The organism is Phascolarctobacterium succinatutens, assembly GCF_023497905.1.
Taxonomy (GTDB): domain Bacteria; phylum Bacillota; class Negativicutes; order Acidaminococcales; family Acidaminococcaceae; genus Phascolarctobacterium_A; species Phascolarctobacterium_A succinatutens.
On record NZ_CP097284.1, the window covers coordinates 477672 to 535342 of the forward strand.

At 45.1% G+C, this 57671-nt stretch carries 59 protein-coding genes (2 of these 59 cut by a window edge); 34 read left to right on the forward strand and 25 right to left on the reverse strand.

Annotation, left to right across the window (positions count from 1 at the left end):
• From pheA to M5E81_RS02320, 12 genes are all read left to right on the forward strand, one after another.
• On the forward strand, positions 1-165 hold the final stretch of the coding sequence (gene pheA / locus M5E81_RS02265; protein ID WP_009144671.1) for a prephenate dehydratase. 954 nt of this gene lie to the left of the window's left edge; 165 of the gene's 1119 nt are visible here — the last part of the coding sequence; its start codon lies off the left edge, out of view; the stop codon is at positions 163-165.
• Positions 166-169: 4 nt separating this feature from the next.
• Positions 170-985 (forward strand): shikimate dehydrogenase, encoded by an 816-nt coding sequence (gene aroE, locus M5E81_RS02270; protein ID WP_040564609.1) that lies wholly within the window; start codon positions 170-172, stop codon positions 983-985.
• The gene (locus M5E81_RS02275; RefSeq protein WP_249747772.1) at positions 982-1482 is read left to right on the forward strand and encodes a shikimate kinase; all 501 of its coding nucleotides are present in this window, start codon (positions 982-984) and stop codon (positions 1480-1482) included. Before aroE ends, M5E81_RS02275 begins: the two co-directional genes overlap by 4 nt.
• Before the next feature lie 2 nt (positions 1483-1484).
• Positions 1485-1922 (forward strand): type II 3-dehydroquinate dehydratase, encoded by a 438-nt coding sequence (gene aroQ / locus M5E81_RS02280; RefSeq protein WP_009144674.1) that lies wholly within the window; start codon positions 1485-1487, stop codon positions 1920-1922.
• A 156-nt stretch (positions 1923-2078) separates the two neighbouring features.
• Positions 2079-3776 carry an FAD-dependent oxidoreductase gene (locus M5E81_RS02285; protein ID WP_249747773.1) on the forward strand — a complete coding sequence of 566 codons (1698 nt, stop codon included), beginning with the start codon at positions 2079-2081 and terminating at the stop codon, positions 3774-3776.
• A gap of 35 nt (positions 3777-3811) precedes the next feature.
• Positions 3812-4252, forward strand: a complete 441-nt coding sequence (locus M5E81_RS02290) for a C-GCAxxG-C-C family protein (protein ID WP_009144676.1) — start codon at positions 3812-3814, stop codon at positions 4250-4252.
• Positions 4253-4481: 229 nt separating this feature from the next.
• Positions 4482-5372, forward strand: a complete 891-nt coding sequence (locus M5E81_RS02295) for a Fic family protein (protein WP_419720854.1) — start codon at positions 4482-4484, stop codon at positions 5370-5372.
• 20 nt (positions 5373-5392) lie between these two features.
• Positions 5393-5545, forward strand: coding sequence for a hypothetical protein (locus M5E81_RS02300; protein ID WP_249747775.1), 153 nt, complete (start codon positions 5393-5395; stop codon positions 5543-5545).
• Between the two features lie 19 nt (positions 5546-5564).
• Positions 5565-7070 carry a type I restriction-modification system subunit M gene (locus tag M5E81_RS02305; protein ID WP_249747776.1) on the forward strand — a complete coding sequence of 502 codons (1506 nt, stop codon included), beginning with the start codon at positions 5565-5567 and terminating at the stop codon, positions 7068-7070.
• Complete coding sequence (locus M5E81_RS02310; protein WP_249747777.1) at positions 7060-8211, forward strand: restriction endonuclease subunit S; 1152 nt, start codon at positions 7060-7062, stop codon at positions 8209-8211. The genes M5E81_RS02305 and M5E81_RS02310 overlap by 11 nt, the downstream gene beginning before the upstream one ends.
• Positions 8212-8323: 112 nt before the next feature.
• The gene (gene xerA / locus M5E81_RS02315; protein WP_249747778.1) at positions 8324-9319 is read left to right on the forward strand and encodes a site-specific tyrosine recombinase/integron integrase; all 996 of its coding nucleotides are present in this window, start codon (positions 8324-8326) and stop codon (positions 9317-9319) included.
• Positions 9320-9332: 13 nt separating this feature from the next.
• Positions 9333-9809, forward strand: coding sequence for a restriction endonuclease subunit S (locus tag M5E81_RS02320; RefSeq protein WP_249747779.1), 477 nt, complete (start codon positions 9333-9335; stop codon positions 9807-9809).
• Here M5E81_RS02320 and M5E81_RS02325 read toward each other — a convergent pair.
• A complete protein-coding gene (locus M5E81_RS02325) occupies positions 9806-10351 on the reverse strand; it encodes a restriction endonuclease subunit S (protein ID WP_249747780.1) in 546 nt (181 codons plus the stop codon). The two genes, M5E81_RS02320 and M5E81_RS02325, sit on opposite strands and share 4 nt — an antisense overlap.
• A gap of 138 nt (positions 10352-10489) precedes the next feature.
• Here M5E81_RS02325 and M5E81_RS02330 point away from each other — a divergent pair, with 138 nt between their 5' ends.
• The 4 genes from M5E81_RS02330 to M5E81_RS02345 all read left to right on the forward strand — a co-directional run bounded on the left by M5E81_RS02330 (position 10490) and on the right by M5E81_RS02345 (position 16615).
• The gene (locus M5E81_RS02330; protein ID WP_249747781.1) at positions 10490-13693 is read left to right on the forward strand and encodes a type I restriction endonuclease subunit R; all 3204 of its coding nucleotides are present in this window, start codon (positions 10490-10492) and stop codon (positions 13691-13693) included.
• Between the two features lie 84 nt (positions 13694-13777).
• A complete protein-coding gene (locus M5E81_RS02335) occupies positions 13778-14776 on the forward strand; it encodes a PDDEXK nuclease domain-containing protein (protein ID WP_249747782.1) in 999 nt (332 codons plus the stop codon).
• A gap of 39 nt (positions 14777-14815) precedes the next feature.
• The gene (locus M5E81_RS02340) at positions 14816-15271 is read left to right on the forward strand and encodes a low molecular weight protein-tyrosine-phosphatase (protein ID WP_249747783.1); all 456 of its coding nucleotides are present in this window, start codon (positions 14816-14818) and stop codon (positions 15269-15271) included.
• A gap of 165 nt (positions 15272-15436) precedes the next feature.
• On the forward strand, positions 15437-16615 hold the full coding sequence (locus tag M5E81_RS02345) for an aminotransferase-like domain-containing protein (RefSeq protein ID WP_249747784.1): 1179 nt from the start codon (positions 15437-15439) through the stop codon (positions 16613-16615).
• Between the two features lie 98 nt (positions 16616-16713).
• Here M5E81_RS02345 and M5E81_RS02350 read toward each other — a convergent pair whose 3' ends face one another.
• A complete protein-coding gene (locus tag M5E81_RS02350) occupies positions 16714-17799 on the reverse strand; it encodes a hypothetical protein (protein WP_148495300.1) in 1086 nt (361 codons plus the stop codon).
• Positions 17800-18024: 225 nt separating this feature from the next.
• Here M5E81_RS02350 and M5E81_RS02355 point away from each other — a divergent pair, with 225 nt between their 5' ends.
• From M5E81_RS02355 to M5E81_RS02365, 3 genes are all read left to right on the forward strand, one after another.
• Positions 18025-19263, forward strand: coding sequence for an MFS transporter (locus tag M5E81_RS02355; RefSeq protein WP_009145358.1), 1239 nt, complete (start codon positions 18025-18027; stop codon positions 19261-19263).
• Between the two features lie 80 nt (positions 19264-19343).
• Positions 19344-19907 (forward strand): transposase, encoded by a 564-nt coding sequence (locus tag M5E81_RS02360; RefSeq protein WP_249747006.1) that lies wholly within the window; start codon positions 19344-19346, stop codon positions 19905-19907.
• Positions 19838-20719, forward strand: coding sequence for an IS3 family transposase (locus M5E81_RS02365; protein WP_249747005.1), 882 nt, complete (start codon positions 19838-19840; stop codon positions 20717-20719). Before M5E81_RS02360 ends, M5E81_RS02365 begins: the two co-directional genes overlap by 70 nt.
• Before the next feature lie 114 nt (positions 20720-20833).
• Here M5E81_RS02365 and M5E81_RS02370 read toward each other — a convergent pair whose 3' ends face one another.
• Genes M5E81_RS02370 through M5E81_RS02380 form a run of 3 tightly spaced genes read right to left on the reverse strand, consistent with a single transcriptional unit; the run spans position 20834 to position 23963 of the window.
• Positions 20834-21580 carry a C39 family peptidase gene (locus tag M5E81_RS02370; RefSeq protein ID WP_249747785.1) on the reverse strand — a complete coding sequence of 249 codons (747 nt, stop codon included), beginning with the start codon at positions 21578-21580 and terminating at the stop codon, positions 20834-20836.
• Between the two features lie 10 nt (positions 21581-21590).
• A complete protein-coding gene (locus tag M5E81_RS02375; RefSeq protein ID WP_249747786.1) occupies positions 21591-23096 on the reverse strand; it encodes a CCA tRNA nucleotidyltransferase in 1506 nt (501 codons plus the stop codon).
• Positions 23097-23117: 21 nt separating this feature from the next.
• Positions 23118-23963: an arylamine N-acetyltransferase family protein gene (locus tag M5E81_RS02380; protein WP_249748086.1), complete on the reverse strand. Its 846-nt coding sequence runs from the start codon at positions 23961-23963 to the stop codon at positions 23118-23120.
• A gap of 331 nt (positions 23964-24294) precedes the next feature.
• Between M5E81_RS02380 and M5E81_RS02385 the strand changes: the two genes are divergently transcribed.
• From M5E81_RS02385 to M5E81_RS02395, 3 genes are all read left to right on the forward strand, one after another.
• On the forward strand, positions 24295-25542 hold the full coding sequence (locus tag M5E81_RS02385; protein ID WP_249747787.1) for an SLC13 family permease: 1248 nt from the start codon (positions 24295-24297) through the stop codon (positions 25540-25542).
• Positions 25543-25673: 131 nt separating this feature from the next.
• Positions 25674-25856: a type II toxin-antitoxin system HicA family toxin gene (locus M5E81_RS02390; protein ID WP_009145344.1), complete on the forward strand. Its 183-nt coding sequence runs from the start codon at positions 25674-25676 to the stop codon at positions 25854-25856.
• A gap of 32 nt (positions 25857-25888) precedes the next feature.
• Positions 25889-26287 (forward strand): type II toxin-antitoxin system HicB family antitoxin, encoded by a 399-nt coding sequence (locus tag M5E81_RS02395; RefSeq protein WP_249747788.1) that lies wholly within the window; start codon positions 25889-25891, stop codon positions 26285-26287.
• A gap of 83 nt (positions 26288-26370) precedes the next feature.
• On the opposite strand, the gene M5E81_RS02400 is transcribed toward M5E81_RS02395, so the two are convergent.
• Positions 26371-27252, reverse strand: coding sequence for an IS3 family transposase (locus M5E81_RS02400; RefSeq protein WP_249747005.1), 882 nt, complete (start codon positions 27250-27252; stop codon positions 26371-26373).
• A complete protein-coding gene (locus tag M5E81_RS02405) occupies positions 27183-27386 on the reverse strand; it encodes a hypothetical protein (RefSeq protein WP_249747789.1) in 204 nt (67 codons plus the stop codon). The genes M5E81_RS02400 and M5E81_RS02405 overlap by 70 nt, the downstream gene beginning before the upstream one ends.
• A gap of 378 nt (positions 27387-27764) precedes the next feature.
• Here M5E81_RS02405 and M5E81_RS02410 point away from each other — a divergent pair, with 378 nt between their 5' ends.
• Together M5E81_RS02410 and M5E81_RS02415 are read left to right on the forward strand one after the other, a co-directional pair.
• A complete protein-coding gene (locus M5E81_RS02410; RefSeq protein WP_009144403.1) occupies positions 27765-28178 on the forward strand; it encodes an HTH domain-containing protein in 414 nt (137 codons plus the stop codon).
• On the forward strand, positions 28154-29122 hold the full coding sequence (locus M5E81_RS02415) for an IS3 family transposase (RefSeq protein ID WP_050787068.1): 969 nt from the start codon (positions 28154-28156) through the stop codon (positions 29120-29122). Before M5E81_RS02410 ends, M5E81_RS02415 begins: the two co-directional genes overlap by 25 nt.
• An 84-nt stretch (positions 29123-29206) precedes the next feature.
• On the opposite strand, the gene lnu(C) is transcribed toward M5E81_RS02415, so the two are convergent.
• The 4 genes from lnu(C) to M5E81_RS02435 form a co-directional block, all read right to left on the reverse strand.
• Complete coding sequence (gene lnu(C) / locus M5E81_RS02420; protein WP_019543803.1) at positions 29207-29701, reverse strand: lincosamide nucleotidyltransferase Lnu(C); 495 nt, start codon at positions 29699-29701, stop codon at positions 29207-29209.
• Positions 29702-29724: 23 nt separating this feature from the next.
• On the reverse strand, positions 29725-30762 hold the full coding sequence (locus M5E81_RS02425; RefSeq protein WP_002837184.1) for an IS1595-like element ISSag10 family transposase: 1038 nt from the start codon (positions 30760-30762) through the stop codon (positions 29725-29727).
• 174 nt (positions 30763-30936) lie between these two features.
• Complete coding sequence (locus tag M5E81_RS02430; protein WP_249747790.1) at positions 30937-31248, reverse strand: transposase; 312 nt, start codon at positions 31246-31248, stop codon at positions 30937-30939.
• Positions 31249-31330: 82 nt separating this feature from the next.
• Complete coding sequence (locus tag M5E81_RS02435) at positions 31331-31948, reverse strand: YigZ family protein (protein ID WP_249747791.1); 618 nt, start codon at positions 31946-31948, stop codon at positions 31331-31333.
• Positions 31949-32160: 212 nt separating this feature from the next.
• On the opposite strand from M5E81_RS02435, the gene M5E81_RS02440 reads away from it, so the two are divergent.
• Positions 32161-33162 carry a bile acid:sodium symporter family protein gene (locus M5E81_RS02440; protein WP_249747792.1) on the forward strand — a complete coding sequence of 334 codons (1002 nt, stop codon included), beginning with the start codon at positions 32161-32163 and terminating at the stop codon, positions 33160-33162.
• 86 nt (positions 33163-33248) lie between these two features.
• On the opposite strand, the gene M5E81_RS02445 is transcribed toward M5E81_RS02440, so the two are convergent.
• The 3 genes from M5E81_RS02445 to M5E81_RS02455 form a co-directional block, all read right to left on the reverse strand.
• Positions 33249-34466, reverse strand: coding sequence for a nitrogenase component 1 (locus tag M5E81_RS02445; protein ID WP_009145363.1), 1218 nt, complete (start codon positions 34464-34466; stop codon positions 33249-33251).
• A gap of 2 nt (positions 34467-34468) precedes the next feature.
• Complete coding sequence (locus tag M5E81_RS02450; protein WP_249747793.1) at positions 34469-35755, reverse strand: nitrogenase component 1; 1287 nt, start codon at positions 35753-35755, stop codon at positions 34469-34471.
• An 87-nt stretch (positions 35756-35842) separates the two neighbouring features.
• On the reverse strand, positions 35843-36673 hold the full coding sequence (locus tag M5E81_RS02455) for an ABC transporter substrate-binding protein (RefSeq protein ID WP_336604770.1): 831 nt from the start codon (positions 36671-36673) through the stop codon (positions 35843-35845).
• Positions 36674-36795: 122 nt separating this feature from the next.
• On the opposite strand from M5E81_RS02455, the gene M5E81_RS02460 reads away from it, so the two are divergent.
• On the forward strand, positions 36796-37176 hold the full coding sequence (locus M5E81_RS02460; protein ID WP_249747795.1) for a hypothetical protein: 381 nt from the start codon (positions 36796-36798) through the stop codon (positions 37174-37176).
• Between the two features lie 217 nt (positions 37177-37393).
• Positions 37394-38953 carry a ClC family H(+)/Cl(-) exchange transporter gene (locus M5E81_RS02465; RefSeq protein ID WP_009145368.1) on the forward strand — a complete coding sequence of 520 codons (1560 nt, stop codon included), beginning with the start codon at positions 37394-37396 and terminating at the stop codon, positions 38951-38953.
• A 64-nt stretch (positions 38954-39017) separates the two neighbouring features.
• On the opposite strand, the gene M5E81_RS02470 is transcribed toward M5E81_RS02465, so the two are convergent.
• The 8 genes from M5E81_RS02470 to M5E81_RS02505 all read right to left on the reverse strand — a co-directional run bounded on the left by M5E81_RS02470 (position 39018) and on the right by M5E81_RS02505 (position 49680).
• Positions 39018-40277: an L-cysteine desulfidase family protein gene (locus M5E81_RS02470; protein ID WP_040565057.1), complete on the reverse strand. Its 1260-nt coding sequence runs from the start codon at positions 40275-40277 to the stop codon at positions 39018-39020.
• Between the two features lie 201 nt (positions 40278-40478).
• A complete protein-coding gene (locus M5E81_RS02475; RefSeq protein WP_009145370.1) occupies positions 40479-41768 on the reverse strand; it encodes a diaminopimelate decarboxylase in 1290 nt (429 codons plus the stop codon).
• On the reverse strand, positions 41761-42468 hold the full coding sequence (locus tag M5E81_RS02480) for a TrmB family transcriptional regulator (protein ID WP_249747796.1): 708 nt from the start codon (positions 42466-42468) through the stop codon (positions 41761-41763). The genes M5E81_RS02475 and M5E81_RS02480 overlap by 8 nt, the downstream gene beginning before the upstream one ends.
• Positions 42469-42674: 206 nt before the next feature.
• On the reverse strand, positions 42675-43721 hold the full coding sequence (locus M5E81_RS02485) for an ABC transporter ATP-binding protein (protein WP_249747487.1): 1047 nt from the start codon (positions 43719-43721) through the stop codon (positions 42675-42677).
• A 17-nt stretch (positions 43722-43738) separates the two neighbouring features.
• Positions 43739-45406 (reverse strand): ABC transporter permease, encoded by a 1668-nt coding sequence (locus tag M5E81_RS02490; protein WP_249747488.1) that lies wholly within the window; start codon positions 45404-45406, stop codon positions 43739-43741.
• Positions 45407-45626: 220 nt separating this feature from the next.
• The gene (locus tag M5E81_RS02495) at positions 45627-47012 is read right to left on the reverse strand and encodes an IS4 family transposase (protein ID WP_249747153.1); all 1386 of its coding nucleotides are present in this window, start codon (positions 47010-47012) and stop codon (positions 45627-45629) included.
• A gap of 116 nt (positions 47013-47128) precedes the next feature.
• Positions 47129-48514 (reverse strand): IS4 family transposase, encoded by a 1386-nt coding sequence (locus tag M5E81_RS02500; RefSeq protein ID WP_249747014.1) that lies wholly within the window; start codon positions 48512-48514, stop codon positions 47129-47131.
• Between the two features lie 80 nt (positions 48515-48594).
• Positions 48595-49680, reverse strand: coding sequence for an ABC transporter substrate-binding protein (locus M5E81_RS02505; RefSeq protein ID WP_249747797.1), 1086 nt, complete (start codon positions 49678-49680; stop codon positions 48595-48597).
• A 138-nt stretch (positions 49681-49818) separates the two neighbouring features.
• Here M5E81_RS02505 and M5E81_RS02510 point away from each other — a divergent pair, with 138 nt between their 5' ends.
• The 5 genes from M5E81_RS02510 to M5E81_RS02530 all read left to right on the forward strand — a co-directional run bounded on the left by M5E81_RS02510 (position 49819) and on the right by M5E81_RS02530 (position 54485).
• Complete coding sequence (locus M5E81_RS02510; protein WP_249747014.1) at positions 49819-51204, forward strand: IS4 family transposase; 1386 nt, start codon at positions 49819-49821, stop codon at positions 51202-51204.
• A 146-nt stretch (positions 51205-51350) separates the two neighbouring features.
• Positions 51351-51710 carry a metal-dependent transcriptional regulator gene (locus M5E81_RS02515; RefSeq protein WP_367317910.1) on the forward strand — a complete coding sequence of 120 codons (360 nt, stop codon included), beginning with the start codon at positions 51351-51353 and terminating at the stop codon, positions 51708-51710.
• 28 nt (positions 51711-51738) lie between these two features.
• The gene (locus M5E81_RS02520) at positions 51739-52392 is read left to right on the forward strand and encodes a hypothetical protein (protein ID WP_009145160.1); all 654 of its coding nucleotides are present in this window, start codon (positions 51739-51741) and stop codon (positions 52390-52392) included.
• Positions 52393-52569: 177 nt separating this feature from the next.
• The gene (locus M5E81_RS02525) at positions 52570-53562 is read left to right on the forward strand and encodes a sirohydrochlorin cobaltochelatase (RefSeq protein ID WP_009145159.1); all 993 of its coding nucleotides are present in this window, start codon (positions 52570-52572) and stop codon (positions 53560-53562) included.
• Positions 53563-53678: 116 nt separating this feature from the next.
• Positions 53679-54485, forward strand: coding sequence for a sirohydrochlorin cobaltochelatase (locus tag M5E81_RS02530; protein ID WP_009145158.1), 807 nt, complete (start codon positions 53679-53681; stop codon positions 54483-54485).
• A gap of 94 nt (positions 54486-54579) precedes the next feature.
• Here M5E81_RS02530 and M5E81_RS02535 read toward each other — a convergent pair whose 3' ends face one another.
• Positions 54580-55461 (reverse strand): IS3 family transposase, encoded by an 882-nt coding sequence (locus M5E81_RS02535; RefSeq protein WP_249747005.1) that lies wholly within the window; start codon positions 55459-55461, stop codon positions 54580-54582.
• Positions 55392-55595, reverse strand: coding sequence for a hypothetical protein (locus M5E81_RS02540; RefSeq protein WP_249747789.1), 204 nt, complete (start codon positions 55593-55595; stop codon positions 55392-55394). The genes M5E81_RS02535 and M5E81_RS02540 overlap by 70 nt, the downstream gene beginning before the upstream one ends.
• 378 nt (positions 55596-55973) lie before the next feature.
• On the opposite strand from M5E81_RS02540, the gene M5E81_RS02545 reads away from it, so the two are divergent.
• Together M5E81_RS02545 and M5E81_RS02550 are read left to right on the forward strand one after the other, a co-directional pair.
• Positions 55974-56387, forward strand: a complete 414-nt coding sequence (locus M5E81_RS02545; RefSeq protein ID WP_009144403.1) for an HTH domain-containing protein — start codon at positions 55974-55976, stop codon at positions 56385-56387.
• Positions 56363-57331 carry an IS3 family transposase gene (locus M5E81_RS02550; RefSeq protein ID WP_050787068.1) on the forward strand — a complete coding sequence of 323 codons (969 nt, stop codon included), beginning with the start codon at positions 56363-56365 and terminating at the stop codon, positions 57329-57331. The genes M5E81_RS02545 and M5E81_RS02550 overlap by 25 nt, the downstream gene beginning before the upstream one ends.
• On the opposite strand, the gene M5E81_RS02555 is transcribed toward M5E81_RS02550, so the two are convergent.
• Positions 57328-57671: the 3' portion of a transposase gene (locus tag M5E81_RS02555; RefSeq protein ID WP_249747798.1), read on the reverse strand. Its footprint extends 61 nt past the window's final position; the window shows 344 of its 405 coding nt (coding positions 62-405); its start codon lies off the right edge, out of view; its stop codon occupies positions 57328-57330. The genes M5E81_RS02550 and M5E81_RS02555 overlap by 4 nt on opposite strands.

The following is a 57671-nucleotide window of genomic DNA, read 5'->3' on the forward strand; positions in this document are numbered from 1 at the left end:
GAATCACGTCCGATTGTCGGCAAAACGTGGGAATACTTTTTCTACATCGATGTCACCGGTAATCTGGCGGATCCGTTAGTTATCGATGTGATGGAAGAAATAAAATCGAAGAGCACCTATTGCAAGGTTCTTGGCAATTATCGTGCTTACGAACGAAAGGAATAAACAGATGAAGCATTACGGACTTTTGGGCGGTAAGCTGGGACACAGCCTTTCACCGCAGATTCACGAGCTGTTTTTTAAATATACGGGTATTGAAGGCGATTATACGCTGCTGGAAACACCGCAGGAGGAATTGCCCAAACGTATGGAAGAGCTGCGTGCCAATTATGCGGGCAGCAATGTTACCATTCCGCATAAATTACATGTTATGCCGCTGTTGGACAGCATTACACGTGAAGCTAAGGCTATCGGCGCTGTAAATACGATTAAATTTGATGAAAACGGTGCCGAAGGCTACAATACCGATTACTTCGGCTTTGGCAGAATGCTGGAATACAACAATATTGATGTGCGAGCTAAGCGTGTTGCGGTGTTGGGTACCGGCGGCGCTGCGCGTGCGGTTGTCAAATATATGGTTGATAAGCGTGTCGGCAAGCTGTATCTTGTTACGCGTGACGTTGCCCATGTTGATAAGGATTTCCTTAAAATTGCGCCTAAGTGCAAGTTTATTGATTATGACGGCTTAGCAGCGCTGACCGGTGATGTGATTGTCAACTGCACGCCTGTGGGCATGTATCCCAAGGTTAATGCTGCACCGGTTACGCCTGAGGAAATCAGCAATTTTGATGCTGCTGTAGATTTGATTTATAATCCTAAGCAGACATTGTTCTTGAAGCAGGCTGCCGAGGCGAAGATGCAGACTGTCAATGGTTTGTTCATGCTTGTGGCGCAGGCTGTGGCTGCTCAGGAAATCTGGCAGGGCGGAAAATACGACAGCGAGCTTATCGTCAAAATCATGCAGGATTTGGAGCAGAATATATGAAAAATATCGTGCTGATTGGTATGCCGGGCTGCGGCAAAAGCACATTTGGCAAGCGCATGGCGAAACGTTTGCAGCTGCCGTTTTATGATGCTGATACTGTCCTCGAAGAGCGTGAGCAGCGTACAATCAAGGCTTTCTTTGCGGAAAGCGAGGATGCGTTCCGCGCAGCGGAAACGCGCACGCTGGCGTATCTGGCGGAATGTGACGGAGCTGTTATCGCTACCGGCGGAGGTGCCGTAAAGCGTGCGGAAAACATGGAGCTGCTAAAGCGCGGTGGTGTTGTGGTCTTTATCGACCGCAAACCGGAAAATATCATCGGATGTATTGCCGGTGATGCGCGTCCGTTGCTTGCTGCCGATAAGCAGAAGCTTTATACTTTATATAACGAGCGTATTGCGCTGTACCGCCGATATGCGGATTATACTATTGATAATAACGGCGATTTCGGCAGAGTTCTGCATGAGCTGATGAATATTGCCGCTAAGCTGGAGGGATAAAGATGCGTAAAATATTAGTTTTAAATGGTCCTAACATTAATATGCTGGGCATCCGTGAAAAAAATATCTATGGCCGTGATGATTATGACAGCTTGTGTGCTTACATCCGTTCTGCGGCCGACCGCCTTGGCGTAGAGGTGGAGCTGCTGCAGAGCAATTATGAGGGCGATATAGTTACCGCTATTCAGAATGCTTACGGTCATTTTGACGGCATTGTTATCAATCCGGCGGCGTTTACGCATTACAGCGTAGCAATTCTGGACGCATTGAAGGCAGTAAATATTCCTGCGATTGAGGTGCATATCAGCAACATCCATCAGCGTGAGGAGTTCCGCCATCATTCTGTAACGGTGGCAGGCTGCGTCGGACAAATCTGCGGCCTGGGATTTGCGGGCTATGCCTTGGCAATGGAAGCGCTGAGTGTGTATGAAGCAAAATAGTATATAATAATTTTGGTAAACAGTCTCTGAAGCTTTGCTTTCGGGGGCTGTTTTGTTATAATGATTATAGAGTAATATTTGCTGACAGAAGCAATTTTGGCAGTTAAATTTTTACAATAGTAAGATAACATTAAATTCGTTCTTGGAGGTGACATTATGGGTAAACGTGTAGTAATCGTCGGTGGGGTGGCCGCCGGTATGAAAACGGCGGCGCGCTTGCGCAGGCTGGATGCCGAAGCAGAGATTATCGTGCTGGAACGCGGACCGCAACTGAGCTACGGTGCCTGCGGCTTCCCGTATTTTATCAGCGGTGAGGTTAAGAGCATGGACAGCTTTGACCATACACCGCAGGGAGCCTTGCGCGACAGTGATTATTTTGCGGCCGTGAAGGGCATTGATGCACGATGCGGCTGTAATGTGCAAAAAATAGACAGAGTGCAAAAATGCGTGCATTATATGGAAAAGGGAGAGCTGAAAAAGCTGTCTTATGACGTGCTGGTGTTGGCAACCGGCAGTACGCCGGTGAAGCTTCCCTTGCCTAATGCTGATGCCGCAGGCATTCACAGCTTCTGGTTTCCGTGGGATGTTGAAGCAGTAGATAAGGAAATTGCCGAAGGCGGCGTTAAGGATGTAGTTATCATCGGCGCAGGCTTTATCGGTCTGGAGCTGGCAGAAGCTTTTGTGCGCCGCGGTTTGCATACCAGCGTTTTGGAACAGCAGGACAGACTGCTGCCGCAGCTGCTTGATGAGGATATGGCAGCATTGCTGCTGCGTGATACGAAAAATCCGCTGCTCGATATTTATCTGGAGGAAAGAGCAGGTGCCTTTACCGTAGAAAACGGCAAAGTTAGCGGAGTGCAGACGGATAAACGCGTAATCCCGGCACAGTTGGTTATCGTTGCCGTCGGCGTGCGTCCGAACGTGGAGCTGGCGCGCGAGGCCGGCCTTGTTATAGGTCCGAGCGGCTGTATTGCGGTTAACGAATACCTGCAGACAAGCGATGATGCAATTTATGCCGGAGGTGACTGTGCGGAAAATACTCATCGTGTCAGCGGAGCCAAGGTGTTTGTGCCTATGGGGTCTACAGCCAACAAGCATGGCCGCGTAATTGCGGATAATATCTGCGGAGCGCGGAAGCAATATCCCGGTGTCCTGGGGACTGCCGCCTGTCGCTTCTTTGCGCAGGAAGCCGGGGCAACTGGTTTGAACGAGCGGACTGCGCGGCAGGCCGGTATTGATTTTGCAAGCGCAATTGTACCAGGCTCTGACCGTTTAGGCTATATGCCGGGAGTAGGGCGCATTGTGCTGAAGCTGTTGGCAGAAAAGAGCAGCGGACGCGTATTGGGTGCGCAGGCTGTCGGAGCGAGCGTAGCGAAGCGTATTGATACATTGGCGGCGGCAATTTCTTTAGGTGCAACGCTGGAGGATTTATCCGGACTTGATCTGGCTTATGCTCCACCGTTTAATACGCCGATTGAGAATATCGCAACGGCAGCCAATGTCCTGCAAAATAAACTTGACGGCCAGCTGCGCAGCATTAATCCTGTAGAATTTGAAAAGAACCGCACGCAGGAGGATTATTTATTCGTTGATGTACGCACGCCGGCAGAGGTAGCAGCTAAGCGTATTGCCGACATTCCGTCGAGAGTAAATCTGCCGCTTGATACCTTGCGGACAGCGGATATCAGCAAGATGGATAAAGAGCAGAAAATAGTTACAGCCTGCCAGATTGATTTGCGTGGCTACGAAGCGGAGGTTATCCTGCGCGCCCGTGGCTTCCAGGATGTTTACAGCCTTGAGGGAGGTATGAGCGGTTGGCCGTATGCGACGGAAAGCGATAAAGACAAAAAGTAAGCATTTTAATATTGTTATGCAAGGAGGAGAAAAGCATGAGTGAATTTAGTGAAAAAATGGGCATGGCAGCAGGCAACAATTTTAAGAGCGGTTATAACTGCTGCGAAGCGATTGTACAAACCTTCCGTAAGGAGGCAGGCGTGAATATTGATGATAATGCATTCCGTCTGTGCTCCGGATTTGGCGGCGGCATTGGCCATGCGCGCGATTTGTGCGGAGCTATGGCAGGCTGTGTGATGGTCATCAGTACGTTGGCCGGCCGCAATCAGCCGAGCGATAAGCCTTTGGCGGAAATTTATTCGCTGACATTGGAATTTCATGAGCGCTTTGCCAAGGAATTCGGCTCCTGCGCTTGCGGTGATTTGATGCCCTACGAGTTTAATACGCGTGAGCATTTGAAAAATTGTCTGAAGCTGGTGAATAAGGTGGCTCAGCTGCTGGCTGTGTATCTGGAAGAAAAGGAACTTCTGAAGTAATAATGATAATCTAAAAGGGACTGTCGCGTAAGTAAAACTTACTTGCGGTGACAGTCCCTTGGTTATTTTTTCTATGTGTGAGAATGCGTAAATACGCCAAAAGTAATAATAAAAAATTGCGGAACGCTTTTTGACGGCAAAAATAATTGGCTATCAAAACAAATTAATTGAAGTTTTTGCCGTCAACATGCTATACTATTCTTAGATACAACGTAACGGAGGTGAGATGATGAAGTATCTTTCAGTAGCTGAAACAGCGGAAAAGTGGCAGATATCCGAGCGCAGCGTGCGTAATTATTGCGCACAGGGACGTGTGCAGGGAGCAGAGCTGCATGGCAGAGTATGGAGTATTCCGGAAACGGCAGTAAAACCGGAGCGTGTTAATAAGATTAAGCAGAGCGAGCGTAGCTTGTTAAATGTTCTGCAGGAAGAAAAAGCAAGCAGATATGCAGGCGGCATCTATCATAAAACGCAAATTGAGTTGACCTATAACTCTAATCATATGGAAGGCAGCAGACTGACACATGAGCAGACGCGTTATATTTTTGAAACGAATACGATTGGTGTGGAAAATGAAGTTTTGAACGTGGATGATGTTATTGAAACTGCTAATCACTTTCGCTGTATTGATTTGCTTATAGATAAAGCAAAGACTGCTTTATCCGAAAAGCTGATAAAGGAATTGCACTTTATTTTGAAAACCGGCACGAGTGATGCGCGTAAGGATTGGTTTGCTGTCGGTGATTATAAAAAGCTTCCAAATGAGGGTGGCGGCAGAGATACGGCTTTACCGGAAGAGGTTAGCGAGCAGATGCGAGCACTTTTGGCAAAATATAATGCGAAAAAGAGTAAGACGTTTAAAGATATTTTGGATTTTCATGTGTGTTTTGAAAGAATTCATCCGTTTCAGGATGGCAATGGACGCGTTGGCAGGCTGATTATATTTAAAGAGTGCCTGAAATATAATATTGTTCCGTTTATTATAGAGGATAATCTGAAAATGTTTTACTATCGAGGCTTAAAGGAGTGGGGTAAGGAAAACGGTTATCTGACGGATACCTGCCTTGCTGCGCAGGATAGATATAAGGCATATTTGGACTATTTTAGGATTGTATATTGAGCAGAAAACGAGGTGCAGCTATGTCAGCAGAGAAGAACTGGCAATTTGAGCTTGAAGAATATATCAAAAAAGGCGAGAAGCGCATCATGGAATCCTTGCAGAAAAAGGACTATATCCGTAGAGTAGACGGAAAGAGTTATGGAAAATGGGAAATTATTGATTTGAATAAGTAGTAAGAAAGAGGGACTGACAATGGCTGAAAAGAATAATGCCAATATTGGCTTTGAAAAACAAATTTGGGATGCTGCCTGTGTGTTATGGGGGCACATTCCTGCCGCTGAATATAGAAAGGTAATCATCGGATTGATTTTTCTTCGCTATATTTCCAGTGCATTTGAGAGAAAGTATAACGAGCTTGTTGCAGAGGGTGAGGGCTTTGAAGAAGATCGTGACGAGTATTTGGGTGAGAATATTTTCTTTGTCCCGGAAAAAGCAAGATGGTCTACGGTTGCAGCTGCGGCTCACACTCCGGAAATTGGCACAGTCCTTGATGAAGCAATGAGAGAGATTGAAGCAGATAATAAATCTCTGAAAAATGTGCTTCCGAAGAATTACGCAAGCCCGGATTTGGACAAGCGAGTTTTAGGTGATGTCGTTGATCTGTTCACCAATATGGATATGTCTGATACCGAGGAAGGTAAGGATCTTCTGGGCAGAACTTACGAGTATTGTATCGCACAGTTCGCTGCTTACGAAGGTGTGAAGGGCGGCGAGTTCTACACACCGTCCAGTATTGTTAAGACAATCGTTGCCATCCTGAAGCCGTTCAATAATTGCCGTGTTTATGACCCGTGCTGCGGATCTGGCGGTATGTTTGTGCAGAGTGTGAAGTTTATTCAAGCACACAGTGGCAATCGTCAAAACATTTCTGTTTATGGTCAGGAATCCAATGCGGATACCTGGAAAATGGCGAAGATGAATATGGCGATTCGTGGCATTGATGCAAACTTCGGTCCGTATCAGGCTGATACGTTCTTTAATGACCTTCATGCCAATCTTCGTGCGGATTTCATTATGGCAAACCCGCCTTTTAATCTGTCTAACTGGGGACAGGACAAATTGCAGGATGATGTTCGCTGGAAGTACGGAACGCCGCCGCCCGGTAATGCCAACTACGCATGGATTCAGCACATGATTCACCACCTTGCACCGAATGGCAAGATTGGTTTGGTGCTTGCGAACGGCGCACTGTCTACGCAGTCCTCCGGTGAAGGTGAAATCAGAAAGAATATTATCAACGCTGATTTGGTGGAAGGTATCGTCGCCCTGCCTACGCAGCTGTTTTATAGCGTGACTATTCCTGTTACGCTCTGGTTCATTAGCAAAAACAAAAAGCAGAAAGGAAAAACGTTGTTTATTGATGCCCGCAAGATGGGCTATATGGTTGACCGCAAGCACAGAGACTTCACTGATGAAGATATTCAGAAACTGGCGGACACCTTTGAAGCATTCCAGAACGGCACTCTGGAAGATGTGAAGGGATTCTGTGCGGTAGCCGATTTGCAGACTATCGAAAAGCAGGATTATATTCTGACTCCTGGGCGCTATGTTGGTATTGAAGAACAGGAAGAAGATAGTGAACCGTTTGATGAAAAAATGGCTCGCCTGACTTCGGAGCTTTCTGATATGTTTGCCAAGTCTCATGAACTCGAAGCAGAAATCCGTAAGAAGCTGGGGGCAATTGGATATGAAATTTGATGAAAGCTTGCTCTACAATATTAAATCAGATTACCAGGGAATCCGATACTCGTTGTTTGATCTTGCAATTTGGAAAAATGGACTTGCATTCAAAAAGATAAATTTTTCAGATAGGGGGTTACCGGTTATTAAGATTGCAGAGCTGAATAATGGCATTAGTTCCAACACATCTCTCACGCAGGGAGATTATGGCAAAGAAGTTTTTGTTCAGTGGGATGATCTTCTTTTTTCATGGTCTGGAAACCCTCAGACATCAATAGATGTTTTTCGGTATCGTCTGCCAGATGGGTGGCTGAATCAGCACATATTTAAGGTAACTGCAAATAGTAATTTGGTCACTAAAGATTTTCTCTACTATACTTTGAAGTATCTAAAACCTTACTTTACACAAATAGCGACTAACAAGCAGACAACAGGATTGGGTCATGTAACGATTGCAGATCTAAAACGAATGAGCGTAGTGATTCCACAAAAAGAGATTCAGGAGCAGATTACTTCAATATTGAAGGCTATTGATGACAAAATAGAAGTAAATTCTAACATAAACGAAAATTTAGAGCAGCAAGCGCAAGCTATTTTCAATAACAAGTATGCTCCCTCATTGTGTTCCCCAAATTGGGTTGTTGGAACAATTGGTGATGTTGTAACGCTCCAAAGAGGATACGATTTACCAAAGGACAAGATGGTTTCTGGTTCTTATCCAGTAGCAGGATCAACAGATACAATTTTTTATCACAACGAATATACAACAGAAGCACCTTGTGTAGTTATGGGACGAAGCGGCAACATCGGCAAGCCAAGACTATATATGGAAAGATGCTGGGCACATAATACAACCTTGTTTGTAAAAGATTTCAAAGGGAACAACCCGTATTGGAGCTACTATATGCTACGCAGCATTGACTACTCACAATTCCGTGGAGGAAGTGCTGTGCCTACCTTGAATAGGAATCACGTTCATTCCTTTGAAATTTCTATTCCACCCGTAAGTCAGCAGAATGAATTTGCTGAAATAATATTGCCATTACTGTTACTAATTGAAAATAATCGAAAAGAAATCAAGCGACTCTCTACACTTAGAGAAGCGTTGCTACCTAAACTGATGGCGGGCGAGCTTGATGTCTCCAGCATCGACCTTTAAGCCGCTAAATTTTCGTTTTACGACCTACCCTATAACTCCTGCGAGTGGCAGGTGTTTATACTGAGGATTGCCACTCCATAGTCATTCCCTGATTATTAAAGGAGAATAGACTATGAATGATGAATTTGTAAATGATGTGTTGCGAGATATGCTGGCATATCTTGATAATGGACAGGCGGAGCAGCTGCGGCGAGTACTGAAGCATAATCTTTCCGGATATGAGATTCAACGAAAAACAGATAGTACAACTGAGGATGCAAGTACAGAAAATGCACGGTTGACAGGTGCGTTTCTTTCGGCAAAGCGAATAGAAGGATGTTCTGAAAAGTCACTATCCTACTACCGAAAGACAATCGAAACCATGTCTGAGAAGATAGGAAAAGGAATCACGCATATTACAACCAATGATCTGCGTTCCTATTTGACTGACTATCAGGCAGAACGAAAATCCAGCAAGGTGACAATTGACAACATCCGCAGAATCTTATCCAGCTTCTTTTCCTGGCTTGAAGATGAAGATTACATCTTGAAAAGCCCGGTACGCAGGATTCATAAGGTGAAAACAGCTGTGACCATCAAAGAAACCTATACGGACGAAGCACTGGAAACCATGCGTGACCATTGCGATTCGCTGCGTGATCTGGCTTTGATTGATATGCTGGCATCAACCGGAATGCGTGTTGGCGAATTGGTGCTTCTCAATCGGGATGACATAAACTTCGAGGAGCGAGAGTGCGTGGTGTTTGGTAAAGGCAGCAAGGAGAGAATGGTTTACTTTGATGCCAGAACCAAAATCCACCTTCAGAACTACCTTGCACAAAGAACGGATAGCAACAATGCCCTATTTGTTTCGCTGAAAGCGCCACATGAAAGATTGCAGATTGGCGGTGTAGAATCAAGACTGCGTGAACTTGGCAAGCGGCTTGCGCTTCCGAGAGTGCATCCGCACAAATTCAGACGAACCCTCGCTACAATGGCGATTGACAAAGGAATGCCCGTGGAGCAGCTGCAAAGGCTTTTGGGGCATCAACGAATAGATACGACCTTGCAGTATGCAATGGTCAAGCAGAGCAATGTAAAGATTGCTCATCGCAAATATATAGGTTAGGAAGGTGTAAAAGATGGCAGAGATGATGAAATTTGGAGATTTTGCTTCTTTTAGATATGGGAAAATGCCAATCAAGAAAAAAATAACTGAAAGCGGCAAATATCCTATATATAGCGGCTATCGTTATGTTGGGTTTTATGATGAGTACAATACAGAAGCTGATCAACTTATTATTGTTGCACGTGGTGTGGGGGGAACCGGAGATGTAAAACTCACAAAGGATAGATGCTATCTAACAAATCTTTCGATAGCCGCAAACATTGATTCCAATGTGGTGCTTTCGGAATATCTTTACTATTATTTTAAGCAAAGAAGCCTGCGCTATCTCGATTCGGGATCTGCACAATCACAGATTACAATTTCAGATTTGGAACGAGTAATGATTCCTATACCGCCTTTATCTGACCAAAAAGCAATATGTAGTTATTTGAAATTACTGGACGGGAAAATACAAAACAACAAGAAGATAAACGAAAATTTAGCGGCTTAGATCTGAATGTCTGTGACATCAATTTCGCCGGACATGAGCCGAGGTAACAACGAGTCTCTCAATTCAGCCAGTTTACTGGATTGCTGTGTATTTTGCTGCATAGCTTGGTACATTGGGGCAACGATATTTTCAAACTTGTATAAGGTATTCGCATCAGGAATAGAAAGCTCCATAGCGTTCAGTATGTCCGTAGTCATACTTGGAACAGCAGAGCCAGCATTGAGAGAAGCCAGATCTTTGCTCTTTACAAAATGAAAAACAAACTTCGCCACGTTTGGTAATTTCATCTCAGTAAAGAACATGGTATCTACCGACCAAAACGGCTTATTCACATACATGACATTGTTAAGAGTACCTTTTCGTGGGATAAGAACAGATTCTTTATCATACAAAGGTTTCTCCGCATAACGCATGATTCCACCTGAGCCATAAACAGGATATATACCATCAGCTAGTTTCTTGTGATTCTTCCCATAACGGACGGCGATAAGGTCGGAAAGGCGTCCTAATTGCCATGAAGGGTTAGCATTAGTAATGAACATATCACAATAAATAGCTTGCGCTTGCTGCTCTAAATTTTCGTTTACCAGAAAATCGTTGCCGACGAAGCGACCTAATATATAAAGAAAATGCTATGATATAAAAATGGAGTATGAATAATACAGAAAAGGAGCGATATTATGTCAGGATTATATACCGAAGCGGACTATGAAAACTCCGTGATCGAATTATTCCGGAACATGGGCTACAGTTATCTGTATGGCCCCGACATAGAGAGAGATTTTCACAATCCTCTGTATGAGGAAGAGCTTGTTGCTTCCCTATATCGTTTGAACCGTTCTCTGCCGGAGGACGCTATTAGTGATGCACTTTTCAAACTGAAGAACTTTGAAAACGGAGAACTGGTGCAGAAAAACACTGTCTTTATGGATTACCTGCAAAACGGCATTCCAGTGCGCTATTTTGAAAAAGGCGAGGAACGCTCCTCCATCGTCTATCTTGTTGACTATAAAAATCCCGACAACAACTCCTTTATCGTAGCAAATCAATGGACTTTCATCGAAAACAGCAACAAACGCCCGGATATTCTGCTTTTCCTGAACGGAATACCGGTTGTTATTGTAGAACTGAAATCTCCGTCCAGAGAAGAAACCGATGCTTCTGCTGCATATCGGCAGCTCCGCAACTACATGAAGGAAATTCCCTCCATGTTCATCTATAATGCCATCTGCGTTATGAGCGACCAGATGACCTCTAAAGCCGGTACAATTACTTCCGGCGAAGATCGCTTCATGGAATGGAAAACAGTTGATGGAAGCTATGAAAATACGCAGTACGCACAGTTTGATACCTTCTTTGAGGGAATGTTCCAAAAGGAACGCCTGCTTGACCTGATAAAGAACTTTATCTGCTTTTCCAACGAGGGTGTGAACTCCTTCAAAATATTGGCTGGGTATCATCAGTATTTTGCTGTAAGAAAAGCAATCGAATCGACCAAACGAGCTACCGTTACCGATGGTAAAGGTGGTGTGTTCTGGCATACGCAGGGCAGCGGCAAGTCGCTGTCGATGGTATTCTATGCCCATCTGCTCCAAGAAGCCTTGGATAGCCCAACTATCGTTGTGCTGACCGACAGAAACGATTTGGACGATCAGCTTTTTGGACAGTTTGCAAAGTGCAAGGATTTCTTGCGTCAGGAACCGGTGCACGCCACTTGTAGAAAACTGACAGAGACTTCGAGTAAAAATGATGTTGGATTAAAAGATTGGTTGGAAGGCAGACAAGCTAACGGTATTATCTTTACGACTATGCAGAAGTTTGAGGAATCTCACGAAGCTCTTTCTGAGCGCAGAAATATCATCGTTATGGCAGACGAAGCCCATCGTGGACAGTACGGCTTAACCGAAAAGATTAAGATGACCAAGAATGAGGACGGTGAAGAGATCGCCAAGCGTGTTGTAGGTACTGCCCGCATTATACGAAATAGTTTGCCGAACGCTACATACATTGGTTTCACCGGAACACCGATTTCCTCGAAAGACCGCAGCACCCGTGAAGTGTTCGGTGATTATATAGACATTTATGATATGACGCAGGCTGTTGAAGATGGTGCAACCCGCCCGGTTTATTACGAAAGCCGTGTCATTAAGCTCAACCTTGATGAAGCTACGCTGCACATGATTGATGCAGAGTATGAAATCATGGCGCACAATGCCGATCCTGAGGTTATTGAAAAGAGCAAGAAAACACTGGGACAGATGGAAGCTATATTGGGCAACGACAACACCATCAACTCTCTCGTCTGCGATATTCTTGACCATTACGAGAATTACCGTGAAGGTCTGCTTACAGGCAAAGCGATGATCGTGGCATATTCCCGCCCGATTGCAATGAAGATTTATAAGCGGATTCTGGAGCTGCGCCATGACTGGACGGAAAAAGTCGGTATTGTTATGACTGGCGGAAATAACGACCCTGAAGAATGGCATGATATTATCGGCAATAAGCGGCACAAGGACGAGCTGGCGAAAAAATTCAAGGACAACAACAGCCCGATGAAGATTGCCATTGTCGTTGATATGTGGCTGACCGGATTTGATGTTCCGTCTCTGGCTACCATGTATGTATATAAGCCGATGAGCGGATACAATCTGATGCAGGCAATCGCCCGTGTCAATCGTGTGTTCCGTGACAAGGAAGGCGGTCTGGTAGTTGATTATGTAGGCATTGCTAGCGCACTAAAGCAGGCGATGAATGACTACACCACCCGTGATAAGAAAAACTATGGTGATACGGATGTTGCTAAGGTTGCTTATCCGAAGTTTATCGAAAAGCTCGGTGTTTGCCGTGATATGTTCCATGGATTTGACTACACCAAGTTCACGACCGGAACAGATTTAGAAAGAGCAAAGACCATCAGCGGTGCGGTAAACTATATCATTGCCCGTGAAAAGGATAAAGAAAAAGATACATTTATCAAGGAAGCGCTTATGCTTCACCAGGCTCTTTCTCTTTGTTCTTCCATGGTGTGCGAAGCTGACCGCTTTGAAGCTGCGTTCTTTGAATCGGTGCGTGTTCTGGTGCTGAGACTGACCAATGCGGGAACCGGCAAGAAAATCTCTCTGCCTGAAATGAACGCTCGTATAAATGAGCTTTTGAAGCAGAGCATCAAGAGCGAGGGCGTTATTAACCTGTTCTCTGATATGCAAGAGGAATTCTCCTTGTTTGATCCGAAGTTCCTTGAGGAAATCAGAAAAATGAAGGAGAAGAATCTGGCAATTGAGCTGCTGAAAAAACTGATAGCGGAACAGGTATCTGTTTATAGAAGAACGAATGTGGTTAAGTCTGAAAAGTTCAGCGAAATCATGCAGCGAGCAATCAATGCATATCTGAATGGTATGCTCACCAATGAAGAAGTCATCGCAGAAATGCTGAAACTTGCTAAGCAGCTGGCTGAAGCCCACAAAGAGGGCGAACAGCTCGGCCTTACAGCCGATGAATTGGCATTCTACGATGCACTTACAAAACCGCAAGCAATCAAGGACTTTTACAAAAATGAAGAACTGATTGCGATTACCAAGGAATTGGCGGATACACTTCGTAGAAATAAAACGATTGACTGGCAGCGCAAAGAATCTGCCCGTGCCAAAATGCGTACCCTTATTAAGCGCCTGTTGAAAAAACATAAATACCCACCGGAAGGGATGGCGGATGCTGTTCAGACCGTAATGACGCAGTGCGAGCTTTGGACGGATAATAATGATATGATGAGTGATAAGGTAGTCTCCTTTCAGGAACATAAGGCGTATATTTATGAGTCAAAAGCAACATACAGTATGGCTGCTGAAGAAACAGCTCCATATGGAACAAATAAGGACAAATGACGTGAAAAATATTTCATACTATAGCATCTTATATAGAGAAAATAATGATAAGAATTATGTTAAAGCGAGGCGATGAGTGTGCTAATGAATACAACTGAGTATCTCTCCATTATCGAAAATATCAAGAGCGAAATTACTGCGGCACAATATCGTGCGGCAATTCATGTGAATGCAGATATGCTGCTTCTCTATTATGATATTGGTTGCGTAATCAATGAACATAAATCATGGGGAAACAAGTTTATTGATAACCTTGCAGCAGATATTCGGATTGCTTTTCCAGAAAGCAAAGGATATTCTGTTCGTAATTTGAAGTATATGGCAAAATTCGCAGAGATTTATCCAGACCGAGAATTTGTGCAACAGGTTGTTGCACAAATTCCATGGGGTCACAATATAGTTCTTCTGGATAAGGTCGCTGATATGGATGAACGTAAATGGTATATCAAAAAGTCAGCGGAAAACGGCTGGTCTCGAAATGTTCTTGTCCATCAGATTGAAAGCAACTTGTATCAGAGACAGGTGCTGGCAGATAAAGTTACAAATTTTGATCACCGCTTACCGTCTCCGCAAAGTGAACTTGCAGCGCAGACAATGAAAGACCCATATGTATTTGATTTTATTTCTTTCCGGGAGGATATGCTCGAACGGGATATTGAGCAGGCACTTGTTAGGGATGTCACAAAGCTCCTTCTGGAGCTTGGAACAGGGTTTGCTTTTCTGGGAAACCAGTATCACCTGAACGTAGGCGGCGATGATTTTTACATTGATTTGTTGTTCTATAACCTGAATCTTCGCTGTTATGTAGTTATCGAATTGAAAACTGGTGATTTCAAGCCGGAATATGCTGGTCAGCTAAACTTTTATCTGTCAGCCGTGGACGGCATTTTGAAAAAAGAGCAGGATAATCCGTCCATTGGTTTGCTTCTGTGCAAAAGCAAAAACAATGTGGTTGCAGAATATTCACTCAAGGATATTTCAAAGCCGATTGGTGTAAGCGAATACAAAATAACCAGTAGCCTGCCGGATGATCTGGAAAAGCAACTGCCATCTGTTGAAGATATTCAGAAACGGATTAAATAAGGCTCTAATTAATTCTTAAGTTTTAGAAAGGACACACCAATGCATAAAATTCTCTTTATCTGCCATGGCAACATCTGCCGTTCGCCTATGGCAGAGTTTTTATTGAAGGACATTGTAAAAAAGCGCGGCATTGCCGCTGATTTTGAAATTGCTTCGGCAGCGACAAGCAGGGAAGAAATCGGTAATCCTGTGCATCACGGCACGCGCAATAAGCTGGCGCAGCTTGGCATCAGCGTCGCAGGCAAGCATGCAGTACAGGTGACAAAGCGTGACTACGAATATTATGATTTGCTGCTGGTGATGGACAGCAATAATATTCGTAATTTGCGAAAAGTAATTGGTGAAGATACGCAGGATAAGGTACACCTGCTTTTGGATTATACTGAGCGCAAGGGCGCAAGCATTGCCGATCCGTGGTATACCGGTGACTTTGAAGTAACCTATAAAGATATCATGGAAGGCCTGGATGGCTTGCTGAAGTATCTGAAATATTAAAACAAACAAATTTCCGTGCAAACCGTTAATAAGTTAACATAATTTACCATAAAAATAGATAGAATTAATCGAAAACGGTATTTTGCTTGTTTGTTTTAGATTGTGGTGCTACAATAAGTGTTACGGTAAAATAATATAGTTTCCAATGAAGAGAGGTTTTTAATCATGAAATTCGCAACACGTATGGAGCGTATGCAAGCTTCTGAAATCCGCGAGCTGTTAAAATTAACTGCTCAGCCTGATATTATTTCCTTTGCCGGCGGTCTGCCTGCACCGGAACTGTTCCCTGTAGAAGAAATTGCCAAGGTTTCTCATGACCTGGTACTGAAGGAAGGTCGCCAGCTGCTGCAATATGCAACTACCGAAGGCCGTCCGTCCCTGCGTGCAAAAATTGCTAAACGTATGGCTGATAAATACCACACCAATGTTGATCCCGATGACATTCTGATTACCACCGGTTCTCAACAATGCCTGGACTTCGCAGGCAAGCTGTTCCTGGATCCCGGCGACGTTGTTCTGTGCGAAAGCCCGTCCTACCTCGGCGCTTTGAACGCATTCAACGCTTACCAACCGAAATTTGTTGAGGTTCCGACCGATAACGGTGGTCTGATTCCGGAAGAACTGGATAAAATTCTGGAAACCACTCCGAACTGCAAATTTATCTATGTAATTCCTGACTTCCAAAACCCGACCGGTCGTACCTGGTCCATGGAACGCCGTCAAAAATTCATGGAAGTTGTTAACAAACACAACCTGCCTGTACTCGAAGATAATCCGTACGGCGAACTGCGCTATGAAGGCACTATCCTGCCGTCCCTGAAATCTATGGATACCAAAGGCTTGGTTATGTTCCTGGGTACCTTCTCCAAAATCTTCTGCCCGGGCCTGCGTCTTGGCTGGATTGCTGCAGAGCACAGCCTGCTGAGCGAGTTTGTTAAAATCAAACAAAGTGCTGACCTGCACACCTCTAACTTTGACCAAGGCGTTGCAGATGCTTACATGGAACAATACGACCTGGATGAGCACGTTAAAGAAATCGTTGCTCTGTACAAACATCGTCGTGATTTGATTCTCGAATCCATGGAGAAATACTTCCCGGCTGGCACCGAATGGACTCATCCGGAAGGTGGTCTGTTCCTGTGGCTGACCTTCCCTGAAGGCGTAAGCGCACGCAAAGTATTCAACAAATGCATCGAGATGAAGGTTGCCGGTGTTATCGGTGATGCTTTCTATCCGAACCAGAAGACTGACCGCAGCATGCGTATCAACTACTCCAACATGCCGGATGACCGCATTGTTGAAGGCATTCAACGTATGGCTAAAGCAATCAAAGAGTGCATGTAATTCTTTGACGGCTTAAGCTGTCTTGTAAATTTTACAGCTGATAAAAATTTAACCCCTGCAGAAAAATTTCTGCAGGGGTATTTTGTATATATGCTGTTTTATGCTTTAGCAGCCTTTAAGGTTCTTTCGAACAGAATGTATAAAACTCCGGCAGCCTCGTCACTGAATTTAAAGATACTGTCAGTACCATCGGTGTGATGGAAGGTTACAAGGTTGATGCCGTCAAAATCAGCACCGCTGAGAACGTTGAGCGGGATATGGAAGGCATTTTTCTTACCAATGTAAACTAAACGTTGGTTAGTAAGGAAGAACACGCCCAGCTCTTCAATAATAGTCATTTCTTCTGTGAATTTGGGATGCTCGATTTTTTCGCCCTTGAAGGCAACGGTTTCGTCAATGCGGAATTTGCGTGTCAGCTCATAGTAGTTGTCTTCGCGTTCTATCATTTTGTTTTGGCAGAGACCGCAGTTGGTATAGGCGTGGCAGATTTCGCCGGGGTTGAGAGGGAAAGCATCCTGCTTGATATCGCCTAAAGGCATATGCTCCGCATTCCACAGGCTGCGGTATTTTTCCAGAGCGCTGACAATGTTATTCTTTAATTCATATGGGATATCCAGAGTTGCGCAGTCGGCACGCAGGGCAGCTTCTTCTTCCGGAGTATAACGCTGTGCGCTGCTGATTTCGTCAAACTTCTGATTGAAGTGAGCCTGAAAAACCTGCTTACGCATGGAAAGACTGTCTTCGTAGTCATAGCCGAATAACTCATTCAATTGTTTGATATCCAGCTTTTCGGTGCCTGCAAGCAAATCACGGCAGCGGACAAAATAAGCAGCTGTTTTTGCTGCCTTATCAGCCTGCTTTGCCAGATGCGGCGGCAGCTCTAAAATTTCAGCCAGGTGTGCAAGCTGTGCCCAAAGGCTGTCTTCCTTAGTCTGTACTTCGGTAAAGACAACATCTGCCAGCTTGCGGTAAATGCCGCTGCGTTGGTTGCAATTATCATCATGGAATTTTACGCCCCATTTTTTCAGAGCATGATGCACATCATCGGCACTGACTGCTAAAGCGTCGGGTGCTGCAGCCAACAGATTATTGAGCTCCTTCCAGCCGTTTTCGGTAGGCTTGCTGCCGAATATTTTTGATAAAAAGCCGCATTCTTCTAATTCTTGCATGCTATAAGGTTTCAAATTCTGCACTCTCCTTTACAGGCTTAAAGTCTGCATTTTGATTTTTACGCTGATAAAGTTGCCAGCGGTTTATTTTATCGCTAACAATACGAATTTAATCTAAACAATATTATACGCTAAAAGTGTATCTATTGTCTAGAAAGAAAAAGCTTCGGCATTTATCTGCTGTGACTATCTGCCTGCATTGTGTTATAATAGCAATTAGAGAGAGGAAAGGGAGATACAATGTCAATACAAGCTTTTACTGCTAACAACAAAGGCAATTGGAAGGCTAATTTGCCGGTATTGTGGCTGGGAGTTTTTTTGTGCTGTGCCAGCTATACAATGTGCATTCCTTTTTTGCCTGTATATCTGCTGCGTGAGCTGCATGTTGCTCAGCCTGACGTTAACTTCTGGGCAGGCATTACCTTTGCTGTAACCTTTATGGGTTCGGCCGTGATGGCACCTTATTGGGGCGCTTTGGCTGACCATGTCGGGCAGAGAAAGATGGCGATTCGCGCCGGCTACGGCTTGGCGCTGACCTATTTTCTTACCGGCGTTTGCCAGGATGTCTATCAGCTTTTAATAGTGCGTATTGTGTGTGGTGTTGTTGCCGGCTTTGTGCCTGCCTGCATGTCTATGGCATCTTCATCCTTGCCGGAGGAGCGCATGGGCTGGGGCATGGGACTGATGCAGACTGCGGTAGCCAGCGGCACCATCATGGGACCTTTGATGGGCGGTTATCTGAGCAGCTGGTTTGGCATGCGTGCTTCATTTTATGTAGGCAGCTTTGCCTTGTTTATTGCTACAAGTGCCGTAGTATTTATTGTTAAGGATATGTCCGTATTGAATAAGGGTGCGCGCGAAGCAAGCAGTCTGTTGGCAGATTTAAAGAACGCTTTGCATAACAAGGGCTTGTTATATATTATGGCTATGTTCTTTGTAGTGCAGACCTGTGTGATGCTGATTCAGCCGTTGATTACATTGTACGTAGGCGAGCTGATGCATGATATGGGTGATGCTGCTATCAAGATGTCAGGTGTGATTTTCTCGCTAGCCGGTATTACCGGTATTTTAGCGGCACCGTTTTGGGGAAAACGCGGACAGCGCTTCGGTTATGTGCGTGTTTTCTGCATTGTAACCTTTATTGCCGGTTTTATTAACCTTTTCCAAGTCTTTATCAACACTGTCTGGCAGTTTGCGGCTATTCAGTTTGTTTACGGATTGTTCCTTGCAGGAGCTGTGCCGAATATTAATGCTAACCTGACGCGTGTTACTGCTGCCAATATGCGTGGTAAGGCCTTTGGCCTGGTTACGAGCGCGCAGCAGTTTGGCGGTGTTGTAGGACCGCTGCTTGGCGGTGCCTTGGGCAGCTTTATGAGCTCGCGTTATGTGCTTGTATTTGCCGGCTGCGTGCTTATGAGCGTAGCAGTTTACTCTTATTTCACGCATGTGCGTGGAGCGGAGCAGGAAGCTGCAAGCTAAAAGTTTATCCATATAAAATAAAAGACCGTTGCTGTGATATGTACCCCCAATACTGGACACCCAGTATTGGGGGTATTTTAATGAAATACAGCTATAAGTTCAAAAGACAGTGTGTAGAATTATATCGACAAGGTAAATGGCCTGAAACGCCTAAAGATATAACAGAAAAAAATTTCCACAATACAATCCGAGTTTGGGTTCGGATAGAAGATAAATGTGGTCCAGAAGCATTAAGACATAAAAATCAGAGAAAAACTTGGTCAGCAGAAGAGAAATATGAACTTGTAGCCAAAGTATTAGCTGGTGCGTCAAATAAGGAAACAGCTATTTCTGCAGGAATTAACGCTGGACTCTTGTATCAGTGGGTTAGATGCTATAAAATTAAAGGGTATCAGGGATTGGTCGCACAACGAAAAGGACGACCACCCAAGGAGCCTGAAATGAAGAAAAAAATAGAGCCGGCAGAACTTACTCCATCAGAACGAGAAGAAATGATTCTGCTCAGAGCAGAAAATGAGCGCTTGAGAGCGGAGATTGCTATTGTAAAAAAAGAGATTGCCTTGAGAGAAGAGAGATGCGCAGCGCAACTCAAGGCGAAAAAGCTGCGCTCGTCCAAAAACTGCGTGAAGAAGGTTACAAACTGAATTATTTGCTGGATGCGATTGGACTGTCGCGTTCAACGTACTATTACGAGCTTAGCAAGACAGATAAAGTTAGCGAACGAAATGCCGACTTATCATCCGAAATTATTGTTATCTTCAACGAGAACAAAAAGCGATATGGTGTAAGGCGCGTACATAAGGAGCTTCTGAATCGAGGTTTTCGAGTAAATCACAAGCGTGTCCAACGAATCATGAATCAGCTTACCTTGTTTGGAAAATGTCCCAAGGAAAAATACCACTCCTATAAAGGCGATGTTGGCAAAGTTGCTGATAATATCATCAATCGAGATTTCAATACCGAAAAACCTTTGCAAAAGTGGACAACCGATGTATCGCAGTTCAATCTGCCTTGGGGCAAATGTTATCTTTCTCCGATTTTGGATATGAACAGCAATGAAATAATCTCTTACAATCTTTCTCTACATCCAGATATGGCGCAAATAAAGGACATGCTGAAAAAGGCATTTAAAGGTTTTCCTTCTGTAAAAGGTCTTATTATGCACTCAGATCAAGGATGGCAATATCAGCATGCATTTTATAGGAATGAATTGCAAAAGCACGGAATCATTCAATCAATGTCTAGGAAAGGTAACTGCTATGACAACTGTATTATGGAAACTTTCTTTGGCAGATTAAAAAACGAGATGTTCTACGGATTTGAAAAAGATTACCCTTCGTTTGAATCTTTTTCAAACGCTATAGCTGAGTACATCGATTATTATAACAACAAAAGAATTCAAGCTAAAACAAAATGGATGCCTCCCTCTAAATTCAGAGAAGCATCCATGATGTAAATATAATTATTCAAATTTTTAGCGGTGTCCAGAAAACTGGGTACATATCACTGCAGGGAATTTGCGGCAACGGTTTTATTTTTGGAAAAATATAGAATGTTTTCTTCGGAACCGTCAAGCCTTCGGTTTAGCCGTCAGCCATTGGCGTTTTTGCTCACTTTGCGGGAAAAGCTGGTGATCAAACCACATATAGAAGAAGCGTTCTGCCGGTACAATGCTGTAGCCGTCCTGCAGATGGTCGGTGGTGTCATAGGGATCTGCCATAATAAGCACATCGTCACTTTGGTGTGCAGTGCCCATGGTGTCATAGCCGATGATGACGCGCCAATGACCGCCCCAGTCCACGTTTTCGACGATAATCGGCGTGTTGTTCTTCAGATTACTTTCGACGAATTTGAGGAAGTCGGCATAGTTGTCAGGCGTTTTGTCCTTGACGGAGGAATGAACCTCCCAGCCAAGCTTTTCAAAGTATTTGACCATGCCCTTGGTGTTGGTGCCGACAGTGCTGCTGGTGGACATAATTTTGCCTACAGCAAGCTCATCGTCGATGATGTCGCCCTTGTAATATTTTACGACCATGTTGGCGGCAGCAGGACCGCAGGTGTAGGGGGTTATCTGCTGCGTGGTGGAGAACTTGGGCAGCAGCGTGAGGTGTTCGTTGGACTGCATGTTGTAGAAGTCGGGATGCGCATAGTAGGGCGAATCCTTGATGTCATGCTTGCCGACGAACTGCGCTGCGCCGCCGACCTCCTGCTCTGCATTGGCAGCGTTGGCGACGGGGGCGTTAGATTGGTTCAGCAGATAGTTTGTACCGCCGAGAATGACGAGGGCACAGAGGCCTGCGAGTAATGTTTTTTTCATGTCCATAGTGTTACTCCTTTTCTTGATGTCGTTTGATATATTTTTTGACAGCGGCAAGCAGGGCTTCCTGCTCATTGGGCAGGTTGCCGGATTGTACACGGTCTAAAAGATAAGCAAGGGTGTCCTTGATTTTTGCCTGCGGAATAAGCGACAGCAGCTCGCGGCCGCTGATGGCAAGGTCCTTCGTGCAGACCGGCATTTTGGTGCGTGCCAGCTCGGTGACCTGTCTGCCAAGCTCGCGACCGTCGGCCATGAGCTGTGGACTTGCGCGTGCATGCGTAGCGCCCATGTCAGCGAGAAAGACCTCGACGAGCAGACTGTAGGCTTGTGTCAGCTCTGCCTGCGTGCGGAAACCGGAGTTGGCAGCTTCGCTGCGCACCCAGCGCAGCAGGGTGCGCTCGCCGGTGAGCAGCATAGGCGCGAAGCGCATATGCTGCGCTACCAGCCAGGTAACCAGATGTACGAAGCTGTTGTTGTAGCCAAGGCGCGTTAAAATAGATTGAGTCATGATTGCGCTTTTAGCTTCATGCCCCAGGTCGGAAGGCTGCCCTTCTTTGTTCAGCTTGCGGATTTCAGGCAAGCCCTTGCCCAGATTGTGCAGCACTAATGCCCAACGGATGGCTAAATCGTGCGGGCTGTTGTCAATCGCCAGCAGTGTGTGCTCCCAGGTGTCATATAAATGGAAGCGCGGATTTTGGTGCAGTCCTAAAAGGTGCAGCGCTTCCGGAAGAATGGGAATGACAGTATCGTTGCCGTTTTCGCGGGCATGACAGTTTGCACCTAAAAGGCCTGTTGCCATCATCAGCATCAGGCCTTTGCCTGCATATTCAGATGTAATGAGCTTTTCAAGCTCCTTGCGTACACGCTCCAACGAAAGGCCGGCGCAGCGTTCAACCGGAAAGCTGTAGCCATGCGGCAGGTAGTAGGGCGTGTTCGGCGCACCGCAGGCAGGTAGTGCTTCGCAGCCTGCCTGCTCGTACGTAAAGCCAAGCTGTGCCACAAAGCGGCAGGCACGCAGCATACGCAGCGCATCCTCATGAAAGCGTTGCTTAGCGTCACCTACAGTGCGTAAAATCTTCTGCTGTAAATCCTGCTGACCGCCAAAGTAGTCATACAATGTGCCGTTCAGTGATAGCGCCATAGCGTTGACAGTAAAATCACGGCGGCTCAAATCCTCGCGCAGACTGCTGCAAAACCAGGTTGCGGCAGGGCGATGCATATCTTCGTCGTTATAGCGTTCGCCGCGAAAGGTTGTTACTTCGGTAGCAACACCGTTGATAACGATGACTACGCAGCCGAAATTGTGACCTAATTGGTCAACAGTTTTCCAATCTTGTTGCTTGCAAACTGCCAAAACCTGCTCAGGCAGAGCATTGGTAGTGATATCGTAATCATCCGGTGACTTGCCCAAAAGCAGGTCGCGCACGGCACCGCCGACAAGATATGCTTCATAGCCGGCAGCGTTTAAAGCAGACAGTATTTTTTTTGTATAACTGGGAAAAAATAAATCAGGCATTTTAAAAATCTCCTGCCAGGCTTAGTATTCTATACCGTCATCCTTGAGCCGGTATTCTACATTAATACCAAAATACTCCCAAAGAATCTCCTTAAGCTCGGCACCGGTGTTAATTTTATAGCGGTACTTTACGCGACCGCCAAGGTAAAATTTTAAATAGTTGCTGCGGATGGTAATATTGCAGTCCTCGCGGAAAATAGACAGCTTTTTACTTTTGATAAACGGTGAATCCGGATGAGCATCACACCAGAAGCTGGCGGTAATAAAATCCTTGTCTATCTGAGGCTCTTCAGTGAAGCCAAAGAGGCGCTTCCAGATTTTGCCGCATTCCTTCTGCCAAAGCAGCCAACCCCAAAATTCACTGCGGGTAAATTTGTATTGGCTGATGCCGTCGCTTTGAATCAGTCCTTCCGTGATTTCCAGCGGTACACGCGGACTTTCGCTGTTCACGCCGACGTCGGTCAGATAACGCTTCTTGCCTAAAGCTACACACATTACGCGGTGGCGGCGCAGTTGGTAGGTTTCCATTTTATCGATAAAGCGGGCAGCGTAGCTGGTCACCTCAAAGCCCAGGGACTCCAAAAGCCAGTTGTAAAGTCCGTTCAGCTCAAAGCAGATGCCACCGCGGTTATGCATGATAACCTTATTGAACATATCCTGGCGTTTGAGCGAGGTAATTTTGCCGTTAAGAGAGTCAAAATTTTCATAGGGGATATATTTGAGGTGCGCGTCCTGCAATTTAGTCAGGGTTGCTAAATTAACAGCCGGCTCGAAATCGTTGAGCTGCAGCTTGCGCAGGTATTGTTGTATTTGCAGCTTCTTCATCGGCCGTCCGTTGATATCTGCATAATTTGGCAAAGCAATCATCTCCATAATGTAATTTTCACAGCGTTGTTATAGCTATGAAAATTGTCTAATCTTCTCTCAATTATTTATTGTAACATTTATTTTGCAGGAAATAAACTATTTTGCTTTAAAGAGTGGGAATAGCATAGTCTATATCTGCACAGAGGCGACAATAAAAAGACTATTCCTATATGGAATAATTTTAATGCTAAACAAGAATAAGATAAACAAAACTACCGTTTTACAAAGTAATTCCTAAGTGTTATTATATAAATGGCTATTCTGTTATATTTAATATTCCCTTTGTTACACTCTCAAATACACTCTCAAATAAATTTTTTGGAGGTTTCCGATGGCTCTGTTATCCTTGGTTTTTTTACTGCTGGCGATAATGCTTGGTTTTATCCGTAAAATGAATACGGGTCTTTTGTGCATAGCTTTTGCCTTGCTTTTGGGACGTATGGCAGGCATCAGTGATGCGGAAATTATTAAAGGCTTCAATGCTTCTTTGTTCCTGATGCTTTTGGGTGTAACCTATTTGTTCAGTCTGGCACAGATTAACGGCAGTCTGGATTTGTTGGCGCAGAAGGTTATTTCTTTGGCCGGCAAGCGTGTTTACCTGATTCCGATCATCATTTATGTATTCTCGATTATACTTGCTGCGCTTGGTCCCGGATCTGTACCGACTATGGCTATAATGATGGTTTTTTCCATGTCCTTGGCAGCAGAAATGAAAATCAGTCCTGTGCTGCTTTCAACCTTAACTGTTTTGGGCTCTTGCGCCGGTGGTTTATCACCGCTTGCTGCTACCGGCATTATCGGTGCGAATCTGTGCGCAGAGTTTGGCCTGACAGGTATTGAAAATGATTTTCTTATGAATGGCATTCTTTCCTTTACTATTTATGCTGTTATTGTCTACATTTTATTGGGTGGTTATAAGCTGCGTTCTGCTGCTGTGGGGCAGAAAAAAGAAGTTCCCTGCTTTAACAAAAAGCAGCTGACGACTATTGCCGGTATTGTAGTGATGGTGCTTATGGTTATGCTTTTGCGAATTAACGTAGGACTGGTCAGCTTTGCTGTTGCAGCCGTATTATCCTTTTTGCGTGTTTCAGATGAGACGAAGGCGATTAAACATATTCCTTGGAATACGCTGCTGTTGATTACCGGTGTGGGTGTTTTGATGCAGCTGATTATAGATCTCGGCGGTATTAAGGTGCTTTCTGATATACTTGTTTCTCTGATGAGCGCTAAAAGTGCTGCAGCTGTTATGGGCCTTACCTCCGGCATTATGAGCTGGTTCAGCTCCAGCAGCGGTGTTGTTATGCCTACGCTGCTGCCGACAGTACCGCATGTTGCTCAGCAGCTTGGCGGTGTGAATGAGGTGGAGCTGGCCTCCTCGATTACAACCATTTCGCATGTCGCTGCCATCAGCCCGCTTTCTACAGGTGGTGCGTTGGCGCTGGCAGCATATGCTTCGGCCGCTAATGCTAATCAGAAGCAGCAGCAGAATCTGTTTATGAAAATGTTCGGCGTTTCTGCGCTGGGCGTTTCCGTGTTGTGTGTTTTCTCTTATTTCGGCATGTTCCATTGGCTACTGTGAGGTAAAAATTTTATAATAATCTTTTGGTCTTCGTGCATATTTAGATATGTGCGAAGACTTTTTTGTTGCAGCGTGCATTTCTTTACATACGTAATATTACGTAGTATAATAAATTAAAGGAGGTTGCGTTTATGCCACTAACCCCTAAAGAAATGATCAGATTGCTTTTGCAAAATGGTTTTGTTTATGTGAAGAGCAATAATGGTTCTCATCAAAAATATTTTAATCCACAGCGGAATATAACTGTTGCTGTACCTTTGCATACTAAAGAATTAAAGAAAGGCTTAGAACAGGCTATTTTAAAGCAGGCTTGATTAAAACGATAAGGAGAAGAAAGGAGCGCATTATGTCTAAAAAATATTTTTATCCGGTAATTTTTGAACCTGAAGAAGTAGGCGTATCTGTTTATGTTCCGGATATTCCCGGCTGCAATACCCAAGGAGATTCTTTGGAAGAAGCTTTGGAGATGGTGCAGGAAGTGATTGGCTTGATGCTGGAAGGTAAAAAACCGGAAGAATATCCTCAGGCATCAAAACCCAATGAAATTAAACTGGATGGCAGTCAGTTTGTGATGATGGTTGCTTTTGATAAGCTGGCGTATGACAAAAAATATAATGCGAAGGCTGTAAAAAAGACGCTCTCGATTCCTGCATGGCTTAATAATATGGCAATAGATAACGATATCAATTTTTCTAATCTTTTGCAGCGTGCCTTGATTAACGAATTGGGATTAAACGCACGTTGATTACAGTAATCAAAAAAGCCGCCGGCCCGGAGATGATATGTACCCAGTTTTCTGGACACCGCTAAAAATTTGAATAATTATATTTACATCATGGATGCTTCTCTGAATTTAGAGGGAGGCATCCATTTTGTTTTAGCTTGAATTCTTTTGTTGTTATAATAATCGATGTACTCAGCTATAGCGTTTGAAAAAGATTCAAACGAAGGGTAATCTTTTTCAAATCCGTAGAACATCTCGTTTTTTAATCTGCCAAAGAAAGTTTCCATAATACAGTTGTCATAGCAGTTACCTTTCCTAGACATTGATTGAATGATTCCGTGCTTTTGCAATTCATTCCTATAAAATGCATGCTGATATTGCCATCCTTGATCTGAGTGCATAATAAGACCTTTTACAGAAGGAAAACCTTTAAATGCCTTTTTCAGCATGTCCTTTATTTGCGCCATATCTGGATGTAGAGAAAGATTGTAAGAGATTATTTCATTGCTGTTCATATCCAAAATCGGAGAAAGATAACATTTGCCCCAAGGCAGATTGAACTGCGATACATCGGTTGTCCACTTTTGCAAAGGTTTTTCGGTATTGAAATCTCGATTGATGATATTATCAGCAACTTTGCCAACATCGCCTTTATAGGAGTGGTATTTTTCCTTGGGACATTTTCCAAACAAGGTAAGCTGATTCATGATTCGTTGGACACGCTTGTGATTTACTCGAAAACCTCGATTCAGAAGCTCCTTATGTACGCGCCTTACACCATATCGCTTTTTGTTCTCGTTGAAGATAACAATAATTTCGGATGATAAGTCGGCATTTCGTTCGCTAACTTTATCTGTCTTGCTAAGCTCGTAATAGTACGTTGAACGCGACAGTCCAATCGCATCCAGCAAATAATTCAGTTTGTAACCTTCTTCACGCAGTTTTTGGACGAGCGCAGCTTTTTCGCCTTGAGTTGCGCTGCGCATCTCTCTTCTCTCAAGGCAATCTCTTTTTTTACAATAGCAATCTCCGCTCTCAAGCGCTCATTTTCTGCTCTGAGCAGAATCATTTCTTCTCGTTCTGATGGAGTAAGTTCTGCCGGCTCTATTTTTTTCTTCATTTCAGGCTCCTTGGGTGGTCGTCCTTTTCGTTGTGCGACCAATCCCTGATACCCTATAATGTACCCATAGTCATGGACAGTTTGGTAGGTAGTATAGAAAGCGATATGGGCATTAAAGCAACATAGTCTACATGAATTATATTTGCATTTATGACTTAAGTGTCCCTTTAACTTATTGTTTAAATCTGGACACTAAGAGAGAACGAAAAGAGAGTTACTTTGGACAGTTTTCAAGAAAAATACTAGAATTGGACAGCTTTCTTTTGGTCAATCCCTAAAAATGGACACTTTTTTCTTTTCCTTGGTCTTAAATCGTTTTTGAGCGACTTTTTCCCAAACTGTATGTTATACTATGGATAAAAGGCGGAGGTGCTCAAAATGGCTGTAAAGCGCTTTACTGAAGAGGAAATGGAGCTGTTACGTAAGAATCCATACACCTACAGAGTAACTTATAACATGTTATTATTGACGGTAGAGTTTAAGGAGAAATTTTGGAAACTTTACCTTCAAGGTTTTTCACCAGTGTCTATTTTTAAGGAGTTAGGATATGACCCTAATATTTTAGGTGCTTACAGAATAAACAACTTCACTTTTAAGCTAAAGAAGGCAATGGAATCTGGAAAACCTCTCACTCAGGGAGTTGGTGGTGAAGTAAAGCCTCCACCTAAGAATAAAAATTATAGCGATTTGCCATTCGAGGCAGCGATAGCATCTATGCAGTACGAACTCTCATATCTTAGACAGGAGGTAGATTTCTTAAAAAAGCTGTGCTCTTTGGACAAATCAGACTAGCACGTGAAATATCTCTTGGGTTGTCGAATAGAAAATTTCAATTGATTCATGATTTAGTATCTAAGCCAGATAATCAATTGAAAGTGTCCCATTTATGTAAACTCGCTCATGTTACTAGATCTGGATACTATAATTGGTTAAGCAATATGGATTCCCGTAATGAACATGAACAGAAGGATAGAGCAGATTTTAGTAAAATTCTTGAGGCATATAAATTTAAGGGCTATGACAAAGGCATTCGCGGCATCCATATGAGGTTGTTACATTTGGAGAAGCCAGTGCTGATGAATCTTAAAAAGATAAGGCGGCTAATGGTAAAGTACAATTTGAGATGCCCAATTAGAAAGCCAAATCCATACAGGCAAATGGTAAGAGCTTTGAGAACCAATAAGGTTGCTCCTAATCTTTTGAACCGGGAATTTAAAGAACATGGACCTAGAAAAGTATTGTTAACAGATATAACTTACATACCATTAAATGATAAATACTGTTATTTATCTACAATTCTAGACTCCTATACAATGCAAGTATTAGGATATTGTCTGAGTGATTCTCTGGCAATAGATTTTGTGTTGGAAACTGTTAATATGGTACTAGCAAAGCATGGTAATGAAATCTCTAGTGAAACTATAATTCATTCCGACCAGGGTTCACACTATACAAGTTATAAATTTATGCAGTTAGTCCATGATGCTAATCTTAGGCAATCCATGTCAAGAAGAGGAAATTGTTGGGATAACGCACCACAAGAGAGCTTTTATGGACACATGAAGGACGAAATACATATATCTAAATGCAAAGACTTTGAGGCCTTAAGAGCTGAAATAGATAGGTGGATGGATTACTACAATAACGATAGGTACCAGTGGAAGTTAGCCAAGCTATCCCCAAACGAGTATTATGAGTATGTAAAAACAGGCCTTTACCCATTGAGGATATTTTAATAAGGCTATGTCACAACAAACAGTTGATAAATAGCCATTTTTATAGGGGAGTATCAGAACTCCCCTACAAACTGTTATTTGCAGTTATCTATACTCATTTGGAATTTCGATATGAAGTGTCTCACACAATAACTTCACATCATGTGCATCATTTTCATCAAACTCGTATCCCAGATGGAACATTACTTGACTATATGGTTCAATACAGGAAACCTCTATTTCCTCAATTCTTCCTTTACCCGAAAAAGTTTCTACCGGAAAACAATCCCCATCATAAAGAATTTCACCTTCGTCCGTATATTCAAAACAATGCAAATCAATAATTCTGTTTTTCAAATCTTCCCATACAGTATGGTTCAATGTTGTATATTCCATCTTAATCTCATAAAAGCCATTAGCTTTCATTATTTCTATAAAGTTCTGATAATCGTTCTTTTCTACAAAAATGTCAATATCATTATGGGCTCTTGACTGATATCCAAGAAGAGCATCTACACCCCATCCACCATCAAGAAAGACTTTAATCTCCGCATCTATTGCAAATTGAAGAATCTGTTTTACATCTGTTATATTGACCATCTTATCATCTCCACAAATTCTAATTAGGCGACCAGAGGAACTGCTGGTCTGTTTGATAAATCTCTGCATTTAGCAGTTTTCAATGTTGCCAAAACAAAAGTTAAGAAGATGTTCCTTTTCTCCATGTCGCTTTCTTTGGCGTAATTTACAAGGTTATTCCACACAAGATAGTTGTTCAGATACTTGGTAGAAACACCGTTAAAGCCACGCATAAACCTCTTTAGCTGGCTATGGTAGCTATTGATATGTTGGATATTATAAATGCCTTTCTTGGCTTTGCCAGTCTTTAACTGCACAAGGTCAATGCCATTGGCATTTGTAAATCTCACATAGGAGTTCATCTTGTCCGTAACAAGAGTGGAATTGGTCTTAATCCTACCATCATAAATATGATGTAAATCTCTTGTAGAAACTCTACCAGTATTCGTAATCTTGGAGATAGACAAGCCATTCCTATTAACCGCACAAGGAACACATACCTTTTCTTGGGACAAGCCTCTGATATGTGTAGAATGACCACGCTTATGAGCCTTGCGTGGCATAGCAAATGTCTTACTCTTGCTATGATTGCCCTTGTACGAGATGGCGAAAAAAGTTTCGTCAGCCTCAATAATGCCGTCAAGGGTAACATCGTCTGCCATATTCTGAAGTGCATCCAAAATCTTGTGTCTCCAAAGGAATGCGGTGTTTCTGTGAATCCCACAAGCAACAGCAGTCTTACGAATGGATAAGCCATTCATCATACAATCAATGTACTGCTCCCACACGGACAAGTCTTTTCTTGTACCAGACACAATGGAGTTCGTAGCAATCACGAAGGACTTGCCACAATCCTTACATACATATCGCTGTGTGCCATCTTTACGATGACCATTGCGAACCACATGGATACAGCCACAAAGAGGGCATACACGACCATTTGCAAAGCGTTCCTTTGCTACGAAATCTTCAATATTCAAAGACTTTACAAAGGCAGGACTTAAAAGCATTGTTTTAAGGCTTTCCTGCTCTGCGACAGTCAACTTACCGATAATATCTAATGCGTCTTTGATAGTAGGCATATCCAATTACCTCCTTCGGTGGTACTGTTTCTTACTATTATTATACGCTATTTCTCGTCAAAAATCAACCATTTGTTGTGACAGAGCCTTTAATAAAAACTAAGAAGCAGCGGTTCCGGCAGGAACTGCTGCTTCTCTCTTTCTCTTAAAAATGTCCTTGACAAAGGGTACGGTTTACCCTTTAATTTTATAGCATCTAACCCACTGATACAAGAGTCCAGCGTTAATTCCTGCAGAAATAGCTGTTTCCTTATTTGACGCACCAGCTAATACTTTGGCTACAAGTTCATATTTCTCTTCTGCTGACCAAGTTTTTCTCTGATTTTTATGTCTTAATGCTTCTGGACCACATTTATCTTCTATCCGAACCCAAACTCGGATTGTATTGTGGAAATTTTTTTCTGTTATATCTTTAGGCGTTTCAGGCCATTTACCTTGTCGATATAATTCTACACACTGTCTTTTGAACTTATAGCTGTATTTCATTAAAATACCCCCAATACTGGGTGTCCAGTATTGGGGGTACATATCAGAGGGAGGTTGTTCGTATAGTTTTTCCTATTAAAAGCTACAGCGCCACCTCAGCGGACTCTGTGCCCTCCTGCTCCAGCTCTATCTGCTGATTGAGGTTCTCTGTCAGCCAAGCCTCGGCCTCTGCCTTTTGCTCCGCGCGCATTTTGAGGATAACCTTGGCGCGCAGGTCGTACTGCACATCGGCAATTTCAAACAGCTGCTGTTGATAAAGCACATTCAGAATGCGGCCGACACTGTTCACATCATATAAAAAGCTGTAATAGCCCAGCAAAATTTTCTGTGCCAAGCCAGCTTCCTTCACCGCGCCTGCCACGCTGCCGCTGTAAGCACGCACAAGTCCGCCTGCGCCTAGCTTAATGCCTCCGAAGTAACGTGTCACCACGGCTGCTGTTTCCGTCAGCCCGTTTTTACGCAGTACCTCCAGCATCGGAATGCCGGCAGTACCGCTCGGCTCGCCATCGTCACTGGAGCGCTGTGCCAGATCATCCACGATATAGGCGGAGCAGTTGTGCGTTGCATCCCAGAACTCTTTTTTTACGGCCTTAATGAACTCCTGGGCCTCTGCTTCACTGTGCACCTTTTTCAGCGAGCAGATAAAACGTGATTTTTCAATCACAATTTCTTTACGGTAATCTCTGCTTATAGTATACAAGTAGCGTACCTCCGTCCGTATTTTTCGCAATTTATATTAACATTATAACACAATTCCACCGTTTTTAAAATTTTTTACAGTTTTTTACAGCAAACTCTTTATTTCCTCTTCTGTCTTTGTTATAATAGTGGACATTACAGACAAAGGAGAGAGCATTGATGCTACTCTTCATAAATTATTATTTTTTATTAAGGGAAAGAGGTAATTTCATAATGAAACAATTTTGTGCTTTAATCGGCAAATTCTTTGGCATCATCGCCATCGTTTTTCTGGTTCTCGGCCTCACAATGCCGCAGAACTTTTTGTGGGTATTAGGCAAGGTACACGGCATCAGCGTTCTGAGCTGCATGCTCGGTATCGTAATGTTCGGCATGGGCACCACACTGAACCTGAAGGACTTCGCACTTGTTCTTAAACGCCCGCTTGATATTATCATCGGCTGCTGCGCTCAGTATTTCGTAATGCCCTTCTTGGCATACCTGCTGTCCGTTGCCTTCAATCTGGACCCGGCACTGACCACCGGTGTTGTACTGGTAGGCACCTGCCCCGGCGGTACCTCCTCCAACGTAATCACCTTTATGTCCAAGGGCGACGTTGCACTTTCCGTAACCATGACCAGTGTTTCCACTGTACTTTCTCCGATTCTGACTCCGTTCATCACCTACATGATTATCGGTGAAAAGATTAACTTCGATCCGGTAGGCATGTTCTGGAGCATCGTCCAAATCGTTATTCTGCCTATCTGCTTAGGTCTGGCTGTTAAATCCTTCCTGCCCAAGCTTGCCGAAGCAGCAACCGACTATCTGCCAGCTGTATCCTCCATTGCAATTTCTCTGATTATCGCAGGTGTTATCGGCGCCAGCCGCGACCTGATTCTGAAGGCTCCCGGCCTGATTCTGCTGGTAGTTATTCTGCATAACTGCTGCGGTTACGCTCTTGGCTTTGCCATCGCCCGCTTCACCGGCCTCAGCTGGAAAAAGGCTGTTGCTCTGTCCATCGAAGTTGGTATGCAAAACTCCGGTCTGGCAACCGGCCTGGCAAAAGCACACTTCGCTGCTCTGCCTGCCGCAACCGTTCCCGGCGCAGTATTCTCCGCATGGCACAATATTTCCGGTGCACTTTTGGCATGGGCTTACCAAAACTACCTGAATCCGAAATTTGACCCGGATTACGCTAAGGAAGAAGCTGTAGAAGCAGAACCTGCCAAGGCTTAAATTAAATTTGGTTGAAAATTATTAATCCCCTTGAGCTTGAAAGCCCAAGGGGATTTTTGTCTGCCAATAATCAACCAAAATTGAAGTTACATATTCACGTACTGCTGAATATACTCAAAAAGCATATCCGCACCTCTTTCGCCCATGAACGGCAAATGCTTGGCAATTGTCCTGTGACTGTAACAGGGATGGCTTACGCAAACTTTAAAGTTTGTCATGTCAGCTTGCGCAACAGTATCCTCATCAGCCATAACAAGACAATGACGAATATCCTTCAGCAGCTGCAGATATTCCTTCTCTTCCTTAAAGTACTCTATGCCTTCCGCAGCAGTACCGGTGATTTTATGTGTGCATACACTGTGAGCTACATTAAATTTCAACTCCTTGAAGAATGCACCCAAGCCTTTTACTGTATCATAATCACCCTTTAAAAATACCGTACCGGGAGTTCTGCTAAGCAGCGGAGACTTTAAAAGCATTTTCAGTCTGCGTTTTTTTTCCTCCAAACGCTGCAGCATAGCTTCCTTAACCGGCTGCCCTATAACCGCTGCAACGCTATTTAAAAACTCTTTCGTCTGACTATAACCGTAAGGCGGCAGATAAACATAAGGCGTACCGGTAACGCTTTGCAGATATTCGGCACTGGGAACCGCTTCTGCTGTAAGAACAATATTCAGCTCGGCACTGCTAAGCTCGGCAAGCGCCTCCGTAGTCATATTCATCGCAAGGCAATGCAGCAGCTCGCAGCCGAAGCCCTCTCGCAGCAATCTTGTGATTTCGCAGATATCGGATTCTGCTCTGTAATGCAGCGGTGATGCACCTAAAATATTATAGCGTCCTTTTTGCTTGGCTGCGTCAGGCTGTACAAACAGCTCTGCCAGCTGCAGATAGATTTTTCGCAACCCGGCGCTGTAGTCTGCGCCCAAACCGGAGGTATTTACAGGAATCAGCCTGCTCTGAACCTTGCTCTGCAGGCTATCGCAGATTCCCGCAATATCCGTACCGATGATAGATGTTACAGAAGAAGTCAGCACAAAAATAGCCTTAGGCGAATATAAAGCATCCAGCTCCAAAATGCCTCTTTCCAGATGCTCTGTACTGCCCATAATAATATCACTGTCATCTACACCGGTAGTAAAAAGTCTGTCAGGATAATCCTGCCCCAGCTTATTGAAAAAATTCATGCTGAAATGTGTTGTTCCTTCGGGACCATATTCCAAAACAACTGCATCTTCTATATTCAGCAGCGTGCTGATGATGGCCATTCTGTCAGACGGCACCGGAAAATTTCTTATCAAAGCCATAATCACTTCTCCTCTATTTGAGTCTGCGTAAAATCCAGCAAACGCTTAAGCAAGCCGAAACAGCCTGCAAAGCCCAGTACATCCTGTCCCGGCATACTGTCTATACCGAAAATCCCTTTTCTTTCCAGGCTGTCGGTAAAGCTTCTGCCTATATACAGCTGAGGCTTTAATTTATCATAGACAAATTCCATCGCTGCCAGATTGGCACTCTTGCAGACATAAGGATCCGCATATTGCAGCAGCTCTTTTTTTGCTTCCTTGTTTTTCAGAGTGCTCATCTGTATCATCATCGGCTGCAGTCCTAATCCTGCCAGATAAGTATTCAGCTCCCAACAGTTATACGGACTGTTGCCATATATATAGCCAATACCCTGCAGCTTATCCTGCACCTGCTGCTGCAAAGCAAGGCATTCCTCCAAAGACTCTGTAACAATCTGCGGCAGCTCCATTTCCAAAGCAGCAGCAAGCTCCTGATAGGCCTGCAACACCTTGTGCGGATTACACATCGGTGGGAAGTAAACGTAAGGCACAGCAAGCTTTTCCTGCATCTGCTTTGCCAGCTCCAATCCTAGCTCATCAACAACAATATTCAGCTTCGCTCTTCCTGCAAGCGCCAAATCCTGCAGACTGCATTTGCCAGGAAGCTGCAGTCCTAACTGTACGCCGGCCTGCTCCAGCAGCTGCAGCAAAACAGAATTTTTTTGCAAAGGAGCACCATTGCCAAGAATATTGACAACATTTTCCGTCGGCATTTTCCGCATCAGCTTTACAGTGGCAGTCAATGTTCTTTCGATACCCGGCAGATGATCCCGACACTGAAAATGCTCCGTACGCACAAGCAGAATCGGCACATGGTACCTTTCCTCCAGCTCATCAACGAGTGCATCATAATCATCACCGATGATTTCCAGAACGCAGGTTGTTACCAATACTATGCATTTAGGAGCTCCTGCCTCAAAAATTTCGGCAACGGCCTTTTTAGTTTTCTTAATCGTACCGAAGGTCACATCATAATCATCTATTACTACTGAAACACAGCTTTCCTTAAGACTGCCGAATATTTTCATATTCGCCAGCAGCTTGGAATAATAGGTACATTCATCCGTACCTACGATAACTGTAACTGCCTCCGGCAGCTGTCTCACGGTCATCAGAACACCCATCAGCGGGCAATGAGTTCCCGGGAAGGATGTTGCCATCAGCGGTTTAATATCCCTTTGCTCATTTACTTCGCTCAAGCGTCTGATATTATGTAAAATATCAGCGTCATAGTTTTTCTTTTGCAGCATATTTCTTCTCCTCAAAAAACAAGGGGCAGCAGATAAAACCGCCACCCCCATAAAATGTTATTTAATATCACACAAAGACCTTTGTGTCTATTTGCCGTAAACTGCCTCATGCAGAAGCTCTACACTGTCAGCGGCATGTTGCGACAGACAATTTACATAACCCTGCGGAATGACAATCGCCTGTTTTTTCTTTACAGCGGTTACCGTAGCCAGAGCAGGATCAGCATAGAGTTCTTCTAATTGCGCATTGCCTGCCTTATAAGCACCGCCCTGAGACCAGGTAGCGATAATTATGTAGTCAGGATTTGCCTGTACTACTTCTTCCTTACTCAAAATACGGCTCGTTCCGGGTTTGTCCGCAATTGTATGACGTGCTGCCTCATAGCAGTCCTCTACGCCGGCAGCAGTCATGATATCGTTAAAGATAATCCCCTTGCCGCCGATAGCGCCAAAGCGCAGAAAGAGCAGACCTTTTTTTCTGTCCTCAGGCCGCATTTTTTTAACCTTAGCTTCAACCGCACTGATTTTTTTCTGCATCTCGGCAATCAGCTTTTCAGCCTGCTCCGTTTCGCCTACAGCACCGCCGATAGCCTTAATCGTCTTGGGAATATTGCTCAGTCTGGATGCGGCGGGATAAACAAAAACCTTAATTCCCACATCCTCCAAGCTGGAAATCTGCTCCGGCTTACTGCTGTCCGGCAACAGCACCAGATCAGGATTCAGTGCAAGAATAGCCTCCGGATTGCTTTCCGCAATTTTGGTAACATCCTTAGCCTCCTTGGCACCCATGGCCAAATCCTCATCATGCACCCATTTGGACAGGCCTGCTATACGCTTATGGTCAACAAGGCCTAAAAGCACCTCGTCACCATAAACATACAGGCTGATTATTTTTTGAGGCTTAGACTCAAAGGACAGCTTTAAACGATATTCAGAATCTGCCTCTTAACCAGATTCTGCTGGAACTTCAAGAGGAAGAACATCTTTATTTTAGTGAGGATATAAGTTTCCAAACACCTATTAAACATCGAATGAATATTTTGGCTAAGCATATGCTGCCAGTATTTTCTCATCCGTCCTTTCAGGAATATCTGATGGGCTTTCATTATGACAGCAATGAATTCTTCTACAAAGATCTTATAACGCAATACAACGTATTTATTAGCGCAAATAGCAAATTACATTATAATAATCCAATAAAGAAAACGAAAGAAAAAGGCTTATATCTGTGCGTTTACTGCAATGCTCATTATGGAGTAATTGATTCAAAAATAAAAGAACGCATATTAAAATTTGTCGAACAAAATAAATTGCATATGCATGGAGGCATATATCTTTTCCCGCTGCGCAACTTCTGGTCTACTTCTAAGCCTGAGGAAGAACTTGTTAAACTCTGCTTAAGAGTAGAATATACTGATTAAGGTGTATAACTATTATACGCTTTATTTTTATTTTAAATTGAAGCTCCTGCAGTAAAATACAACAAAACCTCTGATATTTCTTCCGGTATCAATACACAGGCAAAAGAAGTTGGTATATTTGTGCCAACTTCTTTTTATATGAGCATTCTGTGCATCTGTAAGGTTATTTTTGTGCTATAATATTAGTTACAAAAATTCGAAGAAAAGAGTTATATTTATGGACGATAAAGAACAAAAATTCAAAACCTACCGTTCGCTCAGCAACATGCACAACTTCCGCCTGCGCCTGTTTGCGGAGGGCATCCTCACCGGTATCTTGGCCGGTATAGTCATCAGCTTCTTCCGCTTCGCCCTCTCGGAGATGGAATACCTGCGTGGAGCGCTCTACAACCGCCTGTGGGTAAGCGACTGGAGCATCAACGCCTGCTGGTTCGCCGTGCTCATCGCCATCGCCTTCATCCTGCACAAGCTCAACTGCATCGAGCCTATGGCCGCCGGCAGCGGCATTCCGCAGGTTAAGGGAGCAATTTTAGGCCTGATGAAAATGCGCTGGCTGCACATTCTCTGGGTTAAGCTCACCGCCGGTATCATCGGCATCGGCGCCGGTCTTTCCCTGGGACGCGAAGGCCCGTCTATTCAGCTAGGCGCAGTAACTGCGCAGGGCGTCAGCCGTCTTATGGGACGCACCCGCATGGAGGAACGCTATCTGCTGACCAGCGGTGCCAGCGCCGGTCTGGCAGCAGCCTTCAACGCTCCGCTCGCCGGTGTAATCTTTGCTTTGGAGGAGCTGCACCGCAACTTTTCCATCATGGTTCTGCTGCCCTCAATGGCAGCAGCCTTCACTGCGACGATTATTTCCCGCGCTATTTTCGGTCGTGCGACAATTTTTGATATCCCCTACTTACAACTGCTTCCCATCAGCTATTACGGCATCGTCATTTTAGTTGCTCTTGCCAGCGGTCTGGCAGGCGTTATCTTTAACTGGGGACTGCTGAATATAGGCCGCTTTTACAGCCTGCCCTGCTTCAAGCGCCCTGTACAGAAGATTGCCTTTGCCCTCATCTGCGCCGGTATTCTGGGTTACTTCCTGCCGGAGGTTTTGGGCGGCGGCAACGATCTGATTAATCATCTGGCCAAAGCACCTGTATCGTTACAGCTTCTGCTGATTTTTCTTGCAGGCAAGCTGATTTTTACGCTCATCAGCTACGGTTGCGGCGTTCCCGGCGGTTTCTTCCTGCCGATGCTCGTTATCGGCGCTCTCTGCGGCAGCATTTGCGCCCAGATGCTGATTATGCTTGGCTGGATTGAGCCTGCATATGCCACAAATATTATGGTAGTTGCTATGGCGGCGCTTTTTGCTTCTTCCGTACGCGCGCCTATCACAGGCACCGTACTGATTATGGAAATGACAGCCAGCTACCAGCAGCTGCTTTCGCTGGCGATTGCTGCCATGGTGGCCTTCGTCATTGCGGAGCTGTGCCACAGCAAGCCCATCTACGAGGAGCTGATGCAGCGCATGCTGCACAAAAAAGCGCCGGAACCGGCTGTACTGGAGCAACGCAATGTTATCGAGCTGGTAATTTGCAGCGGCAGCAGCGTCAGCGGCAAGCTTATCAAGGATATTCCCTGGCCGCCGAATACACTTTTAGTTGATGTCAAGCGCGGTGAATCACAGCTCATCCCGGCAGGTGACACGCGTCTGCTCAGCGGCGATTTTATCTATATCCTTACTGCTACCGAGCATGTAGAAGAGCTTACCAAAATGGTAGAAGAATAATTATATAGCGGATAAAAAACAGAGAGCCTGCGTAAACCGCAGACTCTCTAATTTTTTGGCTTTATTACAGGCCAAGCATTACATCAATAATTTCTTTATCGGTTTCTACCATGCCCTGGCTGGCAATTTTGCCGACTGCAGCAATGGTTTCATCGGCAGTATTTTGGACAATGCCGTCACCGCCGGCAAAGTTACGTTCAGCAACGGACATATCAACGCCCATCAGACCGCCTTCAACAGCCATAGCAATCTTAGCTGCGCAGGAGGATTTTGCACCGTCGCAGATAATACCGCTGTTGATAGCCAGAGCATTTTCTACAGCATGCTCGATCTGGTCATCGGTGCAATCATACAGGAAAGCGATTGCCGCACCGGCACCGCAGCCTGCGCTGATAGCACCGCAGTATGCGGACAGCTTACCGATACCCTGCTTCAGGTAAATGGTAACAAGGTCGCTCAGCAGTACTGCACGCAGCATTTTTTCTTCGCCTGCAGCCAATGCATGTGCATAAACAACAACAGGAACAGAAGCGGTAATACCCTGGTTGCCGCTGCCGGAGGTAATTACTACCGGAAGCTCACAGCCGTTCATACGCGCGTCACTGCCTGCAGCAGCGCTGGCACGTGCGCGGATACGCAGGCTGTCCGGATCGCGACGCAGCAAAATTTTGCCGATGCTTGCGCCGTAATCATTGGTCAGGCCTTCTTTGGAAATAGCCATATTGAAATCAATCTGACGTTTCAGCAGATGCTTAACATTATCTAACGGCATATTGCGGGCCGCATCCAGAACATCCTCGATTCTCCACAGGCTCTTAGCCTCTTCTTCGGCAGGCACAATCGGTTTTTCCAAAACAGTAGCGCCGTTTTTCTTAATGCAGGTAACATTAGTGTGGTCCGTACGAATAGTTACCTCAGCATTATTGCCGCCTGCTGCCAGAAAAATGCGGATATAGAAAATATCCGGTTCTTCGGAAACGTGAATATTAATCTTGCCGGATTCAGCCAACGCCTTAATTTCAGCCTTTTCCTCTTGGTTAATATAAGCCAGAACCTCCAGCTGACGCTCGGAATGAGCGGCAACGACACCAGCAGCGCAGGCAACCTCAATGCCCTTCATCTTGTTGGTATTCGGTACAACAACGCTCTTAACGTTTTTGATAATATTACGGCTAACCCAGATTTCAATCTGCTCAGGGAAAGCTCCTAATTGCTCGCGACATACAGCAGCACAGTAAGCAATGGCGATAGGCTCGGTACAGCCCATGGCGGGAATAAGCTCCTCCGCCAGCGCCTCCTCATAAACAGCATATTTATTTTGCATAAGCACATCCTCCAAAATTCGGCTGCGTTCCCTCACAGCCTGATATTTTTTCGTAAGCATTATTGCCTAAAGCTTCCGACAATTCATTATCTATTGTAAATCAAAAGCAGCTTTCAGGCAAGTGCTTATATCACATAATAATAAAGGACTGAAGCCCTCAGGCCTCAGTCCTATTGAAACAACGTCACTAAGCGTTGTTTTTTACATTTTAATTTTTGCTTCTTCTGCCAGCTTCGGTCCGTACTCACCGAAATCGAAGGTAGCAAAATAATCTGCCGGTGTTTCCGCACGGCGAATCATTTTAACACTGCCGTCCTCCTGCAGCAGCAGCTCGGCACTGCGCAGCTTGCCGTTATAGTTGTAGCCCATAGAGAAGCCATGCGCACCGGCATCATGGATAAAGAGCAAATCGCCGATATTAATTTCAGGCAGCATTCTGTCTACGGCAAATTTATCGTTGTTCTCGCACAGGCCGCCGGTTACATCATACTTATGGTCGCAGGGAGCGTTTTCCTTGCCCATAACGGAAATATGATGATAGGAACCATAGATAGCGGGACGCATCAGATTAGCAGCGCAGGCATCACAGCCGATGTATTCTTTATAGATATGCTTTTGATGAATAGCAGTAGTTACCAAAGCGCCATTCGGTGCCAGCATGTAACGTCCAAGCTCGGTGAACAGCTTAACATCGCCCATGCCTGCAGGTACAAGCACCTCTTCAAACACCTTACGCACGCCTTCGCCGATTGCCAGTACATCATTATCCTGCTGTTCAGGCTTGTAGGCAATACCGATACCGCCGCTGAGGTTGATAAAGGAGATATGCGCACCGGTTTTTTCCTTAAGCTCTACTGCCAGCTCAAACAGAATACGTGCCAGTTCCGGATAGTATTCGTTGGTAACGGTATTAGAAGCCAGGAATGCATGAATACCGAAATTCTTTACGCCCTTGCTCTTGAGAATTTTATAAGCTTCGATAATCTGCTCATGAGTCATACCGTATTTTGCATCGCCGGGGTTATCCATAATGTTGTTGGCAATGGCAAAATGTCCACCGGGATTGTAACGGCAGCAGACGGTTTCCGGAATATCGGCAACCTTTTCCAAAAAGTCGATATGAGTAATATCATCCAGATTGATGTTTACATTCAGTTTACGAGCCAGTTTAAAGTCCTCTGCCGGAGTTGCATTGGAGGAGAACATAATCTCGCTCTCCTTAAAGCCTACGGCATCGCTCATCAAAAGCTCGGTATAGGAGGAGCAGTCGGCACCGCAGCCCTCTTCGCGCAGAATCTGCAGCAGATAGGGGTTAGGTGTAGCCTTTACTGCGAAATATTCTTTAAAGCCCTTGTTCCAGGAAAAAGCCTTGTTCACCAGACGCGCGGTGCGACGGATGCCGGCCTCATCATACAGATGGAACGGAGTAGGATATTGGGAAACGATTTTTTCTAATTGTTCTTTAGTAACAAACGGAATTTTCTTAGACATTCATATCACCTTTCTGTAATTTAATCAGCGCAATTTCATTCTGCAGCGCTTCCTTAAATAAATCAACTAAATTGCGTTTGCAGGAATACAAACAGGTTGAATCCTCATCATCCTGCAAATCTCCTGTCAAAACGGTGTGTGAATCGGCAATCAGACGAATCTGCTCGCTTTGCTTATTTGTTCCGTAGCAGATTGCTCCCGGCAAAGAAAAGTATTTATCACCGATAACTACTACCTTCAAGCCTCGCTGCAAAGCATCCTGCAGCTCCGGCAGCAGCAGCTCCAGCATTCTGCTGTTAGCTGACAGATAAATTCTTGCCTGTGCCTGACGCACGGTATTGCGCATTTTATTTATAATCTCTTGCGCACCCTTGATGGTGATATACCCCTCAGGATCATTGTTCAGCACCGGCAGCTGTTGGAGTATATCTTTTTTTATCTCCTCCAGACAACTGATTTTGTTGCTGCAAAACTCAGCAGCAGGCACCGGAGTATAGCGCGTTACCTTGCCCTCCTCCAGCACATACGCTGCTCCCTTATCCACCAGTCCTGCCAGCGCAGTATAAGTGTTGGAACGCGAAATGCCGGTCTGCTTGGCTGCTTCGTAGCCGGTCATCTGACCGGACTTCAGCAGCAGCACATACAGAGTTGCTTCCTGCTTTGTTAAGTTAAAATTAGTAAGACCTTCAATTAAATTCATAAAACCCTCATTCAGCTCTTCGGCTTTTGCGACGGAACTTTTTGCTTTTTGAGCGCATATTTATATTGTTATTCCTGTTTAAGACCACTATACTACGATTTAGACGAGTTGTCAATAGCTAACCGCCGTTTTTTATGTTTTTTCCCACAAAAAAAAGACGAAGATAACAGTAATTTAATCCGTTATCTCCGTCTTGTATTTTCAGCTTAGTTTCTGTCGAAAACCATTACTCTGTCAAAGTCCAGGTATACCTTGGAGCCGTCAGGAATTGCATCAATGTCTGCGCCCTTAACGATAACGCGGATGTCATGACCGTGAACGTTTACACGATAGTCAACCGCATCGCCCAGGTAGAAGCGGTGAGTTACCTGACCTTCCATCTGACCGCCGCTGAGGGACATGGTAATATTCTCAGGACGTACGGCAATGGTAGCTTCGCCGGTAACCTTAGCGGTATTCGGGAAGGAAACATTGCTGCCCTTAATGAATACTCTGTCACCCTTAACCTCGCCATCGATAAAGTTAACCAGACCGATGAAGTCAGCAACCATTTTGTTGGCAGGCTTGGTATAGATTTCGTGCGGCGCACCGATTTGCTGTACAACGCCGGCGCTCATAACAACTACGCGGTCACTCATTGCCATTGCTTCGCCCTGATCATGGGTTACATAAACAACGGTGATGCCCAGTTCCTTTTGAATAGCAAGGATTTCAAAACGCATGGATTCACGCAGCTTAGCATCCAGGTTGGACAGAGGCTCATCCAACAGCAGCAGGCCCGGCTGTGCTACCAGAGCGCGCGCCAAAGCTACACGCTGTTGCTGACCGCCGGACAGCTGATGCGGATAACGCTTGCTGTATTCGCCCAAATGAACCAGCTCCAGCATCTTCTGTACGCGTTCTTCGCGTTCCTTTTTATCTACCTTTTGAATTTTCAGCGGATAGCCTACATTTTCGGCAACAGTCATATGCGGCCAAACAGCATAGGACTGGAATACCATACCGATATCACGTTTTTCCGGCGGAGCGAAGCTGCCCTTAATGGAGGAGCTTACGCAGTGGTCGCCGATATAAATTTCACCTTCGGTAGCACGCTCAAAGCCTGCAATCATACGCAGGGTAGTGGTTTTACCGCAACCGGAAGGACCGAGGATGGAAATAAATTCGCCATCCTTTACAACTAAATCAAAATCGTTTACGGCAGTTACAGCGCCGAAACGTTTAAATACATGCTCAATTCTTACCTCAGCCATTTATTACACTCCTTTAATTAAATACCTACGTTACCCTTGGAAACCTTGTTCAGAATCAGGTTACCAATCAAAACAATCAGCAGAATGATTACAGAAAGCACAGAAGCGTTCTGCGTATCTGCATAGGTCTGCAATTCATACAGCAATACGCCGATGGTCTTGGTATCACTGCCGTACAGGAGCAGGGACATAGTCAGCTCGTAGAAGGACGGCATAAAAATCAGGAACCAGCCGGCAACTATAGACGGTGCAATAAGCGGCATGATGATATCCTTACAGCAGCGCAGCCAGCTGGCGCCGGAGTTCAGTGCAGCCTCCTCCAGAGAGATGTGTACCTGACTCAGCGAAGCGGCGATGGTACGCACAGACATCGTCATGTATTTTACCAGATAAGCAACTACCATAATCCACATCGTGGAATACAGGTTCAAACCAAAATTACCGCTGAAGGTAATAATCAAAGCCAGCGCAATAACGATGGACGGGGTACTGCCACCGATAACTACCAGCAGATCCGGCAGGCTGCGGCCTTTGATTCTGGTTTTAACTGCAAGATATGCAATAAAGATGGAAATAAGTGTGCCGATGCAGGCAGCAATAACAGCGTAAACAACAGAGTTCCAAACGCTTTCCATGTACTGGGAGCTGGTGATAACGGGAATCCAGGCATCAAAGCCAATGTTGTCCAGACCAATCGGCTTGGACAGGGTGATAATCAAACTGGTAAGCACGATGGAGCCCAGCGGAATGATAATGGAAATCATGCTGTAAGCGCCAACCAGGCAGAAGCAGGGCCATTTCCATTTGCCCAGCTCTACAATGTTCGGACGGGTGCTCTTACCGCTGATAGTGGTGTAATCCTTTTTACCAACCATCCAGGTCATACCGAACAGCAGGATGTTAGCAAGGAACATGAGGGACGCAGCCAGAGCGGTAGCATCACGTACGCCCGCAGTATCGCCCATGTAAATATAGGTTACGATACGCGTGGTCATTACTTCAATGTTGCCAGGCATACCTACGATAGCAGGAATACCGAAGCAGCTGCCGGCAGCAATAAATACCAGCAAACCGCCGGCCAGAATGGACGGAGCCATCAGCGGCAGTGTTACGTCAAAAACAGTACGCATCGGAGAAGCACCGCTGACACGCGCTGCCTCCTCCAGAGTCGGATCCATTTTCTCCATAGCACGTGAAATGGTAATGAAAGCAAAGGGAGAGTAGAACAAAGTCAGTACCCATCCTAAGCCGGCCATAGTATAAATGTCAAAGGGCGCTGTTTCCAGCCCAAAGACAAATTTAAGAATCTCGTTCAGATAACCTACACTGGGGTTCAGCAGCTGTACCCAGGCAATAGCGCCTACATACGGCGGAATCATGTAGCTGGATACCAGCAGAGTACGGTAGATTTTTTTACCGGGCATATCAGTACGGCCAACCAGCCAAGCCAGCGGGAAGGTAATCAGCACACTGACAATCATAACACCCAAAGACAGCTCGATTGTATTCGTCAACGCACGCCAGTTGACATCCTGGCTATATACATTGCGATAATTTTCCAAGTTAATTGCGCCATCAAGCATGATGCTGTCATACAGCAGGATTCCCATCGGGAAGATAACAAAGTATAAAAGCAACAGCACGGAGATAGCGATAACAATAAATTTACTGTTTATTCTTGACATAGAACGCTTCTTTCTCCTTTTTTAATACCTCAGAGCAACACCAAAAGCAGACTTTCGGCCCCTCTTTATTGAGCAGAAAACAGGGATGGCCTGAAAGGTCTCCCTGTTTCCGCTATAATTTAACTTAGCAACGCATTATTTATCCATAACTCAAACTTCGCACACGGAAAACATCCCGTATGCCTTGATAAATCAGCTTGAACTGAATGTCGAAAGCCATTCACGCACACTTCTGTGCACGCAGACGACTCATCCAAAGAGCGGGCAGATCGTTCAGGAATCGTTCCAAGAGCGATTCGACCAGCAAGACTTCTGACGGATATTCTGCCCGAAGCTGCTCCGCAAACTCCTGCAACACGAGGCGAAGCGCTTCCATGTACTTCAAGTCCGGAAGCTCATCAAGCCCCAGATAGAAGAGCTCGCCGAGGCTTCGCCCATCCGTGTTCTCACGTTCCTCGACAGCCAGGAGCATATATCGTGTGCAGACGACGGCGACATGCGCCGTCATCGCATCGTAGGAGACGGAACGACAATCCTTGCCGAGCCGCAGGTAGGACTTGCACGCTTTGAAGAACACCTCGATGCCCCAGCGCTTCCCGTAGAGCTGGATGACTTCTTCCTCCGAAAGCGAGAGGTCTGTCGTGACGAGGACGAGATAATCCTTCCGCTTGTTGCGGTTCCGCACGAAGACCAATCGCACAGGCACGAGGGATTCTCCCTGTTTCGTCGCGACAGCATCGACGGACAGGAGGTAACGCGAGCGTCCGCGGCGTTTCTTGTGTTCCTTGTAGATGGCCTTGACGTTCGAGATCTTCCCTTCGCAGAGGTAGCGCACCTTCTTGCTCTTCTTTGCCATAGCGGTGACGTCATAGCCGAGGTCATGGATGGCTTTCAGCGACGACGGCGAGCAGAACCATGTGTCGAAGAGGACGTACTGCGCGGGGATTCCTGTCGCCTTGACCTCCTGCAACAAATTGAGGACGACGGCTGGCGCTTCCATCTGCGCGAGCTTGCGCTGCTTTCCGCCGTTGCTCCTGGCATCGACGGACGCGTCGGCCTCGTTGAGACGATTCTTTCCCTTCGATGTCGAAAGGAGGCAGAACGTGAGCGGCAGGAAGGTGTTCCCATCCGTCCAGCCAAGGACGAGCAGGCGGAAGCCCTTCGTATAACGGTGGCTCACATGGTCGTAGACGTTCGCCAAGAGTTCCACGCGCTTGGAGCGCGAGCGGCTGAAGAGCGAATCGTCGACGATGATAGCGCAACGACGTCCGGCGTCTGTCAACGGTTTGATGGTTTCGTTGATGATCCGCGCCGCAAGGAGCAGCGTGAACCTGCGCCAGTTCGTGTGACAGGAGTTCAAGAAGCGGTAGGCCGTGTCCTTGCCAAACGGCAGGGATTCCTCGTGAAGCCGGCGTTGCATGTAAAGCGAGCGGTTCTCGAAGATGATGCTGACGAGCACAAGGAACACCAGAATAGCGGAAAAGCCCTTGAGTTTGCATGCGTTGGCAGACCGCAAAATCTGGCCGATGCGATATTGGTGGAAGAACAGCGAAGTTTTCTTCGAAATGGATTCCATCTGATGGGTGGTTTGTGGTATAATTTGCATAGCATGAACCTCCGCTTTAGTATGTTTTGTTTCACATCTTAATTACTCAAACTTCGCACACGGAAAACATCCCGTATGCCTTGATAAATCAGCTTGAACTGAATGTCGAAAGCCATTCACGCACACTTCTGTGCACGCAGACGACTCATCCAAAGAGCGGGCAGATCGTTCAGGAATCGTTCCAAGAGCGATTCGACCAGCAAGACTTCTGACGGATATTCTGCCCGAAGCTGCTCCGCAAACTCCTGCAACACGAGGCGAAGCGCTTCCATGTACTTCAAGTCCGGAAGCTCATCAAGCCCCAGATAGAAGAGCTCGCCGAGGCTTCGCCCATCCGTGTTCTCACGTTCCTCGACAGCCAGGAGCATATATCGTGTGCAGACGACGGCGACATGCGCCGTCATCGCATCGTAGGAGACGGAACGACAATCCTTGCCGAGCCGCAGGTAGGACTTGCACGCTTTGAAGAACACCTCGATGCCCCAGCGCTTCCCGTAGAGCTGGATGACTTCTTCCTCCGAAAGCGAGAGGTCTGTCGTGACGAGGACGAGATAATCCTTCCGCTTGTTGCGGTTCCGCACGAAGACCAATCGCACAGGCACGAGGGATTCTCCCTGTTTCGTCGCGACAGCATCGACGGACAGGAGGTAACGCGAGCGTCCGCGGCGTTTCTTGTGTTCCTTGTAGATGGCCTTGACGTTCGAGATCTTCCCTTCGCAGGGGTAGCGCACCTTCTTGCTCTTCTTTGCCATAGCGGTGACGTCATAGCCGAGGTCATGGATGGCTTTCAGCGACGACGGCGAGCAGAACCATGTGTCGAAGAGGACGTACTGCGCGGGGATTCCTGTCGCCTTGACCTCCTGCAACAAATTGAGGACGACGGCTGGCGCTTCCATCTGCGCGAGCTTGCGCTGCTTTCCGCCGTTGCTTCTTGCATCGACGGATGCGCTGGCCTCATTGAGCCGGTTCTTTTCCTTCGAGGTTGAAAGAAGGCAGAACGTGAGTGGCAGGAACGTGTTCCCGTCCGTCCAGCCGAGGACGAGCAAGCGGAAGCCCTTCGTATAGCGGCGGCTCACATGGTCGTAGACGTTCGCCAAGAGTTCCACGCGCTTGGAACGCGAGCGGCTGAAGAGCGAATCGTCGACGACGATGGCACAACGCCGGCCGGCATCCGTCAGCGGCTTGATGGTTTCGTTGATGATCCGCGCCGCAAGAAGCAGCGTGAACTTGCGCCAGTTCGTGTGGCAGGAGTTCAAGAAGCGGTAAGCCGTGTCCTTGCCGAACGGCAGCGAATCCTCGTGAAGTCGGCGCTGCATATAGAGCGAGCGGTTCTCGAAGATGATGCTTACGAGCACGAGGAAAACGAGAATGGAGGAAAATCCTTTGAGCTTGCAAGCGTTGGCCGCGCGCAGAATCTGGCCGACATGATAACGACGGAAGAACGCCGAAGTTTTCTTCGAGATGGATTCCATCTGCTGGGTGGTTTGTGATATACTTTTCATAGCATGAGCCTCCGGTGCTTGGTATGTTTTTGAGCCAACATAATTATACCAAACTGGCAAGACTCATGCTATTTTTCTGTTTACAAAGCCTGGACTTTCAAGGGGTGCAGGGGATTTTTACCTGCGAAGTTTGAGTCCATAACTCTCTTACGGAATTCTTCTTTGATTTGAGCATTGTTGTTAGCCAGCTTCTGCCAGTCAACTTTAATTCTGCCCTCAACAATCTTCTTGGTTTCTTCAGCACCGGTAGGAGCTTTTACGTCGCCACGAACGGAGTGCATCCAACCCTTAACAACTGCTTCCTGACCTTCTTTGGACAGCCACCAGTCAACCAAAGCCTTTGCACCCTCAGGATTCTTGGTTTCCTTGAAAATAGCGATCGGGGAAGGAACGTTGATTACGCCGTCGGTCGGGTAAACAATCTTCAGAGGCTCTTTCTTGGTGTTAGCCAGCTTCAGGATGTTTTCTTCCAGAATCATTACAGCTGCATATTCGCCGGTCAACAGCTTGTTTTGAATAGCGGAGTTGCCTTCTTCAACGCGCAGGCCGTTAGCTTTCAATTTATCGAAATATTCCCAGCCGTATTTGTCAGCCAGAGCGCCAACTGCTACATAAGCAGTACCGGACAGCATCGGGTTAGGCATAGCGATTTTGCCTTTCCATTTCGGATCGGTCAGATCTGTCCAGTTTTTCGGAGCTTCTTCAGCTTTCAGCTTATTGGAGTTATAAGCAATGATCATGTTGGAGATACGAACGCCGTACCAGTTGCCGTCTTTGTCTTTTTCACTGATAACGTTAGCATCTTCTTTGGATTTATAAGGCAACAGCAAGCCTTGCTCCTGCAGCTTCAGATAATAGGAAGGATCCGCAACCATCAGAACGTCTGCAGCAATTTTTTTAGCTTTGATTTCGCCGGTAATCTTGGTGATAACTTTTTCGGTACCGCCTTGGAACCAGTTAACCTTCATATCCGGGAAAGCTTTTGCAACATTAGGTTTGCACATATTGTCGATAATATCAGGATAAATAGAGGTATAAACCATCAAGCTGCCTTTTACGCCGGCAGCCTTATTGTCTGCTTTTTTGTCGCCGCCGCCGCAGCCAGCCAAAGCTACAGATAAAGCCAACATTGCTGCTGCACCAAGCATCCATTTAGATTTTTTCATTCACTCAAACTTCGCAGGTAAAAATCCCCTGCACCCCTTGAAAGTCCAGGCTTTGTAAACAGAAAAATAGCATGAGTCTTGCCAGTTTGGTATAATTATGTTGGCTCAAAAACATACCAAGCACCGGAGGCTCATGCTATGAAAAGTATATCACAAACCACCCAGCAGATGGAATCCATCTCGAAGAAAACTTCGGCGTTCTTCCGTCGTTATCATGTCGGCCAGATTCTGCGCGCGGCCAACGCTTGCAAGCTCAAAGGATTTTCCTCCATTCTCGTTTTCCTCGTGCTCGTAAGCATCATCTTCGAGAACCGCTCGCTCTATATGCAGCGCCGACTTCACGAGGATTCGCTGCCGTTCGGCAAGGACACGGCTTACCGCTTCTTGAACTCCTGCCACACGAACTGGCGCAAGTTCACGCTGCTTCTTGCGGCGCGGATCATCAACGAAACCATCAAGCCGCTGACGGATGCCGGCCGGCGTTGTGCCATCGTCGTCGACGATTCGCTCTTCAGCCGCTCGCGTTCCAAGCGCGTGGAACTCTTGGCGAACGTCTACGACCATGTGAGCCGCCGCTATACGAAGGGCTTCCGCTTGCTCGTCCTCGGCTGGACGGACGGGAACACGTTCCTGCCACTCACGTTCTGCCTTCTTTCAACCTCGAAGGAAAAGAACCGGCTCAATGAGGCCAGCGCATCCGTCGATGCAAGAAGCAACGGCGGAAAGCAGCGCAAGCTCGCGCAGATGGAAGCGCCAGCCGTCGTCCTCAATTTGTTGCAGGAGGTCAAGGCGACAGGAATCCCCGCGCAGTACGTCCTCTTCGACACATGGTTCTGCTCGCCGTCGTCGCTGAAAGCCATCCATGACCTCGGCTATGACGTCACCGCTATGGCAAAGAAGAGCAAGAAGGTGCGCTACCCCTGCGAAGGGAAGATCTCGAACGTCAAGGCCATCTACAAGGAACACAAGAAACGCCGCGGACGCTCGCGTTACCTCCTGTCCGTCGATGCTGTCGCGACGAAACAGGGAGAATCCCTCGTGCCTGTGCGATTGGTCTTCGTGCGGAACCGCAACAAGCGGAAGGATTATCTCGTCCTCGTCACGACAGACCTCTCGCTTTCGGAGGAAGAAGTCATCCAGCTCTACGGGAAGCGCTGGGGCATCGAGGTGTTCTTCAAAGCGTGCAAGTCCTACCTGCGGCTCGGCAAGGATTGTCGTTCCGTCTCCTACGATGCGATGACGGCGCATGTCGCCGTCGTCTGCACACGATATATGCTCCTGGCTGTCGAGGAACGTGAGAACACGGATGGGCGAAGCCTCGGCGAGCTCTTCTATCTGGGGCTTGATGAGCTTCCGGACTTGAAGTACATGGAAGCGCTTCGCCTCGTGTTGCAGGAGTTTGCGGAGCAGCTTCGGGCAGAATATCCGTCAGAAGTCTTGCTGGTCGAATCGCTCTTGGAACGATTCCTGAACGATCTGCCCGCTCTTTGGATGAGTCGTCTGCGTGCACAGAAGTGTGCGTGAATGGCTTTCGACATTCAGTTCAAGCTGATTTATCAAGGCATACGGGATGTTTTCCGTGTGCGAAGTTTGAGTTAAGAATTAAATGTGTTAAAATAATAGTAATCGAAATATTACATCTGATACTGATGGAGGTTATAAAAATGTCACTGCTGGAATCCGGAGAAAATTACTTGGAAACTATCTTAGTTCTGACCAAACGCAATGGCAGCGTACGTTCTATCGACATTGCGGAGGAAATGAATTTTACAAAAGCCAGCGTCAGCCGCGCTATGAGCATTCTTAAACGTGATAACTATATTATCATGGAGCCTGACGGCCGCATCCTGCTTACCAAGGATGGTCAGAAAAAAGCTGCTGCCGTCTACGACCGTCACGTAACCCTCACCCGTTTCATCAACGAGCTTCTAGGCGTAGACGAGAAAATTGCGGAAAAGGATGCCTGCCGTATCGAGCATATCATCAGCCCGGAAACCTTTGCAGGAATCAAGGGCATGCTGAAGGATTAATTTGCTATAAGTTTTCGAGAGGTCCGCTATGAAAAAATCAGTTTTGTTTCTGCTTACATTCATTATGCTGCTCTGCGTCAGCATTTCCTGCTTCGCTAATCAGCCCTATAAGCATCCTGATTACAATCTGCGTACAGTCAAAGAAATTCATATTACCCAAATTGATAATCTGGAAGGAGAGCCCGCACGCTATTTCAAATCGGACGAACATGCCGAAACCAAAGTCCTCGCCGCTGTTTTGCAGGCTGCCGGCAAACAAAAGCTGATTGCTACAGATGAAACGCAAAAGCCGCTGCCGGAATATCATAATGTTAAAACCAGCCAAAAAAATTTAGCGCCCAGAGATTTGGAAATGCGAGTTACCATTAATCATTTTGGCTACCGCACCATTCGTGTTCCCGGTCATTTTGAAGATTACACTACCCAAGAAACACATTATTACTATGACAAAGATGGAAAACGCCACTATTGGACTGAAGATGTTGTACGCCAGCGCTGGGTACCGGAAAGCTTTCATCCGTATGCACAGCTAAGCCTGATTTATAACTTTTATGATTTGTCTGACGGCACACTTGTTGCCTCCTTCAGCGACAGCCGTAACCGTGAATACGAAAATGCCCCGGCAGGCGGTATGCTCAATCGTTCTCTGAAGGACTGCTTCAAAAAAATTTTCAGGAAATAATCCTGCAACAGACTGCTGATAACAGCAGTCTGTTTTTTTATTACAGCTTCATAATAGCAATTCTTATTATTTTTGTTGACATCTCAACTATAAGTGATATAATACAGAGAAGTAAGGTTTATAAAAGAACCTTCTGCTATTTTTGATGATTATGAATTTCAAAGGAGTGCTTTCAAAATGAAAAGTCTGAAAAAATTTGCTGTTGCATCTATGACTTGCGCTGCCCTCTTAGGCTTTGCTGCTACCAGCCATGCCGCATATCAACTGAACGACGAAGTTAAAGACGCTACCCCGGCTCTGCTTATGGCATCCCAAATCGGCGTAAAAACCAATGTTAATCCGGCTCTGGCAAACCTGCCTGACAAAGACGCTATCGTTGTTATGAGCTTCGGCACCACCTTTAAAGACAGCCGTGCTAAAACTATTGAAGCAACTGTAGACGCTATTAAAGCTGCTCATCCCGGTGTAAAAGTAGTTACTGCTTTCACCTCTCATATTATTATTGACCGTATCAAAGCTCATGAAGGTCTCACCATTCCGACACCTGAACAAGCTCTGGCTCAACTGAAAGCTGAAGGCTACACCCGTGTTGCTCTGACCTCTCTGGATATTATTCCGGGCATGGAATATGCATACAAAGATGCAGTTTATAACCTGCACAAAAATGACTTCAAGAAAATGACCTTCGGCACTCCGCTGATGTACTGGCAAGGCCAGGAAGGTCAAGCTGACGATATTACCGAAACCATGAAAGCAGTTGCTACTCAATTCCCGAAACTCGGCAAAAAAGATGCTGTTCTGATTATGGCTCATGGTACTCCGCATCCGTCCAATGCTTACTATGCAGTAATGCAAGACCGTCTGAATGAGCTTGGCTATACCAACGCTTACATCTTCTCCGTAGAAGGCTGGCCGCATCTGGACACCGTTACTCCGCAACTGAAAGCTAAAGGCATTAAGAACGTAACTCTGATGCCGCTGATGATGGTTGCAGGCGACCATGCTAATAACGATATGGCCGGTGACGAGCCTGATTCCTTTAAATCTCAACTGCAGGCTGAAGGCTTCAAGGTTAACACCTATATCCACGGCCTGGGCGAAAACGCAGCAGTACAAAAACTGTTTGTTGAAAGAGCAAACGATTCTTGGGATGCTCTGGAAGCTAAATAATTTACTTAACAAGTAATTCATTTCTTTCACACCTTTTTACTCTCCGTCCGCTTTTCAGGGCGGAGAGTATTTTTATAATAAAAATTAATTTATGAAGAAGAGGTGCTATATTATATATGGATAGCAAAAAAGCTCTGGTGGTTATCAGCTTTGGCTCCACCTTTGACGAAACCAGAACCCACGATATCGGCGGCATTGAGCAGGCACTCGCAGCAGCCTTTCCTGCCTATGACCAGTACCGTGCCTTTACCTCCGCAATTATCCGCAAACGTCTGGCTGAACGAGGCATTAAAATCGACGATACGGAAACAGTTCTGCAAAAGCTGGTTGACGCAGGCTACGAAGAGGTAGTGCTACAGCCGACGCATCTGCTGCATGGTGAAGAATTCGAACAGAAGATTCTCAGCCTCAGGGATAAATTCACCGCTAAATTCCAAAAAATTATTATCAGCCAACCGCTTATCGTTAATGATGAGGATTATAGGCTGGCAGCAGCCGCTGTTGCCGTTCAGGTTCCTCCCTTAGCTGCAGATGAAGGTGTAGTTCTCATGGGCCACGGCACTCCGCGTAATAACAATAAAGCGCACGGCTATACCTATGTCAGACTGCAGGAAATCTTTGATTCTATGAAATTCCCTGCTATTGTAGGAACAGTAGAAGAAGAGGATACTCCTAATTTTGAAGCGGTTCTGCAAAAACTGCAGGAGCGCAAGTACAAGCATGTACATATGTATCCCCTGATGGTTGTTGCCGGCGACCATGCTAAAAACGATATGTACGGCGACGAGGAAGACAGCTGGAAGACTCAGATTGAAGCTTTAGGCATCAAAACAACCGGTCATCTGTGTGGTCTTGGCCGTTCCAAAGCTATTCAGGCTATTTATATCCAACATGTTTTACGTGTTTTGTCTCTAGAAGATTGACATTTATTAATAATTAACTAAAAAAACCTGCATTCTGTCCCCTTTGATATGTACCCAGTTTTCTGGACACCGCTAAAAATTTGAATAATTATATTTACATCATGGATGCTTCTCTGAATTTAGAGGGAGGCATCCATTTTGTTTTAGCTTGAATTCTTTTGTTGTTATAATAATCGATGTACTCAGCTATAGCGTTTGAAAAAGATTCAAACGAAGGGTAATCTTTTTCAAATCCGTAGAACATCTCGTTTTTTAATCTGCCAAAGAAAGTTTCCATAATACAGTTGTCATAGCAGTTACCTTTCCTAGACATTGATTGAATGATTCCGTGCTTTTGCAATTCATTCCTATAAAATGCATGCTGATATTGCCATCCTTGATCTGAGTGCATAATAAGACCTTTTACAGAAGGAAAACCTTTAAATGCCTTTTTCAGCATGTCCTTTATTTGCGCCATATCTGGATGTAGAGAAAGATTGTAAGAGATTATTTCATTGCTGTTCATATCCAAAATCGGAGAAAGATAACATTTGCCCCAAGGCAGATTGAACTGCGATACATCGGTTGTCCACTTTTGCAAAGGTTTTTCGGTATTGAAATCTCGATTGATGATATTATCAGCAACTTTGCCAACATCGCCTTTATAGGAGTGGTATTTTTCCTTGGGACATTTTCCAAACAAGGTAAGCTGATTCATGATTCGTTGGACACGCTTGTGATTTACTCGAAAACCTCGATTCAGAAGCTCCTTATGTACGCGCCTTACACCATATCGCTTTTTGTTCTCGTTGAAGATAACAATAATTTCGGATGATAAGTCGGCATTTCGTTCGCTAACTTTATCTGTCTTGCTAAGCTCGTAATAGTACGTTGAACGCGACAGTCCAATCGCATCCAGCAAATAATTCAGTTTGTAACCTTCTTCACGCAGTTTTTGGACGAGCGCAGCTTTTTCGCCTTGAGTTGCGCTGCGCATCTCTCTTCTCTCAAGGCAATCTCTTTTTTTACAATAGCAATCTCCGCTCTCAAGCGCTCATTTTCTGCTCTGAGCAGAATCATTTCTTCTCGTTCTGATGGAGTAAGTTCTGCCGGCTCTATTTTTTTCTTCATTTCAGGCTCCTTGGGTGGTCGTCCTTTTCGTTGTGCGACCAATCCCTGATACCCTATAATGTACCCATAGTCATGGACAGTTTGGTAGGTAGTATAGAAAGCGATATGGGCATTAAAGCAACATAGTCTACATGAATTATATTTGCATTTATGACTTAAGTGTCCCTTTAACTTATTGTTTAAATCTGGACACTAAGAGAGAACGAAAAGAGAGTTACTTTGGACAGTTTTCAAGAAAAATACTAGAATTGGACAGCTTTCTTTTGGTCAATCCCTAAAAATGGACACTTTTTTCTTTTCCTTGGTCTTAAATCGTTTTTGAGCGACTTTTTCCCAAACTGTATGTTATACTATGGATAAAAGGCGGAGGTGCTCAAAATGGCTGTAAAGCGCTTTACTGAAGAGGAAATGGAGCTGTTACGTAAGAATCCATACACCTACAGAGTAACTTATAACATGTTATTATTGACGGTAGAGTTTAAGGAGAAATTTTGGAAACTTTACCTTCAAGGTTTTTCACCAGTGTCTATTTTTAAGGAGTTAGGATATGACCCTAATATTTTAGGTGCTTACAGAATAAACAACTTCACTTTTAAGCTAAAGAAGGCAATGGAATCTGGAAAACCTCTCACTCAGGGAGTTGGTGGTGAAGTAAAGCCTCCACCTAAGAATAAAAATTATAGCGATTTGCCATTCGAGGCAGCGATAGCATCTATGCAGTACGAACTCTCATATCTTAGACAGGAGGTAGATTTCTTAAAAAAGCTGTGCTCTTTGGACAAATCAGACTAGCACGTGAAATATCTCTTGGGTTGTCGAATAGAAAATTTCAATTGATTCATGATTTAGTATCTAAGCCAGATAATCAATTGAAAGTGTCCCATTTATGTAAACTCGCTCATGTTACTAGATCTGGATACTATAATTGGTTAAGCAATATGGATTCCCGTAATGAACATGAACAGAAGGATAGAGCAGATTTTAGTAAAATTCTTGAGGCATATAAATTTAAGGGCTATGACAAAGGCATTCGCGGCATCCATATGAGGTTGTTACATTTGGAGAAGCCAGTGCTGATGAATCTTAAAAAGATAAGGCGGCTAATGGTAAAGTACAATTTGAGATGCCCAATTAGAAAGCCAAATCCATACAGGCAAATGGTAAGAGCTTTGAGAACCAATAAGGTTGCTCCTAATCTTTTGAACCGGGAATTTAAAGAACATGGACCTAGAAAAGTATTGTTAACAGATATAACTTACATACCATTAAATGATAAATACTGTTATTTATCTACAATTCTAGACTCCTATACAATGCAAGTATTAGGATATTGTCTGAGTGATTCTCTGGCAATAGATTTTGTGTTGGAAACTGTTAATATGGTACTAGCAAAGCATGGTAATGAAATCTCTAGTGAAACTATAATTCATTCCGACCAGGGTTCACACTATACAAGTTATAAATTTATGCAGTTAGTCCATGATGCTAATCTTAGGCAATCCATGTCAAGAAGAGGAAATTGTTGGGATAACGCACCACAAGAGAGCTTTTATGGACACATGAAGGACGAAATACATATATCTAAATGCAAAGACTTTGAGGCCTTAAGAGCTGAAATAGATAGGTGGATGGATTACTACAATAACGATAGGTACCAGTGGAAGTTAGCCAAGCTATCCCCAAACGAGTATTATGAGTATGTAAAAACAGGCCTTTACCCATTGAGGATATTTTAATAAAAACTAAGAAGCAGCGGTTCCGGCAGGAACTGCTGCTTCTCTCTTTCTCTTAAAAATGTCCTTGACAAAGGGTACGGTTTACCCTGATACCCTTTAATTTTATAGCATCTAACCCACTGATACAAGAGTCCAGCGTTAATTCCTGCAGAAATAGCTGTTTCCTTATTTGACGCACCAGCTAATACTTTGGCTACAAGTTCATATTTCTCTTCTGCTGACCAAGTTTTTCTCTGATTTTTATGTCTTAATGCTTCTGGACCACATTTATCTTCTATCCGAACCCAAACTCGGATTGTATTGTGGAAATTTTTTTCTGTTATATCTTTAGGCGTTTCAG

Excerpts from the sequence above, each read along its gene's own strand:
- M5E81_RS02425 (WP_002837184.1), bottom strand. The coding sequence starts at position 30,762 with ATGCCTACTATCAAAGACGCATTAGATATTATCGGTAAGTTGACTGTC.
- M5E81_RS02520 (WP_009145160.1), top strand. The coding sequence starts at position 51,739 with ATGAAAAAATCAGTTTTGTTTCTGCTTACATTCATTATGCTGCTCTGC.
- M5E81_RS02445 (WP_009145363.1), bottom strand. The coding sequence starts at position 34,466 with ATGGCTTTGATAAGAAATTTTCCGGTGCCGTCTGACAGAATGGCCATC.
- M5E81_RS02295 (WP_419720854.1), top strand. The coding sequence starts at position 4,482 with ATGAAGTATCTTTCAGTAGCTGAAACAGCGGAAAAGTGGCAGATATCC.
- M5E81_RS02355 (WP_009145358.1), top strand. The coding sequence starts at position 18,025 with ATGTCAATACAAGCTTTTACTGCTAACAACAAAGGCAATTGGAAGGCT.
- M5E81_RS02405 (WP_249747789.1), bottom strand. The coding sequence starts at position 27,386 with ATGAAGAAAAAAATAGAGCCGGCAGAACTTACTCCATCAGAACGAGAA.
- M5E81_RS02390 (WP_009145344.1), top strand. The coding sequence starts at position 25,674 with ATGCCACTAACCCCTAAAGAAATGATCAGATTGCTTTTGCAAAATGGT.
- xerA (WP_249747778.1), top strand. The coding sequence starts at position 8,324 with ATGAATGATGAATTTGTAAATGATGTGTTGCGAGATATGCTGGCATAT.
- M5E81_RS02475 (WP_009145370.1), bottom strand. The coding sequence starts at position 41,768 with ATGTCTAAGAAAATTCCGTTTGTTACTAAAGAACAATTAGAAAAAATC.
- M5E81_RS02450 (WP_249747793.1), bottom strand. The coding sequence starts at position 35,755 with ATGCTGCAAAAGAAAAACTATGACGCTGATATTTTACATAATATCAGA.
- M5E81_RS02505 (WP_249747797.1), bottom strand. The coding sequence starts at position 49,680 with ATGAAAAAATCTAAATGGATGCTTGGTGCAGCAGCAATGTTGGCTTTA.
- M5E81_RS02410 (WP_009144403.1), top strand. The coding sequence starts at position 27,765 with ATGGCTGTAAAGCGCTTTACTGAAGAGGAAATGGAGCTGTTACGTAAG.
- M5E81_RS02490 (WP_249747488.1), bottom strand. The coding sequence starts at position 45,406 with ATGTCAAGAATAAACAGTAAATTTATTGTTATCGCTATCTCCGTGCTG.
- M5E81_RS02335 (WP_249747782.1), top strand. The coding sequence starts at position 13,778 with ATGAATACAACTGAGTATCTCTCCATTATCGAAAATATCAAGAGCGAA.
- M5E81_RS02525 (WP_009145159.1), top strand. The coding sequence starts at position 52,570 with ATGAAAAGTCTGAAAAAATTTGCTGTTGCATCTATGACTTGCGCTGCC.
- aroQ (WP_009144674.1), top strand. The coding sequence starts at position 1,485 with ATGCGTAAAATATTAGTTTTAAATGGTCCTAACATTAATATGCTGGGC.
- M5E81_RS02495 (WP_249747153.1), bottom strand. The coding sequence starts at position 47,012 with ATGCAAATTATACCACAAACCACCCATCAGATGGAATCCATTTCGAAG.
- M5E81_RS02385 (WP_249747787.1), top strand. The coding sequence starts at position 24,295 with ATGGCTCTGTTATCCTTGGTTTTTTTACTGCTGGCGATAATGCTTGGT.
- M5E81_RS02360 (WP_249747006.1), top strand. The coding sequence starts at position 19,344 with ATGAAATACAGCTATAAGTTCAAAAGACAGTGTGTAGAATTATATCGA.
- aroE (WP_040564609.1), top strand. The coding sequence starts at position 170 with ATGAAGCATTACGGACTTTTGGGCGGTAAGCTGGGACACAGCCTTTCA.
- M5E81_RS02530 (WP_009145158.1), top strand. The coding sequence starts at position 53,679 with ATGGATAGCAAAAAAGCTCTGGTGGTTATCAGCTTTGGCTCCACCTTT.
- M5E81_RS02500 (WP_249747014.1), bottom strand. The coding sequence starts at position 48,514 with ATGAAAAGTATATCACAAACCACCCAGCAGATGGAATCCATCTCGAAG.
- M5E81_RS02345 (WP_249747784.1), top strand. The coding sequence starts at position 15,437 with ATGAAATTCGCAACACGTATGGAGCGTATGCAAGCTTCTGAAATCCGC.
- M5E81_RS02370 (WP_249747785.1), bottom strand. The coding sequence starts at position 21,580 with ATGAAAAAAACATTACTCGCAGGCCTCTGTGCCCTCGTCATTCTCGGC.
- M5E81_RS02545 (WP_009144403.1), top strand. The coding sequence starts at position 55,974 with ATGGCTGTAAAGCGCTTTACTGAAGAGGAAATGGAGCTGTTACGTAAG.
- M5E81_RS02470 (WP_040565057.1), bottom strand. The coding sequence starts at position 40,277 with ATGCAAAATAAATATGCTGTTTATGAGGAGGCGCTGGCGGAGGAGCTT.
- M5E81_RS02375 (WP_249747786.1), bottom strand. The coding sequence starts at position 23,096 with ATGCCTGATTTATTTTTTCCCAGTTATACAAAAAAAATACTGTCTGCT.
- M5E81_RS02380 (WP_249748086.1), bottom strand. The coding sequence starts at position 23,963 with ATGATTGCTTTGCCAAATTATGCAGATATCAACGGACGGCCGATGAAG.
- M5E81_RS02365 (WP_249747005.1), top strand. The coding sequence starts at position 19,838 with ATGCGCAGCGCAACTCAAGGCGAAAAAGCTGCGCTCGTCCAAAAACTG.
- M5E81_RS02485 (WP_249747487.1), bottom strand. The coding sequence starts at position 43,721 with ATGGCTGAGGTAAGAATTGAGCATGTATTTAAACGTTTCGGCGCTGTA.
- M5E81_RS02290 (WP_009144676.1), top strand. The coding sequence starts at position 3,812 with ATGAGTGAATTTAGTGAAAAAATGGGCATGGCAGCAGGCAACAATTTT.
- M5E81_RS02395 (WP_249747788.1), top strand. The coding sequence starts at position 25,889 with ATGTCTAAAAAATATTTTTATCCGGTAATTTTTGAACCTGAAGAAGTA.
- M5E81_RS02325 (WP_249747780.1), bottom strand. The coding sequence starts at position 10,351 with ATGTTCATTACTAATGCTAACCCTTCATGGCAATTAGGACGCCTTTCC.
- M5E81_RS02285 (WP_249747773.1), top strand. The coding sequence starts at position 2,079 with ATGGGTAAACGTGTAGTAATCGTCGGTGGGGTGGCCGCCGGTATGAAA.
- M5E81_RS02300 (WP_249747775.1), top strand. The coding sequence starts at position 5,393 with ATGTCAGCAGAGAAGAACTGGCAATTTGAGCTTGAAGAATATATCAAA.
- M5E81_RS02510 (WP_249747014.1), top strand. The coding sequence starts at position 49,819 with ATGAAAAGTATATCACAAACCACCCAGCAGATGGAATCCATCTCGAAG.
- M5E81_RS02440 (WP_249747792.1), top strand. The coding sequence starts at position 32,161 with ATGAAACAATTTTGTGCTTTAATCGGCAAATTCTTTGGCATCATCGCC.
- M5E81_RS02310 (WP_249747777.1), top strand. The coding sequence starts at position 7,060 with ATGAAATTTGATGAAAGCTTGCTCTACAATATTAAATCAGATTACCAG.
- M5E81_RS02340 (WP_249747783.1), top strand. The coding sequence starts at position 14,816 with ATGCATAAAATTCTCTTTATCTGCCATGGCAACATCTGCCGTTCGCCT.
- M5E81_RS02465 (WP_009145368.1), top strand. The coding sequence starts at position 37,394 with ATGGACGATAAAGAACAAAAATTCAAAACCTACCGTTCGCTCAGCAAC.
- M5E81_RS02430 (WP_249747790.1), bottom strand. The coding sequence starts at position 31,248 with ATGAAATACAGCTATAAGTTCAAAAGACAGTGTGTAGAATTATATCGA.
- M5E81_RS02305 (WP_249747776.1), top strand. The coding sequence starts at position 5,565 with ATGGCTGAAAAGAATAATGCCAATATTGGCTTTGAAAAACAAATTTGG.
- M5E81_RS02320 (WP_249747779.1), top strand. The coding sequence starts at position 9,333 with ATGGCAGAGATGATGAAATTTGGAGATTTTGCTTCTTTTAGATATGGG.
- M5E81_RS02480 (WP_249747796.1), bottom strand. The coding sequence starts at position 42,468 with ATGAATTTAATTGAAGGTCTTACTAATTTTAACTTAACAAAGCAGGAA.
- M5E81_RS02275 (WP_249747772.1), top strand. The coding sequence starts at position 982 with ATGAAAAATATCGTGCTGATTGGTATGCCGGGCTGCGGCAAAAGCACA.
- M5E81_RS02330 (WP_249747781.1), top strand. The coding sequence starts at position 10,490 with ATGTCAGGATTATATACCGAAGCGGACTATGAAAACTCCGTGATCGAA.
- M5E81_RS02540 (WP_249747789.1), bottom strand. The coding sequence starts at position 55,595 with ATGAAGAAAAAAATAGAGCCGGCAGAACTTACTCCATCAGAACGAGAA.
- M5E81_RS02535 (WP_249747005.1), bottom strand. The coding sequence starts at position 55,461 with ATGCGCAGCGCAACTCAAGGCGAAAAAGCTGCGCTCGTCCAAAAACTG.
- M5E81_RS02400 (WP_249747005.1), bottom strand. The coding sequence starts at position 27,252 with ATGCGCAGCGCAACTCAAGGCGAAAAAGCTGCGCTCGTCCAAAAACTG.